The following is a 57,671-nucleotide window of genomic DNA, read 5'->3' as shown; positions in this document are numbered from 1 at the left end:
TCGGCAGTATCAGCGATGTTAGGCAATAATTCTCGAATTGTTCGCCCAATGTGTTCCTCTACGGAAAATCCATTGATCTGTGCCAATCGCTGGTTAATCCGCACAAAACGCAGGTTGGTATCGAGAACGTTCAACCCAATTGGGGCAGACTGGTAAATGCTTTCAATCTCAGCCAGTTGCCGTTGCAGTATTGATTTGCTTTCTTGTAATTCTGCTTCTACCTGCTTGCGATACGTCATGTTTTGGGTGAGTACCATGCCTGCAAAAATCTCACCCTGCTCATTACGGACAGGTAAAGTATGTACTTCATAAATCTGATTGGAGTAAAGCACTTCCTGGACTGAAATGTGACCCGCCAGTGCCGCACGATACATCGGCTCAATTTGCTCACAGGTTTCTGGAGGCAGAACTTCCCAAATGGTTTGCCCCACCAGTGCCGCTCCATCTAATCCCAATTGTTTGATTTCGCTACCTTCAATGAGCAAAAAGCGCAGGTCATGGTCAAACAGGTGAACTGCGCCATTGGGGATGTGTTGTGTCAGCGTTCGATACAAGGCTTCTCGTTCTGCCAGGACTGCATTTGTCTGTTCTAACTGGGCAGTCCGTTCAGCAACGCGTTGTTCTAGTTTCTGGTTGGCGCGTTGTAGGGCGGCTTCGGTCTCTTTTTGCTGGGTCATGTCACGGGCAACGCAGTATATCAATCCCCGGGCAATCTGCGGTGATGCTGTCCATCCCAGCCATCGGTAGCAGCCATCTTTCGTCCGGTAACGATTCTCGAAATTGAGCGTTGGTATCCCAGTTTTCACCTTCTCCATTTCTGATAACGTGGCGAAGTGGTCGTCTGGATGCACGAAGTCTAAAAAAGGACTAGCTAATAATTCTGCTTCTGAGTGGCCGAGGGTTTGGGTAAATGCAGGGTTGATCCGCTTAAAGTAGCCATCCAGACCAATGACCGACAGCAGATCAAGCGATCGCTCAAAGAAAAAGGCTTCTTCAGATAGAACCAATCCATTCACGGGTAAGGCAACAGGATCTTTCGAGGTCATAACAGAATTACGAAGCAAATAAAGCGGAATTAACGCAAAGCAGACGAGATAAGTTGGGATGAATTAATACTCAAGCGCTAACACAAATTAAGAATTTGCACATCAGTATAGTTAAGATTTTTTCCATTCGCAGTTAGCAAAGGAAAATCATGAAATCTAGCTGTAGCAACAATCAGTCGGTCAAAGGGTATCTATGGAAGTCACTTAATTGAGTTGAATTAATTACTATTGGCAGAGACAAATTTAATAGTTGTACCCGATAATAAGCTAAAGCAATTTATAGCTCTCTATCAACGACTAAAGGTATAATTATTTTCTTTTTGCCTACCCATTTGGTTACTTTTTAGCAAGAAAAGATGCCGATTTCTAAATATTCAGACTCGTAATCTTTTAAGCATTGTCGCTGTTATTTGATTAGGCGTGAAGCTAGCCTTACTCAATGCTCTACTTTTTTAACCAACGATCAATGCTTTCCTAGTGTTCCTATATCAGTAATTCTGCTTTCTGAAATTAATTATCCCTAGCTAAAATTTATAATAAAAGTAATTTCGCCCCCGGAGCCAATCATGACAGAAGGAAAAACGCGGCGTAATTTCCTAATAACCAGCATTTCTGTAACTGGAGGTATTGTGGCAACTAATGCTTTTGGGCAAAATACTACCAACACCGCAACACCGCCAGCAAGTATGCCAGAACGGATGCTGGGACGCACGAAAGTAAAACTCCCGATCTTCGGGTTAGGAGGAGCAGGACAAACGCCGCTATCCTGGGAAGGAAAAGAGGATGATGCTGCGGCAATTATTCAAAGGGCGTTGGAACTTGGTATTCGTTATTTTGATACGGCAGCTAGTTATGGGCCAAGTGAAGATTATTTAGGTAAAGTGCTACCACCCCATCGCTCAAAGGTGTTTCTAGCAAGCAAGACTGATCAAAGAGATCGGGATGGTGCATGGCGAGAATTAGAGCGATCGCTTAAACGTCTCAATACAGATTATCTCGATTTGTGGCAGTTGCATCGCGTCTCTTTTTCTGAAGAACTCGACACCATCTTTAGTCCATCTGGTGCAATTAAAGCTTTAGAAGAAGCTATAGAGCAAAAGCTGGTGCGCTTCGCAGGTATTACCGGACATCACGACCCTCAAGTGATTGCTGAAGGCTTACGTCGCTATCCTTTCCACAGTACACTGATTCCTGTGAATGCCGCCGATGAACACCACCCACAGCCATTTATCCCAGTGGTTTTACCAGTTGCTCAAGAAAAAAATGTTGGTGTGATTGCGATGAAAGTTCCGGCTTATGGACGGCTGTTTAAACCGGGTGGATTGAGAGGTATGGAGCAAGCTTTAGGTTATACAATGTCTCAACCTGGAGTTCATTGTTGTGTAATTGCAGCAGAAACTATTTCACAATTAGAGAATAATGTCAAGATAGCGCGGGCTTTTGTGCCTCTTAAAAAGGAAGAATTAACAGCGATCGCAAGGCAAACTGCTAATATTTGGGAAGATACTACATTCTTCCGTAGCTGGACTTAGCTCAACCTTGCACATATTACAGAGTGTATTTTTATCAGTCACGCTGGTAATACTGTGCCGCTTGCGACATATTAAATTGTAGTAGCTTCTCCTCTCCTAACTCGTATTGAAAACTGGGCTTCAAAGGCGAAATATTCAAACTACGAATAATTTCCGCGGCCACAGCCTTTGCTAGTAGCGGTGGCACAGAGTTACCTACTTGTCTAAATCCGTGCCATTTGGTTACATGAAATCTAAACCAATCGGGGTAAGAATGTAATCTCGCTGCTTCTCTGACAGTGATACAGCGCGGTGTAAATGGATGAATTGGTCTAGGAGATGTGAAAGAACCCCTGTACTTATCTGTTCCGGCTCTTAAAGTATTGCAAACACCAGCAGGATGCAGCTTATAAAAACGACTAATTTTTTCTCTCTCGCCTTGTTGAGTTTCCTGAAAACGTTGAATAGTTTCTACAGAATGTTTTGTTCTTAAACTGGAAGAAAGTATTCGCAAATCATATTCACGTTTGTAAGAATAATCATCGTCTAGGAATTTTAATCCGCGAAGTACACGAGCGTAGTTACTAGGCTTTTCGTATTCTGCTATAACCCAATCTCTTATTAGTAACTCAGGATATTTTTGTATTTCAGGTAAATCTTTAATTGCATCCCATACCGTCGGGCCTAATGGAATATCAGATATTTTTTTTAAAGTTAAATTATTTGATAATGCTTGTTTAGTAATCGGCTGGGGATATTTTACTAACTCTACATCCTCTCTTGCACCTATGAGAAATAATCTCTCACGCGACTGTGGTACTCCGTAATTTGCAGCATTGAGAACTTGGTAATTTTCTTGTACTTTATAGCCGTGAATTTTAAACTCGCTAATTAAAGATTCGAGGATTTGTTTATGTTTACCAACTGTGATCCCCCGAACATTTTCCATCACAAAAAATTTTGGTTTTAGTTCAAAAACCAGCCGATGAAAGTGAAATACCAAAGAGTTCCGTGGATCATCAACAACTCGTTTACCAATTAGAGAAAAACCTTGACATGGTGAGCCACAAATTACCACATCAATTTCGCGATCGCCAATTTTAGAACGACTCCTAATTTCTTCCCCGGTTGTATCCACAACACTTTTACATAACACTGAGCAATAAGGGAAGTTAAACTCATGTGTTGCACAGTGGATGGGGTCAATTTCTACAGCCGCTAGCACATCAAAACCAGCTTGCTCAAAGCCAAGAGTCATACCGCCCGCACCAGCGAATAAGTCAACTGCGATCGCTCGTTGTTTTCTCATCTCATGAGCCATGACACCTCTAAAGGGATTGGGGGTTGGGTATTGGGTATTGGGTATTGAGTATTAAATATACAAAATTTTCCCAGTCCCTAGTCGCCAATCCCTAATCGCCACTCACCGCCACCATTTGCAAAATTTCTTGAGCAGCCCGATCGCACACGCCAACTTCTCCTAAACTACGCCGCATTTCTTCATAATCTGCCAAAGTTTGGTTTCTGCGACTGGGATTAAGTAGCAGTTCCATCGCTGCTTGGATAATATTTTCTGCTGTGGCTTCCTCTTGTAAAAATTCTGGCACAATCGGCTTCATCACTACTAAATTAGGTGGCGATGCAAACGTTACAGAACCCTTGAGGATTTTACGAGCTATCCAAGCAGTTAGGGGACTTAAGCGGTAAACTACAACTTGCGGCACATTTAACAGAGCAAGTTCTAAGTTGACAGTACCAGATTTGCTGATGGCTAAATCAGCCGCGGCAAAAACTTCCTTTTGTTGGCCTAATAGAACTGTAGCTTGCAAACCGTAACGCTTAATAGCCTCCTCAATTGGCTTTCTATAGACTTCCAAAGATAGTGGAATCCAGAAATGAACTTCAGGTAATTTAGCTTGAATCGTTTGGGCAGCTTGAAAAATAATTGGTAAAAGATATTTTAGTTCTTGGCGACGAGAAGCAGGGAGAAGTGCGATCGCAATTTGTTCTGGCGCAATCCCCAATTTTGCACGGGCTGCTTGGCGGTTAGGAGCGTCTTGCATTCGGTCAACCAAAGGATGCCCTACCCAACTAACTTCTGCCCCTTGCTGGCGAAAGTAACGGGCTTCTTGTGGAAAGATTGCCAACAGCTTATCTGTAAAGCCAACAATCCGGTTAGTTCTACGCAAACTGATTGACCAAGCCCACTCTTGGGGAGCGATGTAATACACCACAGGCACATCTGCTAACTGACGTTTCATATAAGTCCCAATTTCCAGATTGGGAGTCATATAATCGATCAGCACCACTAAGTCAGGTGGATTTTGCTTTAAGAAAGCGATCGCCTGACGTTGCACCTGGAGAGTCGGTAAAATATAAGGCAGCCCTTCTAAAATACCCATTGAGCCAATACTACTGGTATTGCCTAGCAGAATTGCCCCAGCCTCCACCATTTTTTCACCACCCAGCGCCACAATCTCTAATTCCAACCCAATCGCCACAGCTTGACGCTTCAGCGCTGTAATTAGCAGCGACCCTTGTAAATCGCCAGATACTTCGCCAGTGCTGATAAATATCCGCATTTGATAATTAGATAATTAAAGTTAGAAGTTAGGAATTAAAAGTGAAGAATTAAAAGTGAAGAATTAGGAATGAGGAGTGAAGAGTTAAAAAATGTAATTTCTCAACTCATAACTCATAACTCCTAACTCCTAACTCCTAACTCACGATTCATCACTCGCGCCTTTTTTCCCCTTACCGGGAATTAAACCACGCCTTCCTGGCATCTGAGAAAGTAGCAGAAAGCGACGCAGATGTTGCAATTCTTCGCTATTCCCTAACAGTTCTAGTTGTTCCAAGGCATCCTTAAAGGACAAATTAGAACGGTAGAGGATGCGGAAAGCTTTTTTCAGCATTTGCAAATCTGCTGAGTCCATACCAGAGCGTTTGAGTCCCACAAGGTTAAGGGTTCGCACCCGCGCCGGATTTCCCTCCACTAGCATATATGGGGCCACATCCCGGTCAATACGTGCCATGCCTCCCACCATTGCCTGTCTACCAATATGCACAAATTGATGGACACCTAAAACCCCACTCAGCCTAGCGCGTGACTCTATATGCACATGACCTGCCAACGCCACAGAGTTAGCAATCACTACTTGGTCTTCAATCACGCAGTTATGAGCTACATGGGCATAAGCCATCAGTAGGTTACCATCACCAATTACTGTTGCTTCACCAGCACCAGTAGCGCGGTTAATAGTAACGTACTCACGAATTAAGTTGTTATCACCAATTTTGACCCAGGTTGGTTCTCCCACAAATTTGAGATCCTGGGGTTCCATGCCGATGGCTGCACCTGTAAAAATCTGATTTTGCGCCCCAATTTCACAAGGTCCCTCTAACACAGCATGAGCGCCGATTATTGTTTCAGGGCCCACTTTGACATGCGCTCCAATCACAGCATAGGCACCGACTTGCACTGTATGGTGGAGTTCCGATTTCGGATGAATTACAGCAGTTGGATGAATTAGCGTTTTCAAGGGTGAATCTCCAGAACTGTCTTGATAAGCCAGCGCCGGGTGGGGTTTTTAAAGCAGTGCGTTACCCTGGTTAAGAGAGTTATACTGACTGCCATCCCATTTGAGGCGACTGGCATTGTTGAGCGTTAAGTATTTCAGTGAACGAGAGTGTCGGGCAAAGCAAGTTAAGTGTGTTCGTGAGTGCGTCTCGTAAAGAGGGCGTCGAAAATCAAGAAATTATCAGATGCTGTTGTGGATTTTTTTACTTTCATCCTTTTTCAGGATTCAGCAAGGGCATTTCACGGCTATGCCAATACCACGAAAGCAAACTTTTAGTTAACTAGAGAAAACATTAATTCCCCTTCACAAGCAAGTTGACCGTCAACTTCGGCACGACCTTGCATCTTACCGAAACGACGTTGTTTTACCCATAACAGTTCCACTGTCATGACTAGTTGATCTCCGGGTACAACTTGGCGGCGAAACCGAACTTTATCGATACCAGCGAAGACAAAGAGTCCGCCTTCTACCGAAGACATTTGAGTTAAAACAATGCCTCCAACTTGTGCCATTGCTTCGACAATTAGCACCCCTGGCATCAGTGGTCGTTCAGGGAAATGTCCTGGGAAATGGGGTTCGTTGATAGTGACATTTTTAACGCCAACAGCTTTTTTACCTGGAACGTAGTCAATTATTTTGTCTACAAGTAAAAATGGATAGCGGTGGGGTAGCAATCTCTGAATTTCTTCAGATGTAAAAGTTGTTTTAATCTCAGAGTTGATTGTAGTCTCATTTATAGCCTGTGGTTTGGTAGATGTAGTTGTATCGATGGTATTCACTTCAGTGAGGATTGACATTGGCCGTGTGGTTAATGTTTCATTTGATTGAGTAGGCAGGCGTAGATAGAAAGCCTTAATAATCCTGGATTTTAACCTTTAGAGCAGATCCAAAATCTAAAATTTTCTGAGCCAGTTGAATGTGTAAATTGTGACTGGCTTTATACGCTAAAAAATGAGCAATAGGAAAAGTTCCTAGTAAACTTAAATCTCCTACTAAATCCAAGATTTTATGACGGACTGGCTCATTTGCAAATCTTAATGGTGGATTTAACCAGCCTTCTGGGCCACAAACGAGTGCATTATCCAAACTGCCACCTTTAATTAACCCTGTTTGTTGTAAATGTTCAATTTGATGCAGTAACCCAAAAGTGCGGGCAGGAGCAATTTCTGTCGCAAAGCTAGCAGAAGCGTTTTCAAGTTCAGCGTTTAGCAACCAACTGTGCCATTGATTACCAATAGCGGGCAGGTCAAAATCAATACCGTAACTAAAGCGGGTTTCTGCTGCTGGGAGGGCACATACAAAGGCATCGCCTTGATAGACCCATATTGGTTCTGTAACAGCCAAAGGAGCTTGGTTGTTAATAGGTTGTGATACTAAGCCAACTTGGGCAATATTAGCTGTCCATACACTTGCTGAACCATCTAAAAGTGGAACTTCTGAACCATCAATTTCAATCCGGGCATTATCCACACCCATACCCGCAAGGGCTGCCAACAAATGTTCTACCGTGCGAACATATACCTCACTTTTGCCCAACTGAGTTGAGAGAACAGTGTGACTAACAGCCGCAACTTGGGCTGGAATGATCGGCAAATCCGGTAAATCCACCCTCACAAAGTAGCGTCCACTTCCTGCCTCAGCCGGTAGTATCCGCACCTGGGTACTCACACCGCTATGCAATCCCACCCCTATTTGGGTGATTTGGGCGGCTAGAGTGTGCTGTTGCATGGTCTAAAAGTCAGTATATTTCTTTTAGTATTGTTCATCGTCTGTTTTGGTAAAATCCCTGATATTCCCTTATTAATGTCATTAATCCCTTTATCGGAACAGTATTGAGGTAAATGTAAAAATTAGCAAGCTAATCCAAAAAAGATAATTGTCATTTGCCCTTTGTGATTCACTAATGACCAATGACAACTGACTAATGACAAGTTAAAATCTTTCGCCAATACCGAAATTAATCCGACTATCACCGTCATCGTTGATACCGTAATCAATACGAATTGGCCCCAGTGGAGACTGGACGCGTACGCCGAGACCATAGCCGTAGCCACTGCCGTTCTTATTGAGCACTTCAGCTGCCTGGGTACTAGTTCCCAAGTCACTGCCAATATCAAAAAATAGTGCGCCACTGACTACTGAAAAAACTGGGAACCGATACTCAACTGATGCTTGCACATAAGAGCGTCCACTAGCTAATGCTCCTTCTTCATAACCTCGGACGGAGTTGCTACCGCCAATGGTAAAAGCTTCGTAGGGAGGCAAGTCACCAAGGATGGTTCCCGCTTGCACATTAAATGCTAAGGTTTGTGCCCCTTTGCTGAGGTTAATCAATTGAATGGGTAAATATTTGCTGTAACTACCCCGCAATCTGGTCAGCAAAATGTTACCTTGTCCCACAGGTACTGACTGGTCTATTCCGAAGCGGAGATAAGAACCGCTAGTGGGTTGCAGAGGGTTATTACGGAGATCACGCTGTGCCCCTAGTTGCAATAGCAATAAATCGTCTTCACCCGCACCAGAGAAGCTAAGTGGAATTTCGCCGCTAATGCGGTTCCCATCGTCGTCAAACACCGCTCCTGTTCTTCTGATATCGCCATCGGCATCACGGGCGGAAACTCTTTGATACTGGAAACCGGCTGAGGCTGTCCATACCGAAGTTTTGTAAGGATTGGGGGAAAGGGGGCGGGTAAAGGTGACACCGCCACCTAGACGGAGGATGCGGGGGCGATCGCCATCATCCGTTTGTCCTTCCTGAAACGTCCTAATATCTTGATCTTTGCCATCAAAAATCAATGATATAGAACTGCGGCGAAAAAGATTGACTGTGTAGGAAGTCCGGTAGGGATCTCCGGCAATCCAGGGGTCTGTAAACCGCGCATCAAACAGGAATAACTCTTGCGCTCCTATTTGTACTTCTGCCCCCAGTTTTTGGTTCCTACCGTTCAGGTTTTGCTGTTGATAGCTAACTGTTCCAAAAAGTCCACTAGCAGAACTAAACCCTGCCCCGGCTGCAATAGAACCACTACTGCGTTCAGCTACATTCACGACCACATCCACTTTGCTAGGGTCAGTACCAGGGTCAAGGGAGACATTCACATCTTCAAACAGTCCTAGTCCATACACTCGCTGTAAGTCTCTTTGCACTGTGTTGCGATTGAATACTTGTCCTGGCTTCAACTCCACTTCTCGGGTAATGATGTAATCCTGTGTCCGTCCCCGAATTGGTTGTCCCTTCTCGTCTGTCTCCTGGCCATCTTTATTGCGGAATCGGACTCGAATGTTTTCTACTACACCTTCTGCTATTTGCAAGGTAACAACCCCGTTTTCAGAGACTTGTGGCGCTCCAATCACGTTAGCTAGTACGTAACCTTGGTCTTGATACCGCTTGTTTAACTGCTTGATGCCTTCTTGCAAATCACGTAAGTTGAGGATTCTGCCATACTGATCCTTAAAGACTTCATCCACAGTATTAGCTGGAAGTACAGAAGCAACACCAGTGCCAGGATTGGCTTGCACTTCTACCTTGCTTAAAACGGGGTTAGGCTGTACAACAAAGCTCACCCGGACTCCCAAGGGGGTATCTTCTGGCGCTGCTTGCACGTTGGAGAAGAAGCCAGTACCAAAGATGGCGTTAATATCTTCTTGCAGTTGGGTGCGGGTTGTCGTTCGTCCTGGTTGGGTACGAATTACTTTGTAAACTTGTTCTTCCAGTTCTGGTGATAGTTGGCCAGTTTGTGATCTAATTAATACTTCCGACACCAATACGCGGGGATCATTGGCTTCTGGGGCTGTGTTGGGTTGAGTCTCTCCCGGAGTTGTCGGCGGGTTAACATTCTGCGGACTGGGAGTCGCACCTGGGGTTGGAGCAGGTGTTCGTTGTTGACTATCTGGGAATGGAACATCAGGAGCGGTAGATGGTTCTGGAGTAGTGGGTAATAAAGGTTCCGTTGTCGGTGGATTGACATTTTCTGGAACTGGAGCTGTCTCAGGAGTAGGGGAAAGGGTTGGTTGTTGAATTTCTGGCGGTGGAATGTCGGGAGGGGGAGAGGGCTGCTGATTAGAATTAGGATCTATTGGAGGGGTTTGTGCAGTTTTTGGGGTTGTGGAGGTTGGCACTATTACCTTTGGTACCACGTAGGCGTAGTCCGCCGCAGTCATCGCTGCTGGATTGGCAGGGTAAACTGCGACAATGCGGGATTTATCCGCCTCCATAACCTCTGTGGGATTAGGTCGAGATTCTAGACTTTTACTAGATTCAACCTGATCTGTGTCCTTTTCTGGCTGCTGATTTGTTTCTAGTGTCAAAACTTCTGTTGTCTGTTTTGAACTGTTGGCGGTTTCTGCACTTGCACTCAATGAACCGCCCCAAGGGGCTGCAATTGCTACTGCTGCCAGCAATAAGGGAGATAAACGCATTTTACTTTTGATTCCTCTTCACGACCACACACACCATCACAAATAGTCATTAGTCATTAGCCGTTGGTGAATAACAAAGGACAAGTGACAAAGGACAATCCACACGAGTTTAATTGATTTTTACCCACTTAATTATTACTCTCTACTGCTTTTAGCACTCTTTGTAAAACCTCCTGGTAGGCATCCTCTACATTTCCTAAGTCCCGGCGAAAGCGGTCTTTGTCCATTACCCGGCGGTTTGAGTCTTCTTCTGCGGTATCCCACAAACGGCAAGTGTCAGGGCTAATTTCGTCTGCCAAGAGCAACTGCTGTTGTGAGTCCAAACCAAACTCTAGTTTGAAGTCTACTAGGGTAATGCCACATTGTTGCCAAAATTTCTGGAGAAATTCATTGATTTGCAATGCTAGATGTGTAATTGCGTCTACTTGTTCCGGAGTAGCTAGTTCTAGCAGGTACAGGCGATCGCGTGTCAACAAAGGATCTCCTAATTGATCGTTTTTGTAATAAAATTCAACCAAAGGCTGTTTCAGAATTGTACCCACTGGTAATCCTGTTTGCTGACACAAACTGCCAGCAGCAATATTTCTGATAACCACTTCTAAGGGTAAAATTTTTACTGCTCTCACCCGCATCTGATTCGGGGTAGGACTGTCAATAAAGTGAGTTTTTATACCATTTGCCTCCAACTGTTTAAAAAGCTGGCTGGAAATGCTACAATTAATCTTTCCCTTTTCTTGGATACTGCCGCGCTTTTGGGCGTTAAACGCCGTGGCATCGTCTTTAAAATCGGCCAACAAGACTTCCGGATCGTCTGTTGTATAAAGAATTTTGGCTTTGCCTTCGTATAACTTGGAATTAACAGACATGGTGGCAGTAAAGTTCTAGGCGATGGATAAAATCTGTCCTTTGAGGCTTTACCATTTTATCTTTAGTTACTAACTATTAGCCATTGATGATTATTTAACAGGGTGCAAGGACAAGGGTAATTAGGCAGAGGTCTATAGCAGGAAACCTTAACACTGGAAAAGGGCAGACGGGCACAGAGGAAAATTTTTTCACCTTTCTATTTTCTCCTTTCCCTGTTTTTGGTCACTGGTCAGCAGAAAGTTGCTAAACATTCACAACTGAATCTCTAACTTTTAACAGAGGACAATTCGCTTTAACGCGTAGTATATTTACCTAAGTGGTTTTTCCCTAAAAATCTGTAGTTATTTTTGCAAAAATGATAATTACTAGAAATACGGGTGTTTTTTAGCAAAATTTAACCCAGAGTTTCTACCGAAGTTAATTACAATCAGAACTTTATAAATTTAAGATGAGATAAATTTACAACTGGGAGGGAAGTCAAATATTCTCTGTTAGTTACTTTAGGAGAAATCTTTTTGTAACTTTTACAGTAAAAGTATTTCAGGCTTTATTTTTTGGTCTCAAAATCTAAATCAACCAATTCCCGCATCATTAAGTTGGAAAAGGAGTTCATATAGTTCGAGTTACCGCAGTCTGACCAAAGAGGTAAAGGAGCGGGGAGGATTTGGAACTTTACAGCAATCAAGGCTTTCAGAGCAACTACATTTATGTGGTCTTCTCCCCTACCCCTTGACTCTTTTATGACAAAACGTAGATATCAGGGTACCAAATGATTCAGCTTTAGAGACTCAAACACAAAGGGAGTTGATAAATTGGAGAACAAAATAGTGAACAAAGATGATTTTCTTTACCCTCGCGGCCGCTACTACGGTCAGGTAAAGCCAGAAAACTTGGTTTTTAATGCTAATCTACAGGAATTTGCCCAACGAGTAAGCTACATTTGCAACTTAGAAACAAATGGAAAACTGCCTCCAGGTGAAGCTTACGAACAAATAAGGGATCTATGGCAACAGTTGAAACGCTCAAAAATAGAGCTAAGAATTGGCGAAGATCCGTTTAAGGATGATCAGGGAGAGGTTGAAGGTTGAAGGTTGAATGGGGCATTGGGCAAATGACGAATGACTAATGACTACTTACTAAGTATTGCCCAGACACCATCCCAAGACTTTAGAGGTGGCGTTTGTTGATAATTACGCGCCCGTTCTATGTAGATATCAACAGCTTGATCTTGGGGTTTGATGCATTTAGCAGCTTCAAAACAGGCGATCGCTTGTGAGAAGTTGCGCGATAAATAAGCTGATCGTCCAGTATGATAGTGAAATAAAAACTCTTGAGTGTTGGCATCTAGAGCGATGCTGCGATCGCCAATTAACTCGTAGATATTTACAGCCTCGTGTTTCCCTTTGACTCGGATTTTATCTAACTGACGCACCCAAATGCGATCGCTGCAAAGCTGGTAAGTAAATTCGCTTAGAATTATATCACAACCGTAATCCTTAGTTACCGCTTCCAAACGCGAACTTAAATTTACGCCATCTCCAATTACGGTGTAATCCATCCGTTTGCGAGAACCAATATTACCCGAAACTACTTCTCCAGAACTAATCCCAATGCCAATATGGATTTGTGGCTGCGCTTGAATAATTCGTCGATGGTTAAATTCTTCTAACCGTTGTCGCATATCTAACGCTGACTGCACAGCTCTCCAAGCATGATTTTCAGTTAGCGGTATTGGCGCACCAAATACCGCCATTAAGGCATCACCAATAAACTTATCGAGAGTGCCTTCACAGTTAAAAACCGCCTCCACCATCGTTTCAAAATACTCATTGAGCAGCAATACCACTTCAGCTGCACCAAGATTTTCTGTAAGTGTTGTGTAGCCACGGATATCAGAAAACAAAACGGTTACTTCCTTGCGCTCACCCACCATTAAAGCATCTTCCCCCAAAGCCATAACTTGCTCGGCTACATGGGGCGTTAGGTAGCGGGACATAGTAGTTTTCATCCGTTTTTCCTGGCTGATGTCTTCTAACACCACCAAACCACCCCGGACACCGCCTTCTGGGTTAGTTAGGGGATTGACGGTGAGATTAGTGCTGCGTTCTAATTTTTGCACCTCATCAGTGGTGAGAAATTCAGATTGGGGAGTGAGGGGTAGATTCCAGGGAATGAAAATATCGGGGTTAGTGCGATCACGCACTGCTAAAATTGAGTCCTGAGTCCTGAATTTTGATTCTTGAGACTCACTTTTAACTCCTAACTCTTCTCTACGAGATGCTGCGCCAACGGCAGGCTCAGGGCATCGCTCCTCACTCTTAAATTGAGAAATTCCCACTATCAAACTTTGCTCTGGTACATAATGTTTAGCTCCAGTTTTTAAACTATCTTCTAACCGCATTTGGAGATTTTCAATCGGTACAACTTCCCAAACTAGGCGACCAATCAAATTTTGTTCCCACAAAAGCTTATTGTTTTTAGTATTAGCGTCTCCTATTGGACAACCCAACAACTCTAGGGCTGCATCATTAATCGTCACAATGCATCCTGTCATATCCGTAGAAATCACAGCATCTGATAAACTTTGTAAAATGTCTTTTTGATACTGCTTTTCTAACAGTACATTTTCAAATAGGCGAGCATTTTCTAAAGCAACTCCTGCCTGGATATTAAAAGCCCGCATAAACTCTTCATCAGAAGCAGTAAAACTGTTTTGTTGCTTATTAATTAATTGTGTAACGCCAATTAATTCATTTGCAGAATTAAATAGTGGCAAACAAAGAATATTACGAGTTACATACCCAGTTCTTCTATCTATAGTCGGATCAAAACGGGGATCTTTATAGGCATCAGAAATATTTAATGCTTCACCAGTGGAGGCCACATAGCCAGCAATGCCACGGTTTGCAGGAATGCGAATTTCTATTAAATTTGTGCCATCTGCCGCCGCTGCAACTTTCGTCCAGAGTTCGCCCATCTCTTTACGATATAAAAACAGTGTGCTGCGGTCTGCTTGCATTAAAATTCGAGCTTGCTCCATGACTATCTGCAAAGTTGCTTCTAACTCCAAACTTTGCCCCAGTGTTTGAGTTGCCCGCAACAGAGCCGTTGCACCTCGTTGATTGCGAGCTGCTACATAAAAAGATTGGCAGCTTTCCAGAATAATCCCAATAGAAGCGGCGAAGTCTCGAAACCGTTCTTCATCATCATAATTAAACGGAACATTCCCGGTTTTATTAGCCAGTTGCACTACCGCTACAGTCTGGTTTTTGCTACTGAGAACAGGCATACATAAAATATTATGTATTTTGTAGCCCATTTGTTTTTCAAGTTCTGGGCTAAATAGAGGGTGAGTATAAGTCTCAGATATATTTAGATATTGACCTGTACTAGCAACATGACCGGGAATACCCGCTGTAATGGGAGTCCGAATTTCTAAGAACTTTTGGGTATTATCTTGAGGAACTTTTGACCACAGTTGACCTTTATCATAGTCAACTAAAAAAATAGCTGTGTGTTCTGCTTGCAGGATTTGACCAATTTTGAGGGTGATAGCTTCTAGCACCTTCTCCAACATAATTTCTAGAGTTTCATTATTAATCAGTTCAATGGCTCTAAGAAATTGCTGGAACTCAGCCGTTATGAAGTCGAGTAAGCAAACAAATTCATTAACAGATAAATCTTTAACACGACGCAGTAGGGCATGAGTACGATTAACTTGAGTCAATTCAGTTAATGTAGCCAAGACGCTGCCAGAGTTAGGGAGTGTCACGTCGCTTTGCTCCGAATTCAAAATTCAAAATTCAAAATTAATAATCCCCATAAATAAATGGGCTTGTATCATGAGTCTGTTTCGGTCATGGGAATTTTAGATTTTAGATTTTGGGCATTGGTTGTTATTAATTCTTCTCCCCTTGCTCCCTCATCTGCCTACTCCCTACTCCCTACTCCCTGATTTTGCCAACTTTTCAGAAAATATTACTTTTTGGTAGTAATCTTGTAGCTGCTTGGTGGCAGATGGCCAACCCCAAACTTCTGCTTCTTGGCGAGCATTTTGACGGATGATGTCTCGTTGTTGCTTTTGTTCTAAGAGGCGAACAGTAGCGGCGATCGCTCCTTGAACATCTGCTGTTGGCTCAAAAAGATATCCATTTACCCCATCTGTCACAATATCAGGAATCCCCCCGGAACGGGCTGCTACTACCGGACAGCCAGCTGCCATTGCTTCTAATAGTACTAAGCCTAATGTTTCTGTACGGGAAGGAAAGATAAAGGCATCAGCACTTGCAAAAGCAGAACCTAACTCTTGTCCCATGAGATACCCAACAAAATAAGTGTTTGTGCCAGCAAAGTGTTTTTGCAATGCTTCACGGTGGGGACCATCCCCAACCAATGCTAACCGCGCTTCGGGAATTGCTTCTAAAATTGGTTTGATGCGCTCAATTTCTTTTTCAGCAGAAAGCCGCCCCACATAAAGTAGCAATGGACTTTCTGGATGATTTTTTGATAGGCGCGATCGCATCTCTACACTAGCTAAATCCGGGTGAAATAATTCCGTATCCACCCCGCGTTGCCATAAATCTACACGTTCAATACCATGTGCTGTCAGTTCCTCCACCATTGCTGTGGAAGTACACAGATTCAAAGCTGCTTGATTATGAGCGCCTTTGAGCAGTTCCCAAAGAAAACCTTCCAGCATTCCCAAGCCGTAATGCTGGAGATATTGAGGTAAATGGGTATGGTAAGACGCTACTAAGGGTATTTTGAGGATTTTGCTATAAAATATCCCAGACAAACCTAAAACTGCTGGATTCACGACATGAATAATATCTGGCTTGAACTCTTCTAAGGCGTACCCAATGGCTGGGCGGGGAAGTGCCATTTTCAATTCTGGATACAATGGCAGAGGAAAGCCAGTAACGCCGTAAACTTTAGCCCCTTTGTGTTCTGTGATGCCTCCATCAGGGGCAATTACCAGCACTTGATTACCACTGCGCTGTAGATGGTCAACAGTATGGCGCAGGCGCGTTACAATGCCGTCAACCTTGGGTAAAAAGGTTTCGGTAAATAGGGCAATTCTCATATAAAACTATTCAGTCCAGGCAGATAATCTCAGCTTAGAGTGCATTTTGCTATTAAACCAGAGTAAACTGTCTCGCGTTCTGTAATCAATTCTGCATAGTCAAAATAACTGTAGTAAACGCAAATTTAGTAATAGCTGGACGATACGCCTGATAAATAATAACTAATTGGTCGTCATATTGTGCTAAAACATGACGACCAGTGTTAAACCCACGATTTACTTGGGTTTATCCTAATTTCTGTGCCAAGAGACTTTGGGCAGAATTTGTTTGTGATCAACTCGCGTCTGATACTTGATGGCAAAGTTTAACAGAGAATCGAGTAAAGAATCAGAAAGTAAGTGAGGCTGTAAACCTAAATCAAGCAATTTAGTGTTTTTAGCGTTGAAGTAATGTTCTTCTTTCTCGACTCTAGGGTTATCTAGGTGATTGATTTCTACACTCAATCCCATAGCGTTACCAGCTTTTTTCACCATCAATGCCAAGTCGCCGACGCTGAATTGTTCGGTAAATTGGTTAAATACGCGGAATTCACCAGCCTCGGCAGGGTTAGCGATCGCTAATTCCACACATCGTACTGTATCCCGAATATCCAAAAATCCGCGAGTTTGTCCACCTTTACCGTAGACAGTTAACGGATGTCCAATCGCTGCTTGAATACAAAAGCGGTTTAGTGCAGTACCAAACACACCATCGTAATCCAGCCGATTAATCAATAGTTCGTCCATCCCCGTTTCTTCGGTTAAGACGCCATAAACTACACCCTGATTTAAATCAGTTGCCCGCAATCCCCAAATCCGGCAAGCAAAGTGGATGTTATGACTATCATGGACTTTGCTTAAATGGTACATCGAACCGGGCTGCTTGGGATAAGGTAGGGTATCCTTGCGTCCATTGTGTTCAATGGTGATATACCCTTCTTCGATGTCGATGTTGGGTGTACCGTATTCACCCATCGTCCCCAGCTTCACTAAATGACAGTCGGGGAAATCTTCCCGCATAGCGTACAGCAAGTTCAACGTACCAACTACATTATTGACCTGGGTAACAACTGCATGTTCTCGGTCAATCATGGAAAATGGGGCCGAACGCTGTTCACCAAAATGCACCAGAGCATTTGGCTGAAATTGCTGTAATGTTTTATGGAGAAATTCGTAATTTGTAATATCGCCGATGAACAAATCGATAGATTTACCCGTCAAATCTTGCCAGCGCTGGAGACGTTGTTGAATTAGTGCGATCGGAGTGAGAGTTTCGACTCCAAGTTCATTATCCCAATGCCGCCGCACCAAACTATCTAAAATTCCAACTTCATAACCTCGATTGGAAAGGTAAAGAGCAGTTGCCCAACCGCAATATCCATCACCACCAATAACCAGGACTTTCATCTTCACCAGTTTTTACTCGCTGATAGCTAAATCTATCAGGTTTCTGTACCCTCTTAATCATCATTCTGAGAGAGATGTGGATTTAGGGAGCAGAGAGCAGGGGAAAATGGTAGAAAATAAACGGAATTATTCTAACTCCTAACTCCTAACTCCTAACTCCTCACTCAAGACTTCGGAATCCGATACTGCTGGGCAATGTAATAAAACAAACGATAATAATCTTGAAAATCTTGGCTCTTGCTTCGTCCCTGCCAGTAATATTTCACTTGACCCTGAGTTAGTGTCAGTGTCATCGAACCTATTTGTTGATTAACTTCTACAAGCAGCACTCCAGATATTCCTTGGGCAGTTTGAAAGTTGGGTTTGAGCTTTTTCACAGGCTCTTGTTCTGTAACAATCGAATTTGGTAGCTGCTGACTTGCCCAACCCCGAATTTCTACGGTGTTATTTTGTGGTGAAATAAACGCAATCCCATCATCATTTTCTGGGGCTGCTAAAGATGTCCAGTTACTCGGATATGGAAATTCAAAGCCGTAACGGGAGTTACTGTAAGTTTTCCAGGTGATAGCTCCGGCGTTAAAATTATTTGCAGTACAACCCCATAAGATTATTAACAGGGCAGTAACTCCGCTAACGCTGGCGGCAAACCTATAAATTCTTGGCCCCAAACTATAGATTTTATTAGCAGTAGCCATTTACATTACACATTTTGCCAAAGTCACTGATTTTATAGAAATACTAAAAACTCAGATCAATACCTTCGCCAATTTACGAGTTATTCCCGAATCCGTAAACTGCTGAATAAACTGCACCAAAAGAGCGCTTATTAAAAATTCAATATTTTTTCAGGATATTTACGATTCTCTTTTGAGTTCTCAGTAGAGGAAGCTCAAAGTAAGTACTTTATCACACAAGTCCTGTACAGTGCATTTCAGACAGTTGAGGTAACTTTGGAGCTTTTTCACTTCCAAACCAACACACCTTTGCAATTTCCACCAAATCTTTCTGTAATTTGCATCGGTAAGCCAAACGACCAAAAACCACCAGATATTGATATTTCTGGCTTACCAAATTCGGATGTGGTATCTCGCATCCACGCGCAAATTTGGGTGAATGGAGATGAATACCATATCACCGATTTGGGCAGTTCTAATGGTACGTATGTTAATGGTGCGAAACTTCAACCTCAAGTTTTTTGTCCACTGCATCCAGGAGATAGAATTTCATTTGGGCAGGGAGACAAAATAACTTTCATGTTGAGGGTGCAGCAGTACTCTGCATCTGCCACAAAAAATCCTACACCAAACTCCACGCCAACAAAAATTACAGCACCTACCACCAGTAAAGAAGAGGAACAAGTAATCCTTGTTAGTAAGCTTATTGGTTTAGGACTCATCCTAGCAGGCATTACATTTTTAAGTACAAGTATTTATGTGAGTGTCTACTTACGCAGCACACCTGGAATTTTGCTGTGTATAGGAGGTGTAGTAGCTCTAAATTGGGGTGGGCGCGATAATCGGAAATTAGGATGGGTGTTGATTGGGATAGGAATTGCTCTATTCATCGCTAGTGGTGTTGTTATCGGCTCTGCATCCCTTTTTTCCCTGCTGATGTCATTCGCTGGTATCTCCTGTGGATATCAGTTGTTTACAACCGGAAAGGTGTTCAACTTTAACCCGCTGACGCTCAAAATAGTTAAAAAATAAGCCAAGTCAGGTACTCTTAGCTTTATCGTTGAATTAGCGATCGCTAATTCCCATTGAGGTTTCAGGATTTAAGTCTTAAGTCCTGATTAATTCTGAAAGGCTTGTTCTGAGGGATTTATCACTCAATAAACAGCATTTCAGCCTCAGATGTAAACAAATGTAACAAAAATAGCGTCAAAACGTTTTACTGTCTTGACAACCAATAGAAAAACCGATAACTTGATATACATACCCGGGTAAGACCGTTAAAGAGTTATATGCAAACGCAAACTAAGCAAAAGGTCACTTTGTATTTATCGCCAGAGTTGCACAGAAAATTGAAGATTCGTTCAGCAGTCGATTCCGAACCAATGTCAGAACTTGCAGAACGTGCCCTTGTTTTTTACCTATCTAATTCAGAATTGGTTGACGAGGTAGAAGATTCTTCTTATGGGCGGACTCATAGAGTTTATTCATGCCCAACTTGTGATAGCTCGTTAGTCTTACGTGATGGGGAACTAGTTACTTTGGGCAATCAAGCAGGAGTAGTTGGTCAAGAGCATCTTTCCATTGATGAAATGGATGAAGATGAAACCCATCCCAAGGGTGAGGAAGAATTAGTTCCTTGCTAGATAAATAGAAATCATGAATGAATAATTCATAAATCGGTTGTCTTTACCAGAAGCAATGTCTCTACTGTCTCTATAAGGTCTCAAGTAGGTCGAAGTATGAACCAAGAGCTCAAGATCCTAATTCAAGCTCAATACCCTTTAATCTACCTTGTGACCTCCGAGGAAGAGCGGGCCGAGCAAGCAATTTCCACAATCGCCCAGTCAGAGTTAAAGCCCCAGCGCCGAGTATTTGTTTGGACAGTAACACACGGAATTGTGGAGTATGGTCAGCCTCGGAATGTTACCCAACACAATACCGTGTCTCCAGAGGCGGCGATTGAGTGGATAATTCGCCAGAAAGAACCCAGTATATTTATTCTTAAAGATTTACATCCTTTTATTGATGCGCCTGCAACAAACAGATCGTTACGTGATGCGATCGCTAGCTTTAAAGGTACGCAAAAGAACATCATTTTGATGTCTCCAATGCAACAAGTGCCTATAGAGTTAGAAAAAGAAGTTGTTGTTATCGATTTTACACTGCCAGATATGGCAGAGTTAAATAAAGTACTGACTCAGCACGTAGACCAAAATCGTGGTCGGCGGTTGACAACAGAGGCTAGAGAAAAGCTTCTCAGGGCAGCTTTAGGTCTAACTAAAGATGAAGCTGAGAAAGTCTACCGAAAGGCGCAGGTAACTACAGGGCGTTTGACGGAAGATGAAGTAGATATCGTTTTATCTGAGAAAAAGCAACTAATTCGGCGCAATGGAATCTTAGAATACATTGAAGAAGATGAAACCATTGATGCTGTAGGTGGCTTAGAAGAGTTAAAAAGATGGCTCAAACAACGCTCTAACGCTTTCACAGAAAGAGCAAGAGAGTATGGTTTGCCTCAACCGAAGGGGATGTTAATTCTAGGAGTTCCCGGTTGCGGTAAGTCATTAATTGCCAAAACTACTTCCCGGTTGTGGGGTTTACCACTACTGCGGTTAGATATGGGGCGAGTCTACGACGGCTCAATGGTGGGACGAAGTGAGGCAAATCTGCGAAACGCCCTGAAAACAGCAGAATCTATTTCCCCAGCGATTTTGTTTATCGATGAATTGGATAAATCCTTTGCTGGTAGTGGAGGTTCATCTGATTCTGATGGGGGGACTTCAAGCAGAATCTTCGGCTCTTTCCTCACATGGATGCAAGATAAGAAATCACCAGTGTTCGTGATGGCAACTGCCAACAGAGTAGAACGTTTACCTGGCGAGTTCTTGAGGAAAGGACGCTTTGATGAAATTTTCTTTGTGGATCTGCCAACACCAGAAGAACGGCAGGATATTTTCAATATTCATCTGACCAAACGCCGTGAAGACATTTCTCGATTCGATCTTGAGCAACTAGCCAAGATGTCTGATGGCTTTTCTGGAGCAGAAATTGAGCAAGCGATCGTTGCGGCAATGTATGAAGCTTTTGCCCAAGATCGGGAGTTCACCCAACTAGATATTATTGCTGCACTGAAGGCAACATTGCCGCTGTCTCGAACGATGCAAGAACAAGTAACGGCTCTGAGAGATTGGGCCAGACAGCGCGCACGCCCCGCAGCGTCCTCCGTAGCTGAATATCAGCGAATGGAGTTCTAAAAGCTTTCCTCTGCCATCCCAGGGGGAAAGGCTAGCTCTGAATGCTAGCAGTTTAAAAAAAAGCCGCATCCTGCTAACGCGGCTTCGCCCAAAACAAACCGTTGTCGTTTTTCTCAATCTTCTCACTGGAGGAAACCCAAATGTCTCACTTTAGCACCCTGCGTACCAAAATCACCGATGCCGAAATCCTCAAGGCTTCCTTGCGCGACCTCGGTATCAGCGTAAAGACTGAAGCTGATGTCCGTGGTTATAACGGTCAGCGTGTCCGTTCTGACATTGTAGCTATGTTGGATGGCGAATATGACCTCGGCTGGTCTCGCAACAGCGATGGTTCTTTTGACCTAATCGCTGACCTGTGGGGCGTTGCTAAAAAGCACAACCAAACCGAGTTGATCAACTCCATCAACCAAAAGTATGCTGTTAACAAAACTTTGGCTGAAGTAAAACAGCGCGGTCTGCAAAACGCCAATGTGAAGTTGGTATTGCAATAACAATTTCTCTGCGCGTTCCCAAAGCTGCACGGGTTAACCATATAAATAGCGGTTAGCCCGCTTTTTTATCGGGACTGAGATGTATTTCTCAGTCCCGATTTTTATCTAAATTTTAAATTCTTAGCTTTAAGATTCAAGGATAACAAAATGGCGCAACTTCAACTAACATATATTAAAAATAAACTTAATGAAAAATTAATAAGCTTAATTGATATGTCGGATTACATAAAAAAAAATGAAGAGGAAAGAAAAAAAGCTTGTTTATCAAGAAGTTATGCTGCTTACAGCTTAGTAAGTCTTGCCTCTGCTTCCGAAGAAGAAACTGCACAAGCAATTGTTGATGGTTTTAACGATAATGGAATTGATGCAATTTATTATGAAGAACACAAAAATACTCTTTGGTTAGTTCAATCCAAATGGATTGAGTCAGGGAATGGAGAACCTAAGACAGGTGAAAAGTTATTGAAAAAACCCTAGAAGCAGTTTATGCCGAGTATCCAGGTAAAATAATTTACCAAGTATTTAGAAATTTAGATAAACATAGAGTATTAAAAGAGAAAGTTTTAGAAATTTTTCCACTCAACATTTGAAACAATCTGAGTTCCACGGATTTAATTAGATACTATTGCAAATACTTCTTAGTATATAAACTTTTTTTGCAGTTATTCTGGTGTCACTTCACAGCGATCGCTCAGATTTACAAACCCTGATGCAGGTATATCAAGAAGGACTTTTAAGAAAAGCCACTGCGTTAAGCGAAGCTGTCAAACGTGGGTTGATTGAACCCTTAAGCTAGTAATCCCACATTTTTAATTACGTTTCTGGAATCCCGTGCTACCATAATGTAGCTAGAATCAAACCTTAATACGCCTCAGATAGCTGAAATGAAGTAGTAGCAAAAACCCTTGCTTATAAGCAACAGGGACTGACAAAAGAATTTTTTGGTTTTAAGCAATATCTCACCACTTTTGGAATTAGTGTTCCCTTCGGGTTGGCTAATTTCCCTACGGCAGGAAACGCGCCTGTAGGAATAGACTTACCGCCCGTCATAGCAAGGTGACAAATATTCACTTTACTAAATAGAAGCATGGATTGCTTTCATTCACAACTCTTCTCCTTATAGGGAAGAGAGAAGAAGTCTAGTAGTCTGTCGCATTAATTCAGGACTTACGCAACCTCAACGGTATTTTGAGGATTTCACATATTGCAGACCTCCCAACCCTTCCCTAGATTGGGAGGCTATGCGTAAGCCTATAATTTTAAAGGAGTTTGGAAAGAATGCAGAAAAAATCAATATTGTTAGCTGAAAACTTAGGCTATGAACTTAGCTCAACTAGGACTTTATTTAAAGGTGTTCATCTCAGCATTGCAGAGAACGATCGCATTGCTTTGGTTGGTTCTAATGGGGTAGGAAAATCAACTCTCTTAAAAATTTTAGCTGGTCAACTCAGTCCCACAACGGGTTTTATTACGCCTCAAAGCACAATATACTACTTACCTCAAATCAGCACTATCAAACAGGAAATCAAAGCAGACACAGTTCTTGATTTTCTGAGTTCTGTTTCTGAAGAATGGTGGAATATTGAGGCAATTCTGGAAACACAATTCAATACCACGCTTGACTTATCCTTACCACTATTCAATCTCAGTGGTGGAGAACTCACAAAACTATTCTTGGCTATTGGTTTAGCGCAACAGCCAAAAGTGTTGCTATTAGATGAACCAACTAACCACATGGATTTGATAGCGTTAGAAAGTTTAAAAAACTTTCTCAATAACTTTGAAGGAGCATTTGTCATTGTTTCCCACAAACCATTTTTCCTAGACCAACTTACAGATACAACTTGGGAACTCACGCCAGAGGGAGTTCAAGTTTACGGAGGTCATTTTTCTTTATATCAAGAACAAAAAGAAACAGAGTCAGAAGCAGCATTGCGATCGCATGAAGTTGCTAGAAAAGAACTCAAACGTGCTAAAGCCTCAGCACTACAAGAACAGCAAAGAGCAGCCCAATCCCGCAAAACAGGTCAGCGACTAGCGGGTAGCATTCCTAAAATTGTAGCTGGGGCAATGAAAAGAAAAGCAGAGGTGACAGCAGGAATTGCAAAACAAAAACATGGAGAAATTGTTGAGAAGGCAACACAGAAATTTACAGAGACAAAAGTCAGAACGACAAAGGCTACAAGTATTCAATTGGAACAAAGTAGTCAAAAACGGAGAAATCTCATTGATATTCAGGGTGCAAATCTTTGGGTAGGCGAACGCCTGCTGATTGAAAATATTCAGCTTCATATTTCTTCGGGCGATCGCATAGCCATAGCTGGTGCGAATGGTTCTGGCAAATCAAACCTAGCAAAAGCTATTTTGGCAACATTGGCAACAGATAACGCAACAGATGTAACAAATAAGTTATCGATACTTAGAGATAACACATCCGCTATGCAGGCTTCAACATCCACAACTAAAGCTGTATATCTCGACCAAGCTTACGAAATCGTCAATCGCCAGCAGACAATTATCGAAAATATGCAAACTGCCAACCCCAATCTTAGCTATCAGCTTTTGCGCCAACAGTTGGGACACTTCTTATTTAAATATGATGATGTCAACAAACCAGCATCGGTGTTGAGTGGGGGTGAATTAGCAAGGTTAGCGATCGCTATAATCAGTATTTCCAAAATCGATCTGCTGATTCTTGATGAACCAACAAACAATTTGGATATCGAAACCGTTAATCAAATGGTAGAAGGTATCAATGAATATCAGGGTGCGCTTTGGGTAATTTCCCACGATTTGGATTTATTAAGTCGCATTGATATTAACAAAGCTTACAAGTTGAGCGAACAAACCTTGCAAATGACCACATATCTACCTAGCGAACCCGAACAATACTATCAAGAATTGTTGATTTAGCTTTCCAAAACCTACACTAGCCGCAAGCAGTTTTTGGAGGAAGCGATCGCGCAGCCTCAACAAAAGCTTGAAAAATTTTTTGATGATTAGGATCAGAAATTGAAAGCTCAGGATGCCATTGCACACCAATTGCCCAAGGATGATGTTTATGCTCCACAGCTTCAATTACCCCATCACCTGGAGCATGACCAACAATCTGCCAAGAAGATGGTACTTTATCTACTGCTTGATGATGCCAAGAAACTACAGATATATGAGAATTCTGTACACATTTAGCTAGACGGCTTTCTACATCTATTCTGACAAGATGTTCTGTCGGTAAGCGTCGTCCAGGTTCAGGCTCTAGACGATGTAATGTAGATGTACCGTAGACATTTGGAATGTGAGGAATTAGAGTACCCCCACAAATGACGATAAGAATTTGTAAACCCCGACAAATACCAAATATTGGCAAATGGCGTTCAAGGGCAAACTTGGCAAGCTGCAATTCAAAAGCATCACGTTCGCGATCAACAGAATAAATAGTAGGATGAGCAAAACCGTTGTAGCAAACAGGGTCAATATCTCCGCCGCCAGAGAGAATTAATCCATCCAAAGAGTCTAGAACTAAGACAGGGTCACTTTCCCCCGGTGGTAACAATATGGGAATACCACCTGCGGCACGGACTGCATTTATATATTCGCTTGGTAGAGAAAATGGTAATGCTGCAAGGCGACCGTAAGTTGTAATGCCAATCAATGGTTTTCGAGATTTTCTACTCATTTTGATGCTATTTCAGTATTTCGTCTAATAGGTTGGTTGCAGGTTGTACCTTAGTCAGTGGTGCTTGCGATCGCTGTAAGCACCAACTAGACGTACTAGACTGCTCACCCCAGTCGTGAGTTTCTCCATCAAATTGTTAAAGCAGGGAATGTTCGAGTAGAAATAGAAAAATGAAAAATTTATGATAATGGAAAGGCAGATGCTAATACCCAACCAAAAAATAAAGTACTACCAATAGCATAAGCCCAAGCATTATTCAGTAGCCCAGAACAAAATGAAAAAATCGCCATAAATACAGGAAATAATGGCAGTAAAAGGTAAATAAAGCTTAGTTGTGGCAGAAAATAAAGCACTAGAATAAAACCACCAATTAAGACTGTGCTTTGTCCTAGCCACCACAAAGTTCGCTGACCAAAATTAAGATTTTGCTGTGCCACTCCAGAAGCTAAAAACCAAGGAAAACAAGCAACTGCCAGGATAGGAAAAATTTGCAAACGTGCCGCGGTTAACCACCACTCTAACCATACTACCTGTGCCATTGCCCCAAAACCAACTGATAATATGATAAACAAGGTAATGCCAATTACCAAAGCTCTGGCTGATGGCAGTTGTAGTGGTGCCATAGCAATCAGCCAACTTAAACCTGCTACTCCAAACCAAATACTAACTGCTCCACCTACTAATACTCCACCCAAGCCATCAATATCGCTTACCCGATTGATTAACATGAGTATACCAGTAGCTACAAAAGGTGCTATTAATAAACCCATCCAGCTTTTTAACTGTCCTGTTTTGTAAGTAATAGAAGATTCAGCCAAAATAGGGGCGATCGCTGCAAGCAGAGTTAACCATGCCAGCAAGTGTAAAAAATACCACAGCATTCTGTAATCAACATAGTTACTCTGGTTGTTTATCCCGAAGGTGCTATTAAGCCAATCTTTAGCAGCCTGATGACTAGAATGGCGAAACAAAATTGTAATATGTTCGGCATTGGGGATAATAACTAACTTTCTTGCTTTACCCTGAGCAAAATTGTAATTTTCTCCACCACCAGCCTGGAGTAAACCCTTTGCATTGCCAACAAATCTATTTTCCCAACTTCCTGCCTGTAATAAGAGGTTTCGGGGTACATTTGCTGTAATTGACGCGCCTGTAGGTGAGACTGCTACAGTTGCAGCATAGCGCAAAGCCTGATTGATAGCGGCAGACATTACAGCACCACTACCCATTGAGTGTCCTAATGTGGCCAAACGTGATTTATCTACCTCTGGCTGCTCTACAAGTACTGTATATGCAAGATTTAAATTCTGCTGAAGTGAGTTTTTTTCTAGAGGTTTGGTATTAGCAGCATGGCTATCAAAATCCCACAGCATGGTAGCATAACCTGCATGAGCCAAAGTGTAGGCATAAGCAAGCATTAATTGTTTAGAGCCTGCATAACCATGTGCAATTAAAACACCAGGAACATTTTGAGCATTCTTTGGCGCTACATATAATAACGGTATCTGTTGACGTTCCATCTTGCGTACTACAAGAGAAGTCTGCACCCTAAGTACACTCCACCATGAAAGAGCAATTAACACTAATGCAATAACTGCTAAGACTAAACGTAGGCTTTTTTTCATATTTTAGCGTTGCCAGTAATCACAAACATTTCATTTGTTGCATTATCGCAAAGATAAATATTCAGTGTACAAAAATTCAAAATAGTACAAACGTAACTAATAACTAAGAATTTTCATCACTTGTGATGAAGTTGCTGATTTAAGAGACACAAGAACATGAGAAAATTCCAGCTTACTTTCTTAAAACTTTCAGCTAGAGTATTTATTTTAAGTATTTCTCTTTTGCTTATAATGTGGTTGAGTTCGCCGCTTCTGCCAATATTAGCAAAACCAGAAACTCAAATTTTTGAGCAAGTTTGGCAAACAGTAAATGATAACTTTTACGATCCCAACTTTAATGGAGTAGATTGGAAGGCTATTAAAAAACAATATCAACCTCAGCTAATAAAAGCTGACTCAAGCAAAGATGCTGCTGTTGTGCTTAATCAAATGCTTTCTCAGCTCAAATCTTCTCATACTCGGTTTTATACTCAAGACGAACCTGCTTACTATCAGCTTTTAGGAATTTTCCTACCTCAAAGTCCTGACTTAAATAAGCAATTAAAACAGTTTTTACCCAAAGGGAAACTTGAATACACTGATATTGGCTTATTCACCAAAGATATCAATGGCAAAACATTTATTAGCTCTATTCTTGATGGAAGTCCTGCTGCGAAAGCTAGCTTAAAGGTAGGGGATCAAATTTTAAGTGTTGATGATTATCCATATCACCCAATACACTCTTTTGCTGGAAAAGCAGGGCAAAGTGTCAAAATGTTGATACAGCGATCGCCCGAACCGAGCAGCCAGCAAGAAATTGCTGTCGTGCCAAAAATTTTTGATCCTAGCACGATGTTCTTGCAAGCTCAGACAGCCAGTATTAAGCTAATTGAGCAAGCTGGTAAGAAAGTTGGTTATATTCATATATGGTCAAATGCAGCAGACCCCTATCAGCAACAACTTCAAGATGAACTGATTTATGGTCGCTTAAAAAATGCAGACGGTTTAGTTTTAGATTTAAGAGATGGATGGGGTGGAGGAGATGTTAGTTATCTCAATATGTTTACTGCCAAACATGATCTCAGTGTCACTAACATTCCACGAAACCAAAGCCGTTATACCTATAACTATCAATGGAAAAAACCTGTAGTAATGTTAGTGAACTCAGGCAGTCGTAGTAGTAAAGAAATTCTGGCGTTTGGGTTTCAACAAAGTAAGATTGGCCCAGTGATTGGAACTCAAACGGCGGGAGCCGTACTTGCAGGCCGTCCTTATTTAATGCGAGATGGCAGCTTACTTTATGTTGCAGTTACGAATGTATTTGTAAACGGCAATCAAAGGCTAGAAGGTAAAGGCGTAATACCAGACATTAATATTCCATTTCCCCTAGAATATGCCCAAGGAGTAGATCCTCAAAAACAAACAGCGATAGAAACTGTGTTACAAGCAAAATTCCCACCAATAGATAAATAGCTTAAAATGCTTCTAGAGAGCTAAAACTAATTTCTTCTGTTTATCGATGAGTTTGCTTGCTAGGTTACTAATGTGAGGTATTTACTCTTCCTCATTTAAATTGCAGATAATGGTAAGGGAGAGGAATAGTCTCACCATCATAATCAAATCAATCCTTCTAATGCGTGCTGCAAATCATTCGTCACATCAGCAACAGCTTGTCTAGCAGCCAAGCGATTTTCTTTATACGCCGGATAATGCTCAGAGATAGATATGGGTTTACCCACAGTAATTTTTACCTTTTGCTGACCCAATTGCGGACGCTGTATACCTTTATCGCCTTTGATTTTAGCAATCATTTGCCATAAAATTAAAGTCGTCTCAGCAAACCTTTCTACCGTTGGTTTTTCACGAATATAATTACCAGATACTGCCACAAAACTTTCTACTAGACGCATGTGCCACATCCGCGCATTCGCTTCTTCAGCCACGCGATCGCCCAAGGCTCTTTCTACAGCAGATATACCTTTTACATCTTTAAAATCTTCTCTAAATATATAATTCCACCCTGCTTGTTCTACTCGCCGACATCGGTCACTTAATGTACCTTTTGACTGTAAATCAAAGTACTGTTCTGATATTAGTAGTGCCGCATTCAATAAAGCTTGTAAACGAACTGCTAACGCTTTATTTCTATCTTCGATTTCTCCGAATAATGTTTTGGCATCTGGCAGCTTTAGATGATAAAACCGCGTGTAAAATTTTTCCATTAGTGAAAGTAAATGTTCTGCCAAGGTTAATAATCGCGGATAAAGCGACTCTATAGAAGCATTTTCTGCTGAATTGACAGGTAAACCACTAGCCGCTTCCAATTCACTTAAAAGATTTGCGATCGCACCCCAAGGAGCATCAACGTAACTATATTTAATCCCAACTGGTACAATTAGAACCTGTTCGGGGCGTTCAGCTTTGTGCAAGTCTTCAGCACACCAGAAGCCTAATTGGGCAATACCGGGTTCCAGGGGGCTGATATTTTCCGATAAACCATTAGTTGCACCCTCTGGCGCAGCAGCCATCGGGAATTTCCCATTGGCAAATAAGTCACGCGCCGAACGTAACCCTGTCCAGTCAGCCTTACCTCGCTGAATTGGAGTCCCACCTAAATGAGAAGCAATCCAGCCTACATGGGAACCTGCCCACAAAGGAATGCCGCGATCGTAGATAAAATGAGCGTGAATCGGAAATTTTAGCGCTGTGTTTTGCGATCGCGCTATCTTTGGTACAAGCTGAGACAGCAAGTAGGTCAAACAAAATGGATCGTCTGTTTTAGGATGGCGAAATGCCAGCATAAAACGGATTTTACCCTCCTGAAACTGGCGATAGAGATCCACCAGAACCTCTACGTTGTCTGCTTCAATTTGGGTAATAGATGTTTGCCAATTTATCCAACTGGGTAGCAACAGATGGACGGCTCGTAGAAATAAGGGGTTAAACGCCGGAGGAATAAATTCTAAGGGTGGCTGTGCTTGATAAATTACATCTGCCAAGGTAGTTTTCTCCTAAAGGGACTGGGGAGTGGGAGTAGGGACTGGGGATTGGGAACTAGTATTTTTTACTCAGCACTTTTTCAAGTAAATCTCCATATACTTCTTACATAAAGAAGGATGCAAATCTCTCTTGTTTAGCCCTTAGCCCCTAACCTGTAGGTAAAAATGAAAAAGAAATAACACTGTGTACTTTGTACTTCATCCTTAATACTTCATACTTTAGTTGACATAGAAATTAGTGATCAAAGAAAGGCTATAAACGATGCGACTGTCACAAATGTTATTCGTTACACTCCGGGATGATCCAGCTGATGCTGAGATTCCTAGCCATAAATTATTACTCCGTGCAGGCTACATTCGTCGCATCGGTAGTGGTCTTTATGCTTATTTGCCTTTGATGTGGCGGGTGTTGCAAAAAGTTTCCCAAATTGTGCGGGAAGAAATGAACGCTACAGGCGCACAAGAATGTCTCCTACCACAATTACAACCTGCTGATTTATGGAAAGAATCGGAACGCTGGGACACTTATACCAAAGCTGAGGGGATCATGTTTTCCCTAATTGACCGCCGTGAGCAACAATTAGGATTAGGCCCAACTCATGAAGAAGTAGTCACAGCGATCGCTCGTGATATGATTCGCTCTTATCGCCAGTTACCACTGCACCTCTACCAAATTCAAACCAAATTCCGCGATGAAATTCGTCCCCGCTTTGGTTTAATGCGCGGACGGGAGTTTATCATGAAGGATGGCTATTCCTTCCATGCCGATGAAGCCAGCCTCAAAGAAACTTACCAGGATATGTATAAGGCGTATAGCAATATGCTGCGGCGTTCTGGTTTAGCTTTTCGGGCAGTGGAAGCTGATTCTGGTGCAATTGGTGGTTCTGGTTCCACAGAATTTATGATTTTGGCGGAAGCTGGTGAAGATGAAGTTCTCTACACTGAGGACGGTAAGTACGCCGCTAACGTAGAAAAGGCTGTTTCTTTACCAATTGATGCCGAAACCTCACGGTTTACAACCTACGAAAAACGGGATACACCTGGAACAGAAACGATTGAAAAGGTCTGTCAACACCTCAACTGTTCTCCCACTCAATTAGTGAAAAATGTCCTTTATCAGACAGTTTATGATAACGGTATAACGGTGTTAGTTTTGGTGAGCATCCGAGGCGATCAGGAAGTTAATGAAGTTAAGTTGCAAAATGAATTGACCAAAGTAGCTCCTGAATATAGCGCTAAAACTATTATTAGTTTGAATGTGCCAAATGTAGAAGCGCAGCAAGCATGGACAGCTAAATCTCTGCCTTTAGGCTACATTGCGCCAGACATCGCAGATGAGTATATTACCGCCAACAAACAGATCCATCCCAAGTTTTTGCGCTTAGTGGATCAAACAGCCGTTGATTTAAAAAACTTTGTTACAGGTGCGAATGAAGCTGGTTATCACGTAGTTGGTGCTAATTGGGGTGAGCAATTTGCACTACCAAGACGAGTAGTAGATATTCGTAAGTCAAGAGCAGGCGATCGCGCCATCCATAATCCAGAACAAACCTTACAAAGCGCCCGTGGAATTGAAGCAGGTCATATCTTCCAATTAGGCACTAAATATTCCCAAGCGATGGGAGCAACTTATACCAATGAACAGGGTGAAGAAAAGCCGCTAATTATGGGTTGTTTTGGCGTGGGTGTATCACGACTAGCACAAGCTGCCGTAGAGCAATCTTACGATAAAGATGGGATTATTTGGCCAGTTGCGATCGCACCTTTCCACGCGATCATCACAATTCCTAACATTAAGGATGCTCAACAAATTGAAATCGCCCAAAAACTTTACACAGAACTCAATCAAGTGGGAATTGAAACCCTACTAGATGACCGCGATGAACGGGCTGGAGTGAAATTTAAAGATGCTGACTTGATAGGCATACCTTATAGGATTGTAACCGGGCGGGCGATCGCTAATGGCAAAGTTGAAGTTGTAGAAAGAGCAACCCGCAACTCTCAAGAAATTATCATTGAGGAAGTTACAGCCACACTCAAACAGTGGATTACCGCCGCTATCCACGTAAAAAATTAAACTTCAACATTTACGCAGAGGAATCAATACTTTACTTAGCGTTCCTCTGCGTTGTAAATTTCATCTCTAAAAAGAATGAGATTTACATAATTTGGTAGGTGACGGATTAGAAATAGAAATTCTAAACTTAAATCAGGGACTTGCACAACTAAAAATAATTGCCTTTTGAGGCATAAAGTCTCCTCTAGATAGTGGGAAACTCTTCAGTTACAAGTATCGTCGTTAACCAGGCTGCTCCCCATATAACTACCATATCAGCCCTCAGTCAGGAAGGTTTTGAACATGAAAGACCAACAAGGATCTAATCGTATTTCTTCAGGCGCAATTGCGGCCGTTTCAGCAGTGGTTGTAGCGGTGGGTGGCGGTGTGGCTTGGTTTACTTCCCAATCCAACAATACTCCCACACCTCCAAACCCCTCTGGGCGCATCGAACAGCCAGCACAGCCATCAACTAGACAGCCAGCTAATGAGCAAACCCCTAATGTTTATTGGCTCAGATCAACAGACAAAAATGTTGCTTTAGTCCCTCAGCCTGTTAGAGTCGCTTCTATACGACCCAACCAGCCATTAGAAGCAGCTTTCCAAAGTTTGTTGGCAGGGCCACCAGAAGGGACAGATTCCACAACTATCCCCAAAGGAACCAAACTTTTGGGGCTGAAGACGGAAAATGACGAAGTTCACGTTAATTTATCTGAAGATTTTACCAGTGGTGGCGGTAGCACATCAATGATGGGTCGCGTGGGACAAGTTGTTTATACTGCGACAAGTTTAAATCCCAAAGCCAAGGTGTACATTGATGTGAACGGCAAACCGTTAGATGTTTTGGGTGGTGAAGGCGTAGAGTTACAACAGCCACTAACTCGTGAAAGCTTTGAGAAAAATTATCCGCTTTAAAAAAGTTAGGAGTTAGAAGTTAGGAGTGAGGAGTTTTAATTCATAACTCATAACTCATAACTCATAACTTTCATAGAATTACCGTTTACTATTTAATACACGAAAATTACGGGCTTGTTCTTCTAACCTTGTGGCAAGACGATCGCAAACCCGATTACACAAATCAAAAATCATTTCATCTTCCACCCGGTAATAGGCGCAAGTTCCTTCACTGCGGCGGCTAAGGATACCTGCTTGCCACATTACCTTCAGGTGTTTTGACACATTTGCCTGAGAAGTCTGTGTTGCCTCTACCAACTCTTGCACGCATTTTTCTTCATCCCGTAATAAGTGGAGCAGCCGCAGGCGCATCGGCTCACTTAACAGACTGAAGTATTCAGCTACTTGTTGCACCACTTCTGGCGGTAAAGGCAACATTTGTTTCATCAGGATTAACCCGCAAGGACTGAAGTTTTAACGATGACTCATTTAGGATGACTCATTTCATATATAGATTAATACTTAATCAGGGTTAATTCGCATCAAAGGTTGACCATATTCTACAGCGTCGCCATTTTGGAGAAGAATTTCCATCACCTGTCCAGAGACTTCGGCTTCGATTTCATTCATCAGCTTCATGGCCTCAATGATACAGACTGTTTGACCCTTGCGGACGCGATCGCCCACTTCCACAAATGCCGCTTCCCCAGGTGCAGGAGCGCGATAAAACGTTCCCACCATTGGGGAAGGCACTTCTACTAATCTCTGGTCAATGGTTGAGGGAGGATTTACTGACAACTGCAATTGTGTGCTAGTACCAGTATTCTCAAACACACGAGATGTAGATACCTCCGTTACCTGACTTGCGTTCATCTGGTTTCCTCCAGATGAACCCGATGTCAGTCCCGAACCTACCACACCGCCTAAGGTCGGTTGACCTACTGACAAAATCTGATTGCTGACGCTCACAGCCTTACGGACTGTTAGTTCAAAATCATCGCTTTTGAGCGTGACTTCTGCAATATCTGTTTGTGCGATAGTTGCCAGTAGTTGGCGGATTTCATTAAAGTCCAATGGCACAGTTTTTATTACCTCGACCTATCCGTAAATTAGCATCTTAAGTGTGGCAGGGATTAAATCCCTATGTAGGGATTTCCATCGGGAACAAGCATCTCCGTAGAGATGAAAGTTATTCCCTGCTGATATACTTATCTTCCTGGGTATCAACTTTGATGCGTTCTCCTTGAGAAATAAACAAAGGAACCATCACAACTGCACCAGTTTCTAGAGTTGCTGGTTTTGACCCACCGGTAGCAGTGTCACCTTTTAAACCTGGATCTGTTTGTACAATTTCCAGAACCACAGACTTAGGCAATTCTACTCCCAGCACCTGGTCGCCCCACTTAATAACTTCAGCTTCCATACCTTCCTTCAGGTATTTGACGCGATCGCCAATTTGTTCGCGGGTCAATCTGCCTTCTTCGTAGGTTTCCATATCCATAAAGACGAACTCATCGCCCTCTTTATAGGTATGCTGCATCGTACTTTTTTCTAGAGTGGCTTGCGGCACTGTTTCCCCAGCCCGGAACGTTTTTTCCATCACGCTCCCACTCTGGACATTTTTTAACTTAGTTCGTACAAAGGCAGAACCCTTGCCTGGTTTGACGTGCAGGAATTCAAGCACTCGCCATACAGACCCATCTAATACAATTGAAACACCGGGTCGAAAGTCGTTACTGGAGATCATGAAGCTTTCAAATTTTGGAAGACAATCGGCATTTATTGTACCCTTCTAGAGTCGTCATTGGGCATTTGTCATTTGTCATTTGTCATTTGTCCTCTGCCCTAGACCTCTGATCCACTCATCACTTAACGTGGGAAGATTATTTATGGGTTACGTCCAATCAACAATTTAATGCTGCATTTGAGTTATCCCATGCTTAACTTATTAAAATCCTGGCTGAAGAACAGCCTAATGGCAATACTGCTGGTAACAATATTTTTAGGCATAACTACAGCTGGGTGGACTCCCTCCAGTAGCGCCGCGCTGCCAGCCGGCAACGCAATCACCGACGGCAAGGCTTTGTTGCGGTATGCACTCCCGATAGATAACAAACCTGTACGGCAACTACAAGCCAGTTTAGAGGACATCTCTGCCCAACTCCGGGCAAATCGGCGATGGGGTGCTATTTCCAAAGACATCAGCAAAGCATCCCGAATCCTCGATAAACCCTCCCAAATATTAACAAGCGTTCCCGCAGAACGCCAACCCCAAGCGGAAGCTTGGATTACCGAGTTGAAATCTGGGGTGGGTAAATTAGAAGAACTGGCGAAGAGCAAAGATAAAGAACAAATTCTCCAAGAAAGAGGCAAACTTCTCAATCTCGTTACTCAGCTAGAAGAGTCAATGGTGAAAGAATTCCCCTTTGAAGTGCCTGCTGAGTACAGTAACCTGCCACAACTTAAAGGTCGTGCCACTGTAGAAATCAAAACTAACAAAGGCGATTTGATCCTCGTAGTGGACGGTTATAGTGCCCCTGTCACTGCTGGGAATTTTGTAGATTTGGTGCAGAGGGGTTTTTATAATGGCTTAGAGTTTACCCGTTCTGAAGAATCTTACTTTCTGCAAACTGGAGATCCCGTCGGCAAAGACGTAGGTTTCATTGATCCAAATACCAAAAAATATCGTGCTATTCCCTTAGAAGTCTTAGTTGAAGGTGATAAAGAACCTACCTATGGGATTACGCTAGAACAAGCCGGTCGTTACATTGATATGCCAGTTCTGCCCTTCTCTGCCTTTGGTGCAGTGGTAATGGCTCGTCCCGAAAGTGAAGTAAATGGAGGTTCTTCACAATTCTTCTTCTTTCTCTTTGAACCAGAACTTACCCCCGCCGGACGCAACCTATTAGATGGTCGCTATGCCGTTTTTGGCTATCTCACCGAAGGCAAAGAAGTTTTGGATCAACTGAAGGCAGGTGACAAAATTGAATCGGCAAAAGTCGTTCAGGGAATAGAAAATCTGGTTGAACCGCAAGCAGCATAGGAAGGGAGCAGGGGGAGATAAGGGAGATTAATTAATAACTCCTAACTTTTGTACAGGCGCGATTAATCCCGTCTCCCCTGATTCAGATTTCCGGCGGTGAATATCTGATCAACTGCGACCGCTAATTCTGGAAAAGTCCGTGATACAATTTGCTGATTGGCGTTAAAAACTGTTTCTTCGTAAAATCCATCTTCCAGTAATAACACTGAAATCTTTCCTTCTAACGGATCTACAATCCAATATTCAGGAACCTCTAAGGCCGCATATTCAGAGCGCTTATAGCGATAGTCCCGTTTCACCGACTCTGGACTGACCACCTCGACAATTAGTAACGGGGGAGACTGAAATACTGCCGAGGCATTCAACAATTCTCTGGCTTGTTCCACTGTCACTACACACAAATCAATCAACCTAGATTTATTTCTACCCGTTCTCACCCCACTTTCCCGAAAACTCAGCCAAGGTGAGCTGCAACGTTTGATTTCTGCATCTAGTAATTGCTCAAGAAATTTGGGAATCAGAAAATGTTCAATAGTAGGTGGGTTCATTAGCTCTAGCTTGCCATCCATCAGTTCATAATGGGAACCGTTACCATCATCATAGGTTAAGTACTCCTCAAATGTGATGCTGGTTACTGGTGTTGTTACCATCCCAACTGACTCCTAGACGATACCCTTATATTAAACAGTAAAGCAAATCATCAGTTTTCTTAGTAATTTTGCAACGCGGAAAACCGATTGTGAACAGTAAGTTATCTTCTCTACAAGTACAAGAGATTGGTGAACAAGGTCTTTTAGAAAGATTGCAGCGTTTCTGTCCACCAGAAATTATTGGGGATGATGCGGCAGTACTTGTGACTGCACCAGAGCAATCTTTGGTAGTAACAGCAGATATGCTGATTGATGGCGTACATTTTAGTAACGTTACCACTTCCCCAGAAGATGCTGGTTGGCGGGCTGCTGCTGCCAATTTATCAGATTTAGCAGCAATGGGTGCTTCCCCATTGGGAATTACTGTCGGGTTAGGACTCCCCGGTGAAGTTAGGGTGAGTTGGGTTGAGCGACTGTACCAGGGAATGACAGAATGCTTGCAAAAATACAATACCTCAATTGTCGGGGGTGATGTCGTGCGATCGCCCGTGACTACTCTAGCAATCACCGCTTTTGGTCAAGTTAACCCTAGTCAAATTATCCGCCGTTCTGCTGCTGTAGTGGGGGATGCGATCGTGGTTACAGGCATTCATGGAGCCTCAAGAGCTGGTTTAGAATTACTCTTGCATCCCGAATTAGGACAAAACCTCAAAGATACAGAACGCACGGCTCTAATCCGCGCCCACCAACGCCCACAGCCACGATTAGATGTTTTACCAATCCTCTGGAAAATCTTAACTCCTAACTCCCAACTCCTAACTCCTAACTCTCAATTCCTCATTGCTGGTATGGATAGCAGCGATGGTTTGGCAGATGCGATTATTCAAATTTGCCGCGCCAGTAGTGTTGGCGCTGTTTTAGAACGAAGAGAAATTCCTGTAGCAAAAACTTTTAACCATTGGCTGACACAAGAGCAAGCGCTGGAATATGCTCTATATGGTGGCGAAGATTTTGAATTAGTGCTGTGCTTACCAGAAGAGTTAGCATCAGCTTTAGTGCAACATCTTGGTGAAGGTGCTGCGATCATAGGCAGCATTACATCTGGATCAACAGTACTATTGCACGACGAACAAAAAAAATTCCCTGACCAAGTTCTCAGTCTCAGCCAGGGATTTCAACATTTCAATAGTTAGGAGTTATGAGTTATGAGTTTTAATTCCTAACTCCTCACTCCTCACTCCTAACTTTTTAATTAAACCCACTTCGCGGCTACTAATTCTGCCAAATCCAAAACTCGTTGGCTGTAACCCCACTCGTTGTCATACCACGCCATAACTTTTACTAGGTCATTGCCCATAACCAAAGTCAAGCTGGAATCGACAATCGAAGAAGCATCGCTACCTTGATAATCGGAAGATACCAATTCTAGTTGGCTATAGTCCAAAATGCCTTTGAGTGGCCCTTCGGAAGCATCTTTGAGAGCTTGGTTAACTTCTTCAGTAATAGTACGCTTCTCAACCTGAACTACGAAATCTACCATTGAGACGTTCGGGGTAGGTACACGCAAGGCAACACCATTTAGCTTGCCTTTGAGGTCTGGGATAACCAGCGCTACTGCTTTTGCTGCACCAGTAGAGGTGGGTACAATGTTTATCGCTGCTGCCCTCGCCCGTCGCAAATCCCGGTGAGAAGCGTCTAGCAAACGTTGGTCACCTGTGTAGCTATGGGTGGTGGTCATCGTGCCTTTGATGATGCCGAACTTATCGTTCAACACCTTGGCGATTGGTGCCAAGCAGTTGGTAGTACAGCTAGCGTTACTGATAATGTGGTGTTTGTTGTGGTCATAGTCGTGATGATTCACACCAACCACAAAAGTGCCATCCTCATTTTTGCCAGGAGCGGTAATCAGAACTTTCTTGGCTCCAGCATTGACATGCTTGAGCGCTCCTTCTTTGCTAGTAAACACCCCGGTTGCTTCGATAATTAAGTCAATTCCCCAATCTTTCCAGGGCAAGTTTTCTGGGTTGCGATCGGATACGCACTTAATGGTCTTACCGTTAACGATGATAGAGTTATCATCGGCACTAATCTCAGCATCTTTGATCTTCCCTAGCATTGAGTCATACTTCAGCAGATGAGCATTGGTTCTAGGGTCTGAAGTGTCATTAATGGCCACAAGGTCGATTTGACTATTCTCTCTACCCACCCAGCAGCGTGCAAAGTTACGTCCAATCCGCCCGAAACCGTTGATTGCAACTCTAATCACAGTGTCTTGCCCTCTGTATTTATGCTTATATGTTGATATCGTTGACCCCAATCATATCGCAAAGGGGGGGGGCACTTTTAACGATAAAGTGTTAGATCAATAAAAAAACACATAATTTATTCAGATTTGTTCGAGTAGAGATTGTTGTTAGTGATATATGATCTAACCGTTTCCGGGACTAAATAACGAATTGACTGGCGATCGCAGCAAAATTTGCGAATTAGACTTGACGAAACTCCTACTAAAGGTATATCTAAGAGTTGCCAGTGAATGGTATGTGATTGCTCTTTGAGTTGTTCCTCTACTTGCTTGCAGATTAATTTGCTTTGAGTTATAGTCTCACCACCTAGCAGTCGGGGTGCGATTAACCAATCACACATTTGTGCTAGTTCGTGTCCACGGTACCAACGGGGTAAGGTTTGGAAAGTATCCAAGCCCACAATCCAGTACCAGTGAGTATTTGGGTAAGAAGCAGATAAATCCTTCAGCGTGTTCATGGCATAGGAAGTCCCAGAGCGATTTGCCTCCACTAGTGAGGCGGTAAACGCTGGGTTATCTTTTATGGCTAATTGCAGCATTGCTACACGATGCTCAAACAAAGCTGCTTTTTTGTGAGGAGGATTTAGGGATGGCACCCAAATTACCTTTTCAAGGGATACTTGATGCAAAGCTGTCTCGGCTACGAGCAGGTGTCCCCAATGAATTGGATCAAATGTGCCACCAAAAATTGCTAATTGCTGCATCCAGTTATGCCTGGGTTTTATGCAATTGAAAAATAGTTTCATTACCAATGTACTATTGTACTCAATTCAGTCCTAAACTTGATGCAATTTAAAATCAGTTTCACTAACAATGTATGATGTAGCCAATTCCAGTAAGGTAGTCAAAAATATGTATTTGACATTACAAGAATTTCTTTCCCGATGCGGTCAAAATTTTCAGAATAATCTTAACAACAGTTCAGAAATAGCAAAAACCTCCAACCAAGGTAAAATCATTCTGAACAAGGAAAACCAAAGCGGAATCATCATTTGGGCATTAAACATAAACATGATATAGGAGCTAGTTACGGTAAAAATCAAATTCCTGTTATGATACGCGTGTCATTTGTGATTCATGGTGTGGTGTGGTGTAAAAGGAGCAAGAAATGACTAATTCTGTAGATTTTAGTGGTAGACCATTTCATTTCATTGGTATCGGCGGCATAGGTATGTCTGCTCTGGCATACGTTCTTGCCAAGCGTCAATTTCCAGTATCAGGTTCGGATCTTCGTCCTAACCACATTACGCACAAATTGGAATCTATCGGCGCTCATATTTTTGGTAGACAAGAGGCAAGCAATCTTGAATTCTTTCGCCCTCAAGTATTAGTTAATGCAGTAGTATTAAATTCACAAGAACAATTACCTGCTGATACTAAGTCAAAACTACCTCAAGTCATTTGTTCAACAGCAATTAACACAAATAATTTAGAATACAAAGCAGCACTAGAACTAGGTTGCCCAATTTTTCATCGTTCAGATGTACTAGCAGCTTTGATTGCCGATTACCACAGTATTGCAGTGGCAGGAACACACGGCAAAACTACAACCAGTAGCATGATTGGCTATATGCTTTTAGAAGCTGGCCTAGACCCAACGATTTTAGTTGGTGGCGAAGTCAATGCTTGGGAAGGTAATGCTCGATTGGGACAAAGCCAATATTTGGTAGCCGAAGCAGATGAATCTGATGGTTCCTTGGTAAAACACGCTCCAGAGATTGGCATCATCACCAATATTGAACTCGATCATCCTGACCATTACGATACATTAGAAGAAGTAATTGACATCTTTCAGACGTTTGCTCAAAGTTGTAAAACGTTGATAGGTAGCATTGACTGTCCTACAGTGCGCGATCGCTTGCAACCTACAATCAGCTACAGTTTACATTCAGATACAGACGCTGACTATACCGTTACTAATATTGATTATCGTGCTGATGGCACCACGGCTCTAGTTTGGGAAAGAGGCAAAGCTTTGGGCGTGTTGAAATTGCGGCTGCTCAGTCGGCACAATCTCAGTAATGCCTTAGCAGCAGTGGCCGTTGGTCGCGCCTTGGGCTTAGAATTTGGAGAAATCGCTAAAGGTATTGCCACCTTTGAAGGAGCAAGACGTCGCTTTGAGTTCCGAGGTGAAGTTGATGGTATTACCTTCATTGATGACTATGCTCATCATCCCAGCGAGATTCGCGCTACTCTTGCCGCAGCACGTTTACAGGCAAGACCAGGACAAAGAGTAGTTGCAATCTTCCAACCCCATCGCTATAGCCGGACACTCACATTTTTAGAAGAATTTGCCGAGTCGTTTACTCATGCTGATTTGGTTGTGCTGACTGATATTTACAGTGCAGGTGAACCCAATTTAGGGCAAATTACTGGCGAACATCTAGCGGCGGAAATTGCTAAACAGCATTCTCCTGTAGTTTATCAACCAACTTTATCCTCAGTGTGTGAGTTCTTGCTGCAAACACTACGCCCAGGAGACTTGGCGCTGTTTTTAGGGGCTGGGAACTTGAATCAGGTTATTCCTGAAATAATTACGACACTTTGCGAACCTGCTAAAGCCACATCTTAAGTGGAAACTTTGCGAAGTTTTATTTCTGAACAAAGCACTCTTCTAGCAACGGTTTCATTTGTGAACTCTATTACCGTATCTTTGCGGTAAATAAACGTAAAAATTTTACCCAAAAAAAGTAAAGATGACCATTTCCCAGGCAGCTGGAAACGTCTGCACAGTTTCTGCTTTGAATACAAAGAAACATCAAACGGTTAATTCGGTGGACAGTGAAGTTATTTACTTACCTAATACTGATTGTACGATCAAGCCCCAGGCTTGCTTGTCAGCGTTTACTTCCTATCGAGTTGGGGGAGCAGCTGATTTGTATGTTGCCCCCCGAAACTTAGAAGCACTGCAAGCAAGTCTTAAATACGCAAAAGAACGTGATTTAAAGGTAACAACACTAGGAGCAGGTTCTAACCTGCTAGTGAGCGATCGCGGCATATCAGGCTTAGTCATTGCCACTCGTCATCTCCGCTTCAGCAACTTTGACCCCCAAACCGGTCAATTAACTGTTGCTGCTGGAGAATCAATTCCTAGCTTGGCATTGGCGGCAGCAGAGTTAGGGTGGGAAGGATTGGAGTGGGCTGTTGGTATCCCTGGAACAGCCGGAGGTGCAGTGGTGATGAATGCAGGGGCACATAATAACTGTATCGCAGATATGTTAGTTAGTGCCGAGGTACTTTCACCCGATGGTACGCTGGAAACTCTTACCGCCGATCAGTTAGGTTATGGCTATCGAACTTCATTATTGCAAGGTGGCGATCGCATAGTCACCCAAGCCACCTTACAACTCGCGCCAGGTGCAGACCCAGCAAAAGTTGTGGCAATCACTAAAGAACACAAAAAGCATCGGTTAAGCACCCAACCATACAACTTCCCTAGCTGTGGGAGTGTATTCCGCAATCCCAAACCTTATAGTGCTGGCTGGTTAATTGAACAAACTGGTCTGAAAGGCTACCAAATTGGTGGAGCGCAAGTAGCACTACTTCATGCTAATTTTATCGTTAACCGGGGTGGGGCAAAAGCTAGTGATATTTTTTGCCTCATTCGCCACATCCAACATCAGGTACAAGAACGTTGGTCTATTAATTTAGAGCCAGAAGTCAAAATGCTCGGAGAGTTTCAAGGTGCTTGTGGATAGGGAATGGGGAGTAGGGAGTGGTGAGTGGGGAATCAGGGAAAAGGGAAGCAGGGCAGGCAGAGAGAAATAACTGATACCCTATTCCCTACTCCCTACTCCCCACTCCCCATTCTATGACGCATTAATTATTAGTAAAAAAATAGGCAAATTACTTACCGCATCTATAATTGAATTTGATTTGTTATTCAACGCACAAGCGTAAATATAATTATGACAGGAAAAGGACAGGGATTCGGCTTTGGCTTAGGAAAAATGAAGGAACTAGCCGAAGCTTTTAAAAAAGCACAGCAAGTTCAAGAAGGTGCAAAGCGACTCCAAGAAGAATTGGAGCAAATGGAGATTCAAGGAGAATCTGGCGGTGGTCTAGTCAAGGTGATTGTAAGTGGGAACCAAGAACCCAAGCGGGTAGAAATTTCTCCAGATGCTCTAGGGGAAGGTGCAGAAGTACTTTCTGATCTCGTAACGGTAGCAATGAAAGAAGCCTACAACAAGTCCACTGCAACAATGCGGGAACGCATGGAAGATTTGACCAGTGGACTGGAACTTCCTGGATTTTAGTCAAAAGTCATTAGTCATTGCTCATTGGTCAAATGACTTTTGACTCTTGACAAAAGACAGAAAATATCTATGGCTTACAAGTTGTTATTTGTCTGCTTAGGTAACATCTGCCGATCGCCATCGGCAGAAAACATTATGAATCATCTAATTGAGCAGGCTGGCTTGAACGAACACATCCTCTGTGACTCAGCTGGTACATCTAGTTATCACATTGGTAGCCCACCTGACAGACGCATGAGTGCTGCGGCTGCTACAAAGTTGGGAATTAAACTGCGTGGTCAAGCACGCCAGTTTCAAAAGTCAGACTTTCAAGACTTTGATTTAATTTTAGCGATGGATCAGGAAAATTATGAGAACATCATCGCTCTTGATCAAACTAAGCAGTATCAGCATAAAGTGCGTTTGATGTGCGAGTTTTGCTCTCGGCACACCCTAAAGGAAGTTCCAGATCCCTATTACGGCGGCCAAGAGGGATTTAATCAGGTTATTGATTTACTCATTGATGCTTGTGAAGGTCTGCTCACAAAAGTTAGGAGTTAGGAGTTAGGAGCTAGGAGTTAGGAGTTTTAATTCCTCACTCCTCACTTTTAACTCCTCATTTTTTTATTCCACCAAACCATGCTTCATCGCAAAACGCACTAATTCTGCTCGGTTGCTGGTTGAGGTTTTTCTCAATAAACTGCTGACGTACTTTTCCACTGTGCGAGGACTCAGGTGTAGCTGATGACCCATATCGGCATTAGAAAGACCATGAGTCAATAACTCTAAGACTTCCTGTTCTCTATGAGTTAGGGATGAGTGCAGATGGGATTTATGAATTTGAGTGGACAGAGAATTATGGGCATCCGCCGCTTTTGTCGAGGCGGAAATGCCCAAACTCTCTTTATGAGAAAATCGGTACTCCGATTGAATAATTTGCGATCGCTCCAAAAGATTGCGGATTGCTGCTGCTAACTCTTCCAATTCAAAAGGCTTGGGTAAGTATAAATCACACCCTGATTGGTAGCCCAAAATTCTTTCTTGGGTCTTCGTTCGGGCTGTTAATAAAATGACAGGCAATAACCGAAACACTGGTTGTTGACGCACCCGACGCACTAGTTCATAACCATTCATCTGTGGCATAACGATATCCGTAACAATCAAATCAGGATGATACTCATCCACCATAACCAAAGCCTCTTGACCGTCATTAGCCGTGATCACTGAGTAGCCAGACAGTTCAAGATAGTCGCTAACAGACAGACGAGTGCCCAAATCATCATCCACTACAAGGATCGTCAAGGGCATGGACAATACACCCCTAGCATTTTTTTACTCAGAAATTTGCTTCTACGCGCTTCATCAGTGAACACAGGCAAGAATAGTGTTCTTATGTTTCATACTATGACAGGATTACCAGGTAATGAATGCCTTCAAGGGTGATTTATAAAATAAATCTTAAATCCTTAGGAAGGATTAAGGAATTTAAACTCACCTTTGACTCCGTACGCTTGGGAGGCACAGAAAACTTGGTAATTTGTAACAACTCATCAATAAGGTAGAGCAAATGCTTACCATAGTGTAAATTAATATTGACATAATTAATAATTGCTTAAAAACTAAGTAAGTATAAGTATCCTTTCTTTGTGCCTTGTAATTAATCCTTAGTCAATCACTAATAATTATTGGCGTCATACCAATTATTTGTAAAACTACACAAAATCGGGCCTCGTCAGACTTGGAGCTTAAGCTAATTTTTCTATTCAACCTCACAGGTAATTGGGATCAGGTAACTTAAAGTTGCGATAAAACTCTTAATTTTGAACTTATAAAAGCTAAATTAGTGATATACAGTTCAGAATTTATAGCGGTTCTAAGATACAGCCTATAATTAACAAGCCAATCCAAATAATTTTTTAGGTACATTTAAAGCACACAAAATTATCAATGAGCGACAAGAGCGACAGTTACAAAGTTATTAGCGACAACCGCCAAGCCCGTTATTTGTATGAAATTCTAGAAACTTACGAAGCTGGAATCGAGTTGACGGGAACCGAGGTTAAGTCGATTCGTGCGGGTAAAGTCAATCTTCAAGATGGCTATGCTTTGCTTCGCAATGGTGAAGCATGGTTGATCAATGTGCATATCTCGCCTTATAACGCTAGTGGACAATATTTTAATCATGAACCACGGCGTACACGCAAGCTGCTGTTGCATCGCAAAGAACTTCGCAAGCTAATTGGCACAGTAGAACAGCAGGGTTTAACTTTAATCCCTTTAAAAATGTATCTCAAACGCGGCTGGGTAAAAGTAAGTATAGCCCTTGGCAAAGGTAAAAAGCTCCACGATAAGCGAGAAGACCTGAAACGACGCCAAGACCAGCGTGACATTCAACGGGCAATGAAAAACTATTGAGCGTTAATGCCGCTAAACTACCACACCAGAGTGAGAAACCCATTGCTGTAAGAAGTATGTTGTATGTCCACAGCGTGAGTTGTGAAAATTCCTAGTTTATAGCCACAGATTGATTTTCTTTAGGTTGGGAATCGATAAAGTGGTAGGTAACTTCGGATGGCATAAGGAATTGTCACAACTTATGAAAAGTAATTTCATTACAGCTGTTAGTGCTGGTGTTCTCAGCTTGAGTATAGGAGTTTTACCTTTAACTCTATCCGCACAAGCTCAGACGACAAATGACCCCGGAGCAAATACTACTTCAGGAACGACCACAACGACCACTTCCGACGATCGCAACGGTTTTGATTGGGGTTGGCTAGGATTACTTGGTCTAGCCGGTTTGGCTGGTTTGGCTGGTAAAAAGAGTGAGAACCAACCCACCGCTTACCGCGACCCTAATGCTCCAGGAGCCACTACCTATAGGGACTAGTACTACAAGGCGGAAGTTAAAAGGAGCCAGCGCGTGCGGCCTTCTCTCAAAGCGAGAAGCTAGGGCCAAGGGAGTTTCCCTCATGACCGACTAGCGTTGGTTTTCCTGACCTGTACCCTTACTGGGGAGCAAGCTACGCTGTTTAGCAACTAGCTCTCAAAAGTCAAAAGGCTTTAATTTTCGGCTTTTTGACTGTAATGAAATCGTAGGTTTATTTCCGCCGACCTGTTAGTAGATGATTCAAAATTTCAAAATTGTCAGTTGTTCAGTAGAAAAACAACTGACAACTTGATTATGTTAATTTACTGTTGGTTCTAAGTTAGATGAATTTGTCTGATTTGGAGTTAAAGGTGTCCAATAGCTAGCAATTAAGGCAACAATGAGCCACCAGAGGGTATTAACTTCAGGACGATACCAGACAGTATCTACGGTTCCATGAGCTAGCATGCCTAACAAAATAGCGATCGCTCCAATTAACCAAAATCCCTCTACATTTCTCAATCGTCGCAATCGTCGCATCTGTAGAAATGCCGTATTCAAGGTGACGATTATTAGCCAGAGAAAGCACGCTAAACCAACAAAGCCAGTTTCTACAGCCACTTCTAACAAAATAGAATAAGCGCTCAAAGCAGTGTAACGAGGGCGTTGGTAAAGGGGATAAACTTTATTAAAAGAATTATGGCCAGGGCCAATGCCGAAAATCGGGCGATCGCGGATCATATCAAAGACTGCATCCCAGACATTCCGGCGAAAATTATTACTGCTATCTTTGCGATCAGCAAAAATGCTCAAGACCCGGATCTGCACAGGCTCTACAAATATCACTGCTAGTATTAATACCCCGATCAAACCTCCTAAGACAATCGGTATTGACCAAGTGCGCCAAAAAGGAGGCATTTCTACGCTTTTCCAATAAACTAGCAATGTCATCACAGCCAAAACTGCTACCACTAGTCCAATCCACCCGCCACGACTAAAAGTGAGGATTAGGCAAGCAGTATTTACAATGAACATTGTTAATGCCAAAGCTTTTTTAAGCCAGCTTTGCCATGCAAAAATTGCCACCAAGCTAAAAATTACTGCTGGTAAGAGGTATCCAGCCAATAGATTGGGATTGCCTAAATAACTGTAGACTCTTGTTGTTTTAGACAGAGGAGATTCAGGATCAACCCAAGTTGCCAGTGCTGTGGCTCCAAAAAACCATTGCCGCAACCCATATACGCTGACAATTAACGATATGTGCAGATAAAGTGTGATAATCCAAGATCGGAGGCGAGGCGACCTGAGTATCCTGGCACAAAGGGCAAATAGCAGCAAATACAAGGTCAACGTTGCCAAGTCATTAAGTGCAGCCTTTTTCACTGGTGATAATGCTGTTGCTACTGCGGCAATTCCCCAGTAGAGCAATACCAGTAAGTGAATGGGAGTGACTAAGGAGACATTTGCTGGTGTTACTTCATCAGATAAAGTCAACAACAGCCAAAATCCCACACAAGCCACCAGCAACAAGCCCACCAATGTACTCGAAGTAAAAGGTGCAAGCGCATATACTAAGCTCAGTAAAGCTGCTGCGATCGCATCTCCCCACTGAATCAAGATGCTGGTTTGCCGCCAAGAGCTTAACAGTCCTACTAGAAAACGGTGTACGTAACTGCTAGCAAGGTATTCTTTGAGCGGTAAAGATGATAAAGTAAATCGTTGCCAGACTAAATTCATAAAAAACATTGCGATCAATTAGCCTGCCGACGCAGAACTTGGAATTGATCATAATGCCTATGGCTATAAAAAGGTAATAACAGAAATTGCACATCGCATAATGACACTCTTATTCCCAGCCATCAGCCACTGCCTTTAATCAAAAACCACTTTAGGCAATACGAAGTTAAGATAATTCTTAATGTACCTAGTACAGCTTTATGTAAGATCGTGACGAATTGAGGGTTGAAATTTAAACGCATAGGCGCTTTATCTTCCCACAGAGTAGAGGCACAGAGTTAAGCGCAGAGGCACGTAGAGAATTCGCTACGAATTAATGAAATGTAATATTTATTACACAACAAGTAGATAAGCTATCGCCCATCTAAGTTGCACATTTTTCTGTGTTGACTGTTGAGTGCTGACCGTTGACTGTTAACTGTCAGCACTCAACAAACCTGATGAGTTATTGTGTAATTTAAAGGCATAATAGCTTATAAAGTACGTCTTTCCCAATGCCCAACGCCGATCTGATTAGACATCGCCAATGGATTGTGAAGGAGCCGCCAGTTGCAATGGCAAAGAAAGCACATAACGATATCCTGATTCTGGTGAACCTTGAATCAAAATTTGCCCACTATGTAACTCTGCCAGTTGACAACTTAGCAAAAGACCTAAGCTTTCACGAGAAATACTTCCATGTGATTTAGCTACATTTATACCTGAACTAGCAGCAAATAAGTTTGAGTGGGCATCACTCAAATTTTTTGAATTGTCCACTGCTACTGATGAAATATCTCGTTGCTCCTGGCTTTCTGTATGACTATTGTAAGTTGCTACCTCACCTGTAAGCTCCAGCAGTGATAAAGAATTGAGGCGGAAGTAGGGATCAACCTCAGTGATCCCGTCCCCTAGCCAAGGATGGGAAACCCAAATGGTAATGTTGAGTGTATCTTCCTTGTAAGAAACATGAATCCGAACAATGCTACCTGTAGCCGAAAGTTGAATCACACTGAAAATCAGGTGATAGAGGATTTGCCGCACTTTGTCTTTATCTAAAGGCCAAATGCGGTTGCGTCCCGGTTCAATAGAGAGGCGAATATCTTGTTCGCGGCGATTAGCTACTTCTTCAAGGGTATTGATAGCTTGTTGACATAGCATTTCGATATCTACAGGAGCTATATTTAGCACAGTTGAGTTGTCATCCATAGCTCCTAGTTCGGTAATTTCGTTTACTAGGGAAAGTAAGTACCGACCACTGTGTTGGATAATTTCTAAATATTCTCTCTGCTTAGTCGTCAAAGGCCCATAAATCTCACGTCCTAAAACACTAGCCATACCGAGTACAGATGTTAAAGGCGTGCGTAACTCCTGAGTTAGCTGATCTAAAAGTTCCAGTTTCAGTTGTTTGGTAGAAACAGAGCCACTATCTTTATCTTTAGCGACTGGGGTGATTTTAATCTCAGTATTACGTTCGTCATGAAGTGAAAATATAGGAGCGATCGCAGGAGTGCTAGATTGGAGTTTCCCTTGCAGGAGCCGATTACGCTCAAATTCACTCATGCTCCAACGAGCTATGATTTGTAAAAACTCAATATCTCGGTTTGTAAAATTGCGTGGCACTAAATCCATCACCGCCAATGCACCCAAGCAATTTCCTTCTGCATCAATCAGTGGCGCTCCTAAATAAGCACGAATGCCATAATCTTGCACCAACTTACTACTAGCAAGTACTGAGTCTGTAACCTTATGCGTATCATTAATTACAAATATTTGAGAACTCTCTACTACTTGAGTGCAAAAGGATTCCCGGCGTGCTAGTTGGCGGCTCTGTGCCAAATGATTCATGAGTCCCAACCTAGATAAGCCCACGGCTGACTTGAACCAATGGCGTTCTTGATCCACAAATCCCAATATGGAAATTGGTGCTTCCAAAAAGTGGGCAGCAGTCTGTGTGGCTTCTTCAAAAACCGGAATTGTTTCTGATTGCCGCAAACCTAAATCTGACAAAGCTTTGAGGCGTTGTTGTTCTCTCGATTCATGAGAATCCCAACCATCCTTTAGGGCAAATAATTTGTTTTCAGGCTCTACCATTGCCACTGCTACCTTAATAATTTCTTGATCCTGTAATTGATAAATTGATACAAATCCTATTTCTAGGTTATCAATTGCTATTTTTAAGCATTCCCTAATTTTGCCTCTAACAAACAAGTTGGGGGCAAAAATTTTTTACCCTTTCCATTAAGCCAGTAACGCAGTCTTGAGCAGTTACTAGTTACTGGTACTGAATATTCTCTATTTATCACTGATGTAGTCTTTATTGCTTGAGTTTGACGATCAGACTGCGTTAGATTTGGATTCAGTCAGGGTAACCTAATGCTAAGGATACAATACCAAATGTCTGCAATTCTTTATGTACAGAAAGGAAAATTACTATTGCAATGTTTAAGGAAATTTACTTACAATAATTATATTTATGTAATTTTTATAGCAATTATTACTCATGACAGTTAGCACTGATGTCTGACAATCCAAAATAGTTTATATAACTCTTTATCCGATAGATTGAACCTATTACAATTTAACACTGAAATTGTACAGGTTTTTCTATTTTTTCCATCCGAGGAAATCTCTCTTTGAGGACAACTGGTAATGAATAAAATGACTATTAGAGTTCCTTTTGTAGACTTGAAGTTACAACACGAACCAATCCAAACACAATTGCAAAAAGCAATCCAATCTGTATTGGAACAGGGAGATTTTATTTTAGGGCAAGCACTCTCAGATTTTGAAGCAGCATTTGCAGCAGCATCGGGCGCAGCTTATGGTGTTGGTGTTGCATCAGGAACAGATGCGATCGCTCTCGGATTGCAAGCGTGTAATATTGGTGCTGGCGATGAAGTGATTTTACCCGCAAACACTTTTATAGCAACCTTGATTGGGGTGCAACGGGCTGGCGCGAAGCCAATTCTAGTAGATTGTGATCGCCAAACAGCCTTAATTGATCTAGAAGCCGCAGCCAAAGCAATTACGCCTCAAACTAAAGCAATTATCCCTGTACATCTCTATGGGCAGATGGTATCACCACGCGAGTTATTGAACTTTGCCGATACCTACAAACTTCTAATTTTTGAAGATGCAGCACAAGCACACCTCGCCCAAAGAGATGGATATCACGCCGGTTCAGTAGGCATAGCAGCAGCTTTTAGTTTCTATCCCAGCAAAAATTTGGGAGCATTTGGGGATGGGGGAATGCTGCTGACACAAGATTCAGATGTAGCCCAGAAGATGGTGCGTTTGCGAAATTATGGTGCATCGCAAAAGTACTTTCATACTGAACCAGGTACAAATAGCCGCTTGGATACTTTACAAGCAGCGATCTTGCACCAGAAGCTACCATATTTACCACAGTGGAATCGCGATCGCTTGACTATTGCCCAGCAGTATGATAGAGAACTAGCACCCTTGGCAGATGCTGGTATTATCCCTATGGAAAACCAAAGTGATACAGGCCATGTGTATCATCTTTATGTGATTAGAGTTGATGATTCTTGCCCAATAGAACGCCAGCAACTCCAGGAAAAACTCACAGCAGTAGGAATTCAAACTGGCATTCACTACCCAATCCCTTGTCATCTCCAGCCAGCATTCAGCAACTTAGGCTATCAGCCTGGAGATTTTCCTGAAGCAGAAAAACTGTCACAGCAAATCTTATCATTACCGATGTATCCTGGTTTGAGCAGTAGCCAAGTCAAAGAAGTTGTAGCTGCGATCGCTTATGCAGTCTCAACAAGTTCTCAGGTAGATGAATCCTCCCCTATTGACCTTGGCAGCGTGGTAGCCTGAAGTTAATTCATACCTAATGTGCATCTAGCAATTAGACATTTGTGCTTTGTCAGTTGCCAGTTGTCCTTTGCAAATGACCAATGACTAATAAAAATCATGGCACTCCAGCAACAGATTAAAAACAGAAGTGCGTCAGGCTTATTATATCTAGCTATTTTAGGCATTTTGCTGCTGCTTTATGCTCCTATATTGCTACATTGGTTAGATGGTTGGCTGCACAAAAATATCAGTACAGAACACGAATATTTCAGCCACGGGATTATTGGTTTACCATTTGCGGCTTATGTCGGCTGGATGAACCGGAAAAAGTGGACACGTTTACCAGATACGATCCATCCTTTGAGCGCTGTTTTGTTGTTATTAGGGGCAGTGTTTTATCTAAGCGGTGTTACAGAGTGGGTTAACCTTTCCTTGCCCGTGATACTGGCGGGATTATGCTTGTGGTTTAAGGGAATAGCAGGTTTGCGATTGCAAGGATTTCCCCTGCTACTAGTATTTTTGGCAACCCCAACAGCAGTACCCTATCTTATTGCTCCTTATACATTGCCTCTGCAAAGCTTTATTGCTGGCACAGCAGGCTTCATACTGAATCAATTCGGTATGGATGTAACCGTAGATGAGATAAATCTCTACGTAGGAGGGCGGATTGTGGAAGTTGCCCCTTATTGTGCAGGGCTGAAAATGTTGTTCACGACTCTCTACGTCGGCTTGATGCTGCTTTATTGGACAGACGCTTTATATTCACGCCGCATAACTATATCGTTTTTATCTCTTGCTGCGATCGTTAGTACTATTGCTAATATCATTCGTAATACTTTACTAACTTTCTTTCACGGCACAGGTCAAGAAGCGGCTTTTAAATGGCTGCATGACGGTTGGGGTGGTGATCTCTACTCGGCGTGTATGTTAGTGTCATTAGTGCCCTTACTCAATTGGATTAATAGCTATTTTTCAGCATCTCTAGAAACTGAGCAAGAAGCAGAAAGTTAGAATTATTGGGCATGGGGCATTGAAAAGAGGCGGAGAGGAAAACTCTTCTCCCATGCTCCCTTGCTTCTTCTCTACTCATAAATATTACTGAACTCATGGTGTGATTTTATAAAGTAAAATTTTGCCTAAGTATTATAAAATTTTACTGATGATTTCCTTCTCCAAGTTCTTCAAGGAAAACCAATTAAGTCAGGTAGCAGCACTTTTGTTATTGCTACTGCTGCTAGCAATAGGAGGGGTTCCCGGATATCTGACAGGAAAATGGCAATGGAAGCAGCCACCACCTGTTACTACCCTCAACGAGCTAAAACAGATCCGCAAGACTGGGTTAGCCCTTCCTGGTTGGCAAACTGTTGAACAAGCAGAACAGCCAATTGGCGAACATAAATGGTCTTTGCAGGTAATTAAAAAAGAAGTTTCCGAATCTCAGGCAATCTTGCTTTTGCTGCCGCAAAATGGGCCTATGGATCAACCAGAGGTAGAGTGGACAGACGTTAACGGTTGGGGAAGATTGCGCTGGGGGAAGTGGGATATAGCTCAATATCGTTCTGCTGAATTTACTGTGAAACCACCTGCAAAGTTGGCTTCGAATGCCGATAAGAAAGTAGAAGCTAGGTTTTTTCGCGCCTCCACCCCACAACAAACCTTCGCTGTATTGCAATGGTATGCTATGCCAGACGGCGGAAATCCATCACCTTTACGCTGGTTCTTGGCGGATCAATTGGCACAGTGGCGCAAGCAACGCACTCCTTGGGTGGGTGTGAGTATTCTGATTCCAATGGAACCTTTAGGGCAAGTAGAAACATCTTGGTCTTTGGCCCAGTCTATAGGAGAAACAGTGCAAGCAGCATTGATGGCGGGCCCTTTGTAGAGTCTGTTAAAGATGCCTTGGTGCAGAGATTCTTCAGTTGTATCTCTACAATCGCGTTTAGGTAAAATTATGAAGTTATAAATTAAAATTGGCAAAATTTTTCTACTTTTTGTTGGTAAAATATTTGCAGACAAAAAAAACATTTAGGACATTTATTTTTAGAGTAAAATGACCACTCGGCGCGACTAATTCTTATATCAGTTTTCCTGCACCGATGTTTATAGATTCTAGTTATTATATGCGTGCATCCAGCGCCCTGTGTTTTGTCAGTCTTCAAGTGGGAGTTTTCTTAACAACACCTATCCAACTTGTTGTTGCCCAGCCTTTTCTACCTCAAGGACAATCACCAAGGCAACCCCCTTCGCCTTTGCCAGGTACTGAAGTTGTACCTCAAGGTGCAAATGACGAAATTTCTCCTCAACTGACCCGCTATCTTTTGGGGCCAGGAGATGTAATTAGTGTTGTGCTTCAGCGTCCTCCTGGCCCGTACCGCTTAGGAATAGGAGATGGAATTAGCGTTTCGGTTCAGCGCTTTCCAGATTTGAGCTTTCAAGCTTTAATCAACCCAGAAGGTAACATTGTGGTGCCGCTACTGGGAACGGTATCATTACAAGGTTTAACTTTGGAAGAAGCTCAAGAAAGAATCCGCTTAGGTTTAAATCGTTATGTAGTTGATCCAGTAATAGTTTTAGGTCTAGCAACGCAGCGTCAAGACTTAAGTTTTCAAGCTGTAATTAGTCCAGAAGGCAACATTGTAGTGCCGCAAGTGGGAACGGTATCATTACAAGGCTTAACTTTGGAAGAAGCTCAAGAAAAAATTCGCTTGGGTTTAAGTAGCATTGTACCCGATCCAATCGTAGTAGTAGCCTTGGCAGGGACGCGACCAGTTCAAGTTACCATTAGCGGGGAAATATTTCGACCAGGAATTTATCCGATTAATTCATCAACACCCCGTGTTGCTGATGCCTTGCTAATATCTGGTGGTTCAACATTAAATGCAGACCTGCGACAAGTGCAAATACGCCGGAAGTTAATCGATGGTTCTGTGATTTCACAAACTATTGACTTATATGCAGCACTGCAAGATGGCGGTTCAATTCCTAATTTACGCTTACAAGACGGAGATGCGATACTCATCCCCCGTCGTGAAGTTGGTAATGATGACGGTTATGACCGCAATTTAGTTGCACGTTCATCCTTAGCTACACCACAGATTAGAGTCAGGGTTTTAAACTACTCCGCCGGAGGTCTTTCTATTCAAGCATTACCTAACGGGAGTACATTTGTAGATGCTTTGGGAGGAATAAATCTCGACACTGCTAATCTCCGGGACATCGCTCTGGTTCGCTTTGATCCTGAACGAGGTCAAGCTGTTACCCAGAAACTTGATGCAAAAAAAGCTCTAGGAGGCGATGCATCTCAAAATGTGGCTCTTCAAGATAATGATGTTCTTGTTGTTGGTAGGAACCTCATCGGTAGAATTACTAATTTCTTGACTACCATTACCCAACCCTTCTTCAATGTCCAGTCCTTCCTCCGATTTTTTGACAACTTTGGCGGTAGGTAAAATTAGTGGCTCTAAAAGAAGGATACAGGTTGGAAAGAGTTTGGAGTGGAGAAAGCCACATCTCCAAGTTCATTTTGAATTTATTAAAATATTTAAAGATATCAATTGAGATATACAGTAGGAAGTTAATAGCGCCCTTGCCTTGTATCAAAGCCACTATTTTTAGTTTGGTGCTTCCTAAATTTTGAATTTTGAATTTTGAATTTTGAATTGGAGCGAAGCGACCATGACCCCACCAATTGTTAAACGCTATCTTATTGCTTTTGAAAAATACAAGTGGATTGGACTAGCTAGTTTTGGTTTAGTTGTAGTGGGGTCAACGGTGGTGGCTATGCAGCCAGAGCCACCTATTAACTACATAGCATCTGCCGCACTTACCTATGCTGGGCCACCAGTTTCTTTCTCTGCAACTGGTAGTCAAATCCAGCAGCAAGGAAAGGAACTAAATCAGGATGTTTTATTATCAAACCAGATAATTGCGACAGTGGCAGAGAAAGTAAATGTTAAACCGCAACAACTGGGTACAAATGTTGTCCTTACTTTACCTAAAAAAAATCCCAGGACTGGAGAACTTGAAACAAGTATTTTTGAACTGAAATATGTAGATAGTGACCCCAAACGAGCCATAGAGGTCTTGACTGAATTGATGCAATCGATGATTAAGTTGAGTAGTGACATCAATACTGGGCGATTACAAGCAATTATTGAAAAGATTAATGAGCGTTTACCACAAGCTAAACGGGAATTGCAAATTGCAGAAAAGAGGCTGGAACAGTACGATCGCATAGAGCGAACGGCAATATTAGCAGCAGAGAATGGTAGCTTGTTAAGTGCTATTACTAACAGCCAAAATCTACAACGGCAAATTCAATTAACTATTTCTGGGGTTGATGGTCAAGTTCGCAGTTTAGAAGATAAGTTAGGTTTATCAGTCGGACAGGCTTATGTTTCTTCTGCTTTGAGTGCCGATCCAATTATTGGGAACTTGCGAGCGCAAATTTATCAAAGTGAGTCGCAAATTGCCTTACTCAGAAAAGATTTGCGACCAGAACACCCAACGATGGTTCAGTTGCAGCGTCAGAAACAAGCTGCTGAGGAATTGTTGCAACAACGTGCTTCTGAAGTATTAGGTGGTGATGGTACGGCGGCTCCGCTTCGGGGTAGCGTCGCAGGTATCCGCGCCCAAAGTAGCTTGGATCCAGCCCGCCAGCAGTTGGCAAATCAAATGGTGTCTCTGCAAACCCAACGGGAGACGCTGCAACAACAACTAGCTCAAGAAATCCGACAAGAAGCGCGACTACGGCGAGAGTATTCTCTGATACCCAATAAACAATTAGAGCGATCGCGTTTAGAACAAGAGGTTGGACTTAAAAAAGCCATATATGACCAAATGCAGGCAAAGCTAACCGATTCTAAAACCGCAGAGGCAGAAACTACCAGCAGCCTTAGCATTGCCAGACGCCCCACAGCAGCTGCGGAGATAAAACCTCCTAAGAGTGTACCTATTACCCTTGCTGTGGGTGGTTTATTAGGTGCTTTAATTGGTGGTGGGGTAATATTTTTGTTGGGAGCGCTGGAAGGGACTTTCAAAACCAGAGAAGATATTCGCCAGAGCCTCAAGCAACGGGAAGTGCCACTGTTGGGAGAATTGCCTTTAATGCCAGTTGATGATTTGCCTCAAGAAGCAGTGCCGGTGGTACTTTCTGCGGATTCTCCTTATTTAGAATTTTATGAAAAATTCCGTAGTAATCTGCGCCGAATTGGTGGTAACGCCTTGAAAGTGGTGTTGATTACTAGCACCAGTAGCCTAGAGGGTAAGACAGCAAGTGCATATAACTTGGGTATAGCTTCAGCCCGTGCTGGTAAAAGAACCTTAATTATCGAAACAGATTTGCGATCGCCTTCTCGTTGTACATCCTTGAATGTAATTCCTGACCAAGATGCCACCATTGAACCCCTGCGTTATTACGCTAACAGGACTTACGCAACTGGCACAGGCGATCGCTAATTACTGGTACTTTAGTACTATATAACTGACGTAACTGGCAGAGGCGATCGCTCATAAAGAGTATTTTTGTACTATAAAAATGCACATGAAATG

The 57,671-nt window shown here is 42.6% G+C and carries 48 protein-coding genes and 1 pseudogene (1 of these 49 running past the window's edge); 25 read left to right on the top strand and 24 right to left on the bottom strand.

Annotated features, from left to right (window positions below; genetic code table 11):
• A protein-coding gene (locus H6G96_RS29610) for a PAS domain S-box protein (protein WP_190916242.1) crosses the window boundary here: on the bottom strand, window positions 1-1,046 show its 5' end (the start). 2,662 nt of this gene lie to the left of the window's left edge; the window shows 1,046 of its 3,708 coding nt (coding positions 1-1,046); the start codon lies at window positions 1,044-1,046; its stop codon lies beyond the left edge, outside the window.
• Window positions 1,047-1,612: 566 nt separating this feature from the next.
• On the opposite strand from H6G96_RS29610, the gene H6G96_RS29605 reads away from it, so the two are divergent.
• Window positions 1,613-2,578 carry an aldo/keto reductase gene (locus H6G96_RS29605; RefSeq protein ID WP_190916240.1) on the top strand — a complete coding sequence of 322 codons (966 nt, stop codon included), beginning with the start codon at window positions 1,613-1,615 and terminating at the stop codon, window positions 2,576-2,578.
• Between the two features lie 34 nt (window positions 2,579-2,612).
• Here the strand turns inward: H6G96_RS29605 and H6G96_RS29600 are convergent, their stop codons facing one another.
• The 7 genes from H6G96_RS29600 to purC form a co-directional block, all read right to left on the bottom strand.
• Complete coding sequence (locus H6G96_RS29600) at window positions 2,613-3,878, bottom strand: DNA cytosine methyltransferase (RefSeq protein WP_190916238.1); 1,266 nt, start codon at window positions 3,876-3,878, stop codon at window positions 2,613-2,615.
• Between the two features lie 91 nt (window positions 3,879-3,969).
• Complete coding sequence (lpxB, locus tag H6G96_RS29595; protein WP_190916236.1) at window positions 3,970-5,139, bottom strand: lipid-A-disaccharide synthase; 1,170 nt, start codon at window positions 5,137-5,139, stop codon at window positions 3,970-3,972.
• Window positions 5,140-5,280: 141 nt separating this feature from the next.
• Window positions 5,281-6,099: an acyl-ACP--UDP-N-acetylglucosamine O-acyltransferase gene (gene lpxA, locus H6G96_RS29590; RefSeq protein WP_190730597.1), complete on the bottom strand. Its 819-nt coding sequence runs from the start codon at window positions 6,097-6,099 to the stop codon at window positions 5,281-5,283.
• 311 nt (window positions 6,100-6,410) lie between these two features.
• On the bottom strand, window positions 6,411-6,935 hold the full coding sequence (gene fabZ / locus H6G96_RS29585; protein WP_190916234.1) for a 3-hydroxyacyl-ACP dehydratase FabZ: 525 nt from the start codon (window positions 6,933-6,935) through the stop codon (window positions 6,411-6,413).
• 55 nt (window positions 6,936-6,990) lie between these two features.
• The gene (gene lpxC / locus H6G96_RS29580) at window positions 6,991-7,866 is read right to left on the bottom strand and encodes a UDP-3-O-acyl-N-acetylglucosamine deacetylase (RefSeq protein WP_190916232.1); all 876 of its coding nucleotides are present in this window, start codon (window positions 7,864-7,866) and stop codon (window positions 6,991-6,993) included.
• Window positions 7,867-8,070: 204 nt separating this feature from the next.
• Window positions 8,071-10,557: a BamA/TamA family outer membrane protein gene (locus H6G96_RS29575; RefSeq protein WP_190916230.1), complete on the bottom strand. Its 2,487-nt coding sequence runs from the start codon at window positions 10,555-10,557 to the stop codon at window positions 8,071-8,073.
• 128 nt (window positions 10,558-10,685) lie between these two features.
• Window positions 10,686-11,423 (bottom strand): phosphoribosylaminoimidazolesuccinocarboxamide synthase, encoded by a 738-nt coding sequence (gene purC, locus H6G96_RS29570; RefSeq protein WP_190916228.1) that lies wholly within the window; start codon window positions 11,421-11,423, stop codon window positions 10,686-10,688.
• 825 nt (window positions 11,424-12,248) lie between these two features.
• On the opposite strand from purC, the gene H6G96_RS29565 reads away from it, so the two are divergent.
• Window positions 12,249-12,512 (top strand): hypothetical protein, encoded by a 264-nt coding sequence (locus H6G96_RS29565; RefSeq protein WP_190730619.1) that lies wholly within the window; start codon window positions 12,249-12,251, stop codon window positions 12,510-12,512.
• A gap of 41 nt (window positions 12,513-12,553) precedes the next feature.
• Here the strand turns inward: H6G96_RS29565 and H6G96_RS29560 are convergent, their stop codons facing one another.
• From H6G96_RS29560 to H6G96_RS29545, 4 genes are all read right to left on the bottom strand, one after another.
• The gene (locus H6G96_RS29560) at window positions 12,554-15,196 is read right to left on the bottom strand and encodes a GAF domain-containing protein (protein ID WP_190916226.1); all 2,643 of its coding nucleotides are present in this window, start codon (window positions 15,194-15,196) and stop codon (window positions 12,554-12,556) included.
• A 165-nt stretch (window positions 15,197-15,361) separates the two neighbouring features.
• Window positions 15,362-16,507, bottom strand: a complete 1,146-nt coding sequence (locus H6G96_RS29555) for a glycosyltransferase family 1 protein (protein ID WP_190916224.1) — start codon at window positions 16,505-16,507, stop codon at window positions 15,362-15,364.
• A gap of 231 nt (window positions 16,508-16,738) precedes the next feature.
• A complete protein-coding gene (locus H6G96_RS29550; RefSeq protein ID WP_190916274.1) occupies window positions 16,739-17,893 on the bottom strand; it encodes an NAD-dependent epimerase/dehydratase family protein in 1,155 nt (384 codons plus the stop codon).
• A 164-nt stretch (window positions 17,894-18,057) separates the two neighbouring features.
• The gene (locus tag H6G96_RS29545; protein ID WP_190916222.1) at window positions 18,058-18,588 is read right to left on the bottom strand and encodes a hypothetical protein; all 531 of its coding nucleotides are present in this window, start codon (window positions 18,586-18,588) and stop codon (window positions 18,058-18,060) included.
• A gap of 255 nt (window positions 18,589-18,843) precedes the next feature.
• Between H6G96_RS29545 and H6G96_RS29540 the strand changes: the two genes are divergently transcribed.
• The 7 genes from H6G96_RS29540 to H6G96_RS29515 all read left to right on the top strand — a co-directional run bounded on the left by H6G96_RS29540 (window position 18,844) and on the right by H6G96_RS29515 (window position 25,225).
• Window positions 18,844-19,599 (top strand): FHA domain-containing protein, encoded by a 756-nt coding sequence (locus H6G96_RS29540; RefSeq protein WP_242063436.1) that lies wholly within the window; start codon window positions 18,844-18,846, stop codon window positions 19,597-19,599.
• 257 nt (window positions 19,600-19,856) lie between these two features.
• The gene (locus tag H6G96_RS29535; protein WP_190916220.1) at window positions 19,857-20,210 is read left to right on the top strand and encodes a hypothetical protein; all 354 of its coding nucleotides are present in this window, start codon (window positions 19,857-19,859) and stop codon (window positions 20,208-20,210) included.
• A 96-nt stretch (window positions 20,211-20,306) separates the two neighbouring features.
• Window positions 20,307-21,821, top strand: a complete 1,515-nt coding sequence (locus tag H6G96_RS29530; protein ID WP_190916218.1) for an AAA family ATPase — start codon at window positions 20,307-20,309, stop codon at window positions 21,819-21,821.
• A 140-nt stretch (window positions 21,822-21,961) separates the two neighbouring features.
• Window positions 21,962-22,312, top strand: coding sequence for a DUF1257 domain-containing protein (locus H6G96_RS29525; protein WP_012407317.1), 351 nt, complete (start codon window positions 21,962-21,964; stop codon window positions 22,310-22,312).
• Between the two features lie 147 nt (window positions 22,313-22,459).
• Window positions 22,460-22,789 (top strand): hypothetical protein, encoded by a 330-nt coding sequence (locus H6G96_RS29520; RefSeq protein ID WP_190916216.1) that lies wholly within the window; start codon window positions 22,460-22,462, stop codon window positions 22,787-22,789.
• 193 nt (window positions 22,790-22,982) lie between these two features.
• Entirely contained in the window at window positions 22,983-23,108 is a 126-nt protein-coding gene (locus H6G96_RS42500; RefSeq protein ID WP_277932970.1) for a hypothetical protein, read from the top strand.
• Between the two features lie 482 nt (window positions 23,109-23,590).
• Complete coding sequence (locus H6G96_RS29515; protein ID WP_190916214.1) at window positions 23,591-25,225, top strand: ATP-binding cassette domain-containing protein; 1,635 nt, start codon at window positions 23,591-23,593, stop codon at window positions 25,223-25,225.
• A gap of 16 nt (window positions 25,226-25,241) precedes the next feature.
• Here H6G96_RS29515 and H6G96_RS29510 read toward each other — a convergent pair whose 3' ends face one another.
• Both H6G96_RS29510 and H6G96_RS29505 read right to left on the bottom strand, forming a co-directional pair.
• Window positions 25,242-25,988, bottom strand: a complete 747-nt coding sequence (locus H6G96_RS29510) for a gamma-glutamyl-gamma-aminobutyrate hydrolase family protein (protein ID WP_190916212.1) — start codon at window positions 25,986-25,988, stop codon at window positions 25,242-25,244.
• Between the two features lie 179 nt (window positions 25,989-26,167).
• Window positions 26,168-27,613, bottom strand: coding sequence for an alpha/beta hydrolase (locus tag H6G96_RS29505; protein ID WP_190916210.1), 1,446 nt, complete (start codon window positions 27,611-27,613; stop codon window positions 26,168-26,170).
• 156 nt (window positions 27,614-27,769) lie between these two features.
• On the opposite strand from H6G96_RS29505, the gene H6G96_RS29500 reads away from it, so the two are divergent.
• Window positions 27,770-29,065: a S41 family peptidase gene (locus H6G96_RS29500; protein ID WP_190916208.1), complete on the top strand. Its 1,296-nt coding sequence runs from the start codon at window positions 27,770-27,772 to the stop codon at window positions 29,063-29,065.
• Between the two features lie 143 nt (window positions 29,066-29,208).
• Here H6G96_RS29500 and H6G96_RS29495 read toward each other — a convergent pair whose 3' ends face one another.
• Window positions 29,209-30,591: a 1-acyl-sn-glycerol-3-phosphate acyltransferase gene (locus tag H6G96_RS29495; protein WP_190916206.1), complete on the bottom strand. Its 1,383-nt coding sequence runs from the start codon at window positions 30,589-30,591 to the stop codon at window positions 29,209-29,211.
• Between the two features lie 262 nt (window positions 30,592-30,853).
• On the opposite strand from H6G96_RS29495, the gene H6G96_RS29490 reads away from it, so the two are divergent.
• Entirely contained in the window at window positions 30,854-32,668 is a 1,815-nt protein-coding gene (locus H6G96_RS29490; RefSeq protein WP_190916204.1) for a proline--tRNA ligase, read from the top strand.
• 282 nt (window positions 32,669-32,950) lie between these two features.
• On the top strand, window positions 32,951-33,562 hold the full coding sequence (locus H6G96_RS29485; protein WP_190916202.1) for a GerMN domain-containing protein: 612 nt from the start codon (window positions 32,951-32,953) through the stop codon (window positions 33,560-33,562).
• Between the two features lie 78 nt (window positions 33,563-33,640).
• Here the strand turns inward: H6G96_RS29485 and H6G96_RS29480 are convergent, their stop codons facing one another.
• From H6G96_RS29480 to efp, 3 genes are all read right to left on the bottom strand, one after another.
• On the bottom strand, window positions 33,641-33,988 hold the full coding sequence (locus H6G96_RS29480) for a metalloregulator ArsR/SmtB family transcription factor (protein WP_190916200.1): 348 nt from the start codon (window positions 33,986-33,988) through the stop codon (window positions 33,641-33,643).
• 75 nt (window positions 33,989-34,063) lie between these two features.
• The gene (gene accB / locus H6G96_RS29475) at window positions 34,064-34,621 is read right to left on the bottom strand and encodes an acetyl-CoA carboxylase biotin carboxyl carrier protein (RefSeq protein ID WP_190916198.1); all 558 of its coding nucleotides are present in this window, start codon (window positions 34,619-34,621) and stop codon (window positions 34,064-34,066) included.
• Between the two features lie 109 nt (window positions 34,622-34,730).
• Window positions 34,731-35,288, bottom strand: a complete 558-nt coding sequence (gene efp, locus H6G96_RS29470; protein WP_109012189.1) for an elongation factor P — start codon at window positions 35,286-35,288, stop codon at window positions 34,731-34,733.
• 189 nt (window positions 35,289-35,477) lie between these two features.
• Here efp and H6G96_RS29465 point away from each other — a divergent pair, with 189 nt between their 5' ends.
• Complete coding sequence (locus tag H6G96_RS29465; RefSeq protein WP_190916196.1) at window positions 35,478-36,584, top strand: peptidylprolyl isomerase; 1,107 nt, start codon at window positions 35,478-35,480, stop codon at window positions 36,582-36,584.
• 62 nt (window positions 36,585-36,646) lie between these two features.
• Here H6G96_RS29465 and H6G96_RS29460 read toward each other — a convergent pair whose 3' ends face one another.
• Window positions 36,647-37,234, bottom strand: coding sequence for a Uma2 family endonuclease (locus H6G96_RS29460; protein WP_190916194.1), 588 nt, complete (start codon window positions 37,232-37,234; stop codon window positions 36,647-36,649).
• 89 nt (window positions 37,235-37,323) lie between these two features.
• On the opposite strand from H6G96_RS29460, the gene thiL reads away from it, so the two are divergent.
• On the top strand, window positions 37,324-38,367 hold the full coding sequence (gene thiL, locus H6G96_RS29455; protein ID WP_190916192.1) for a thiamine-phosphate kinase: 1,044 nt from the start codon (window positions 37,324-37,326) through the stop codon (window positions 38,365-38,367).
• A 59-nt stretch (window positions 38,368-38,426) separates the two neighbouring features.
• Here thiL and H6G96_RS29450 read toward each other — a convergent pair whose 3' ends face one another.
• A complete protein-coding gene (locus H6G96_RS29450) occupies window positions 38,427-39,440 on the bottom strand; it encodes a type I glyceraldehyde-3-phosphate dehydrogenase (RefSeq protein ID WP_190916190.1) in 1,014 nt (337 codons plus the stop codon).
• A gap of 116 nt (window positions 39,441-39,556) precedes the next feature.
• Complete coding sequence (gene nadD, locus H6G96_RS29445; RefSeq protein ID WP_190916187.1) at window positions 39,557-40,183, bottom strand: nicotinate (nicotinamide) nucleotide adenylyltransferase; 627 nt, start codon at window positions 40,181-40,183, stop codon at window positions 39,557-39,559.
• 404 nt (window positions 40,184-40,587) lie between these two features.
• On the opposite strand from nadD, the gene murC reads away from it, so the two are divergent.
• The 4 genes from murC (at window position 40,588) to H6G96_RS29425 (ending at window position 44,275) form a co-directional block, all read left to right on the top strand.
• Window positions 40,588-42,051 (top strand): UDP-N-acetylmuramate--L-alanine ligase, encoded by a 1,464-nt coding sequence (gene murC / locus H6G96_RS29440; protein ID WP_190916185.1) that lies wholly within the window; start codon window positions 40,588-40,590, stop codon window positions 42,049-42,051.
• Between the two features lie 124 nt (window positions 42,052-42,175).
• Complete coding sequence (gene murB, locus H6G96_RS29435; protein ID WP_190916183.1) at window positions 42,176-43,177, top strand: UDP-N-acetylmuramate dehydrogenase; 1,002 nt, start codon at window positions 42,176-42,178, stop codon at window positions 43,175-43,177.
• A gap of 210 nt (window positions 43,178-43,387) precedes the next feature.
• Window positions 43,388-43,735 (top strand): YbaB/EbfC family nucleoid-associated protein, encoded by a 348-nt coding sequence (locus tag H6G96_RS29430; protein ID WP_190730567.1) that lies wholly within the window; start codon window positions 43,388-43,390, stop codon window positions 43,733-43,735.
• Window positions 43,736-43,804: 69 nt separating this feature from the next.
• Window positions 43,805-44,275, top strand: a complete 471-nt coding sequence (locus tag H6G96_RS29425; protein ID WP_190916181.1) for a low molecular weight protein-tyrosine-phosphatase — start codon at window positions 43,805-43,807, stop codon at window positions 44,273-44,275.
• A 63-nt stretch (window positions 44,276-44,338) separates the two neighbouring features.
• On the opposite strand, the gene H6G96_RS29420 is transcribed toward H6G96_RS29425, so the two are convergent.
• On the bottom strand, window positions 44,339-45,022 hold the full coding sequence (locus tag H6G96_RS29420) for a response regulator transcription factor (RefSeq protein WP_190916179.1): 684 nt from the start codon (window positions 45,020-45,022) through the stop codon (window positions 44,339-44,341).
• A gap of 639 nt (window positions 45,023-45,661) precedes the next feature.
• Here H6G96_RS29420 and smpB point away from each other — a divergent pair.
• Together smpB and H6G96_RS29410 are read left to right on the top strand one after the other, a co-directional pair.
• Window positions 45,662-46,129 (top strand): SsrA-binding protein SmpB, encoded by a 468-nt coding sequence (smpB, locus tag H6G96_RS29415; RefSeq protein ID WP_100900463.1) that lies wholly within the window; start codon window positions 45,662-45,664, stop codon window positions 46,127-46,129.
• 181 nt (window positions 46,130-46,310) lie between these two features.
• Entirely contained in the window at window positions 46,311-46,601 is a 291-nt protein-coding gene (locus tag H6G96_RS29410) for a WGxxGxxG family protein (protein ID WP_190916177.1), read from the top strand.
• 297 nt (window positions 46,602-46,898) lie between these two features.
• On the opposite strand, the gene H6G96_RS29405 is transcribed toward H6G96_RS29410, so the two are convergent.
• Window positions 46,899-48,317 (bottom strand): IctB family putative bicarbonate transporter, encoded by a 1,419-nt coding sequence (locus H6G96_RS29405; RefSeq protein ID WP_190916174.1) that lies wholly within the window; start codon window positions 48,315-48,317, stop codon window positions 46,899-46,901.
• Between the two features lie 513 nt (window positions 48,318-48,830).
• On the bottom strand, window positions 48,831-50,390 hold the full coding sequence (locus H6G96_RS29400) for a GAF domain-containing sensor histidine kinase (RefSeq protein ID WP_190916172.1): 1,560 nt from the start codon (window positions 50,388-50,390) through the stop codon (window positions 48,831-48,833).
• 567 nt (window positions 50,391-50,957) lie between these two features.
• Between H6G96_RS29400 and H6G96_RS29395 the strand changes: the two genes are divergently transcribed.
• The 5 genes and pseudogenes from H6G96_RS29395 to H6G96_RS29375 form a co-directional block, all read left to right on the top strand.
• Entirely contained in the window at window positions 50,958-52,142 is a 1,185-nt protein-coding gene (locus H6G96_RS29395) for a DegT/DnrJ/EryC1/StrS aminotransferase family protein (RefSeq protein WP_190916270.1), read from the top strand.
• Window positions 52,143-52,238: 96 nt separating this feature from the next.
• Window positions 52,239-53,132, top strand: a complete 894-nt coding sequence (crtB, locus tag H6G96_RS29390) for a cyanoexosortase B (protein WP_190916170.1) — start codon at window positions 52,239-52,241, stop codon at window positions 53,130-53,132.
• Window positions 53,133-53,280: 148 nt separating this feature from the next.
• A complete protein-coding gene (locus tag H6G96_RS29385) occupies window positions 53,281-54,003 on the top strand; it encodes a cyanoexosortase B system-associated protein (protein WP_190916167.1) in 723 nt (240 codons plus the stop codon).
• A 214-nt stretch (window positions 54,004-54,217) separates the two neighbouring features.
• Complete coding sequence (locus H6G96_RS29380; RefSeq protein WP_190916165.1) at window positions 54,218-55,570, top strand: polysaccharide biosynthesis/export family protein; 1,353 nt, start codon at window positions 54,218-54,220, stop codon at window positions 55,568-55,570.
• Between the two features lie 226 nt (window positions 55,571-55,796).
• Window positions 55,797-57,542 (top strand): annotated as a pseudogene (locus tag H6G96_RS29375) (lipopolysaccharide biosynthesis); the annotation flags it as partial.
• Window positions 57,543-57,671: the final 129 nt, after the last annotated feature.

Origin of the sequence: Nostoc sp. FACHB-892, from assembly GCF_014698795.1 — a bacterium.
Classification (GTDB): Bacteria; Cyanobacteriota; Cyanobacteriia; order Cyanobacteriales; family Nostocaceae; genus Nostoc.
Note: the sequence above shows the minus strand (reverse complement) of the source record. Positions and strands in the feature narration are given on the sequence as shown.

Coding starts and splice junctions, on each gene's coding strand:
- purC (WP_190916228.1), bottom strand. CDS start 11,423: ATGTCTGTTAATTCCAAGTTATACGAAGGCAAAGCCAAAATTCTTTAT.
- H6G96_RS29420 (WP_190916179.1), bottom strand. CDS start 45,022: ATGCCCTTGACGATCCTTGTAGTGGATGATGATTTGGGCACTCGTCTG.
- H6G96_RS29500 (WP_190916208.1), top strand. CDS start 27,770: ATGAGAAAATTCCAGCTTACTTTCTTAAAACTTTCAGCTAGAGTATTT.
- H6G96_RS29490 (WP_190916204.1), top strand. CDS start 30,854: ATGCGACTGTCACAAATGTTATTCGTTACACTCCGGGATGATCCAGCT.
- H6G96_RS29520 (WP_190916216.1), top strand. CDS start 22,460: ATGGCGCAACTTCAACTAACATATATTAAAAATAAACTTAATGAAAAA.
- H6G96_RS29600 (WP_190916238.1), bottom strand. CDS start 3,878: ATGGCTCATGAGATGAGAAAACAACGAGCGATCGCAGTTGACTTATTC.
- smpB (WP_100900463.1), top strand. CDS start 45,662: ATGAGCGACAAGAGCGACAGTTACAAAGTTATTAGCGACAACCGCCAA.
- H6G96_RS29465 (WP_190916196.1), top strand. CDS start 35,478: ATGCTTAACTTATTAAAATCCTGGCTGAAGAACAGCCTAATGGCAATA.
- H6G96_RS29380 (WP_190916165.1), top strand. CDS start 54,218: ATGTTTATAGATTCTAGTTATTATATGCGTGCATCCAGCGCCCTGTGT.
- fabZ (WP_190916234.1), bottom strand. CDS start 6,935: ATGTCAATCCTCACTGAAGTGAATACCATCGATACAACTACATCTACC.
- murB (WP_190916183.1), top strand. CDS start 42,176: ATGACCATTTCCCAGGCAGCTGGAAACGTCTGCACAGTTTCTGCTTTG.
- H6G96_RS29410 (WP_190916177.1), top strand. CDS start 46,311: ATGAAAAGTAATTTCATTACAGCTGTTAGTGCTGGTGTTCTCAGCTTG.
- H6G96_RS29430 (WP_190730567.1), top strand. CDS start 43,388: ATGACAGGAAAAGGACAGGGATTCGGCTTTGGCTTAGGAAAAATGAAG.
- H6G96_RS29400 (WP_190916172.1), bottom strand. CDS start 50,390: ATGGTAGAGCCTGAAAACAAATTATTTGCCCTAAAGGATGGTTGGGAT.
- efp (WP_109012189.1), bottom strand. CDS start 35,288: ATGATCTCCAGTAACGACTTTCGACCCGGTGTTTCAATTGTATTAGAT.
- H6G96_RS29535 (WP_190916220.1), top strand. CDS start 19,857: ATGCAAACGCAAACTAAGCAAAAGGTCACTTTGTATTTATCGCCAGAG.
- H6G96_RS29480 (WP_190916200.1), bottom strand. CDS start 33,988: ATGAAACAAATGTTGCCTTTACCGCCAGAAGTGGTGCAACAAGTAGCT.
- H6G96_RS29545 (WP_190916222.1), bottom strand. CDS start 18,588: ATGGCTACTGCTAATAAAATCTATAGTTTGGGGCCAAGAATTTATAGG.
- H6G96_RS29530 (WP_190916218.1), top strand. CDS start 20,307: ATGAACCAAGAGCTCAAGATCCTAATTCAAGCTCAATACCCTTTAATC.
- H6G96_RS29525 (WP_012407317.1), top strand. CDS start 21,962: ATGTCTCACTTTAGCACCCTGCGTACCAAAATCACCGATGCCGAAATC.
- H6G96_RS29385 (WP_190916167.1), top strand. CDS start 53,281: ATGATTTCCTTCTCCAAGTTCTTCAAGGAAAACCAATTAAGTCAGGTA.
- crtB (WP_190916170.1), top strand. CDS start 52,239: ATGGCACTCCAGCAACAGATTAAAAACAGAAGTGCGTCAGGCTTATTA.
- H6G96_RS29605 (WP_190916240.1), top strand. CDS start 1,613: ATGACAGAAGGAAAAACGCGGCGTAATTTCCTAATAACCAGCATTTCT.
- murC (WP_190916185.1), top strand. CDS start 40,588: ATGACTAATTCTGTAGATTTTAGTGGTAGACCATTTCATTTCATTGGT.
- H6G96_RS29485 (WP_190916202.1), top strand. CDS start 32,951: ATGAAAGACCAACAAGGATCTAATCGTATTTCTTCAGGCGCAATTGCG.
- H6G96_RS29510 (WP_190916212.1), bottom strand. CDS start 25,988: ATGAGTAGAAAATCTCGAAAACCATTGATTGGCATTACAACTTACGGT.
- H6G96_RS29405 (WP_190916174.1), bottom strand. CDS start 48,317: ATGAATTTAGTCTGGCAACGATTTACTTTATCATCTTTACCGCTCAAA.
- lpxC (WP_190916232.1), bottom strand. CDS start 7,866: ATGCAACAGCACACTCTAGCCGCCCAAATCACCCAAATAGGGGTGGGA.
- H6G96_RS29555 (WP_190916224.1), bottom strand. CDS start 16,507: ATGAGAATTGCCCTATTTACCGAAACCTTTTTACCCAAGGTTGACGGC.
- nadD (WP_190916187.1), bottom strand. CDS start 40,183: ATGCAGCAATTAGCAATTTTTGGTGGCACATTTGATCCAATTCATTGG.
- H6G96_RS29460 (WP_190916194.1), bottom strand. CDS start 37,234: ATGGTAACAACACCAGTAACCAGCATCACATTTGAGGAGTACTTAACC.
- H6G96_RS29395 (WP_190916270.1), top strand. CDS start 50,958: ATGACTATTAGAGTTCCTTTTGTAGACTTGAAGTTACAACACGAACCA.
- H6G96_RS29515 (WP_190916214.1), top strand. CDS start 23,591: ATGCAGAAAAAATCAATATTGTTAGCTGAAAACTTAGGCTATGAACTT.
- H6G96_RS29505 (WP_190916210.1), bottom strand. CDS start 27,613: ATGAAAAAAAGCCTACGTTTAGTCTTAGCAGTTATTGCATTAGTGTTA.
- H6G96_RS29425 (WP_190916181.1), top strand. CDS start 43,805: ATGGCTTACAAGTTGTTATTTGTCTGCTTAGGTAACATCTGCCGATCG.
- H6G96_RS29575 (WP_190916230.1), bottom strand. CDS start 10,557: ATGCGTTTATCTCCCTTATTGCTGGCAGCAGTAGCAATTGCAGCCCCT.
- lpxB (WP_190916236.1), bottom strand. CDS start 5,139: ATGCGGATATTTATCAGCACTGGCGAAGTATCTGGCGATTTACAAGGG.
- H6G96_RS29550 (WP_190916274.1), bottom strand. CDS start 17,893: ATGAAAGTCCTGGTTATTGGTGGTGATGGATATTGCGGTTGGGCAACT.